Source organism: Glaciecola sp. KUL10, from assembly GCF_003203515.1.
GTDB lineage: Bacteria > Pseudomonadota > Gammaproteobacteria > Enterobacterales > Alteromonadaceae > Glaciecola.
Genome location: NZ_BGNG01000007.1, coordinates 57,672 through 115,342 on the forward strand (window position 1 = coordinate 57,672; position 57,671 = coordinate 115,342).

The following is a 57,671-nucleotide window of genomic DNA, read 5'->3' on the forward strand; positions in this document are numbered from 1 at the left end:
GATTTCATCACAGATAAGCAGTACGTTGTATTCATCACAGAGTTGCCTGCACTCGCGCAAATATTCTGGATGATAGATTCGCATTCCACCTGCACCTTGCACGACGGGTTCAAGTATCATCGCTGCAATTTCATTATGATGTTCGTGAAGCAGTTCACGCATCGGTAAAATATCGTCTGGATTATAAGTACTATCAAATCGTGTTTGAGGTGCCGGTGCAAAATAGTGTTGTATTAATGACTTTTGAAATAGGCTGTGCATGCCATTAACGGGGTCACACACAGACATTGCCGCGAATGTGTCGCCGTGGTAACCATTTCTTGGTGCAAGCAATTTAGTTTTTCTTGTCTGACCTTGGCAAGCCCAATATTGAAGTGCCATCTTAATCGCGACTTCAACGGCAACCGATCCCGAATCAGCAAGAAAGACTCTATTTAAACCTTCAGGTGTCATTTCAATTAAGGATTTACAAAGGTCAATGGCGGGTTGATGTGTCAATCCACCAAACATAACGTGTGAAAACGCTTCTACTTGTTTGTGTGCAGCGTCGTTTAATACAGGGTGGTTGTAACCATGGATTGCTGCCCACCAAGAAGACATACCATCGATGATTTCTTCTCCACTGGCTAAGGTCAGACGAGTACCTCTTGCAGCAGTCACTTCATAGCAGGGAAGTGGCGAGGTTGCTGAAGTGTAGGGGTGCCAGATATGACGCTTATCAAATTCGATATTGTTCAAAATATAACCTTTAGTAAAGTTTGCATCTTAATTAAGATTGACAAGTTTGACGCGGCGCATAGACTAGTCGACATTAGTAGCCCAGTAAAGATGTAAATTGCAAAGATGCAAATACAATCATGGCTAAAACTCGAATTTATAAAGACCAACAATATGACTGAATTAGCGCACCAAGCCAACGAGACTAGCACTTTGCTTAATCCAAGACATAATTGGACCTTAGAGGAAGTTAATACACTTTTTGCAATGCCGTTTAATGATCTATTATTTAAAGCGCAAACGATTCATCGCGCTAACTTTGATCCCAACCATGTGCAAGTAAGCACTTTGTTATCCATCAAAACTGGCGCATGTCCAGAAGATTGCAAGTACTGTCCTCAGAGCGCACGTTACGATACGGGGCTCGAAAAAGAACGTTTAATGGAAATTAAAAAGGTTATTGAGCGAGCAAAAGAAGCGAAAGCGGCTGGCTCTACTCGTTTTTGTATGGGGGCTGCGTGGCGTAATCCAAAAGACCGTGATATGCCTTATGTTACAGATATGGTTAGAGAAGTTAAGAAGCTCGGTATGGAAACTTGCATGACATTGGGAATGCTTTCGCGTGAGCAGGCGTTGTCTCTCAAACAAGCTGGATTGGATTACTACAATCATAATTTAGATACTTCACCAGAGTTTTACGGTGACATTATTACTACCCGTACTTACCAAGATCGTCTAGATACTCTCAACAACGTCCGTGAAGCTGGAATGAACGTGTGTTCTGGTGGGATTGTCGGAATGGGTGAAACAGGCGACGACAGAAGTAGCTTGCTCATTCAATTAGCTAACCTCCCTCAACAACCAGAGAGTGTTCCCATCAATATGTTGGTGAAAGTAAAGGGTACACCCTTGGATAAAGTTGAAGATTTAGATGAATTTGAGTTCATACGCACAATCGCGGTCGCGCGCATTATGATGCCGCAATCGTACGTTCGATTATCTGCAGGTCGTGAATCAATGAACGAACAAACCCAAGCGTTATGTTTTTTTGCGGGGGCAAATTCAATTTTTTACGGTTGTAAACTACTGACTACTTCAAATCCTGAAACGCATGAAGATGTTATGTTGTTTAAAAAGTTAGGCATCAATTCAGAAAAAACCAGACAATACTCAGACGAAGCTTATGAAGCGGCGCTTGTTGATGAAATAACTCAGCAACAAGGAACAGAACAATTTATTGATGCCTCTGCTAAATATGCGAAAACGTCTAAGGCAGAAGCTTAGCGCTAAGCAAGTATTGAGTACGGTATATTGTCATCTTTTAGCTATATCAAAAAAGCGGTAGACCAGCGCAAATCGCAGCATCTTTTTCGCAAGCGTACCGTCGTTAGTAGCAATGTATCAATGGTGATGGAAGTTGAGGGAAATTATTACCTCAATTTTGCCAGTAATGACTACTTGGGCTTAGGGCAGCAACAGGATGTTTTGCAAAGCTACGTTGAAGGATTAAGTCTCCACGGAGCGGGCAGTGGCGCATCTTCAGTCGTCTCCGGCTATAACAAAGAGCATTTAGCGCTTGAGTCATTTATATGCGAGCATACCAACAAAGAAGCGGCTTTGTTGTTCAGTAGTGGATTCGCCGCAAATCAAGCTATTTGTCATGCTTTGTTTGCCTCGGGCTTTTCCAAGCCACAAGAGAATCTAGTGATCAGTGATAAATGGATGCATGCTTCTTTCGTAGAGGCGGCAAGTTCGTTACAAACTCCTTTTAAACGCTTTAAACATAATGATCTTGAGCATCTAGCGTATCTATTAGACAGTTGCCCCTCTAATACACTCATAGCAAGTGAAGGTGTGTTCAGCATGGACGGGGACGAAGCGCCATTAAGTGACATGGTTAATCTACTAGAAACATCTGCATTTACCAACAGACCTTGGCTAATGGTTGACGACGCACATGCTATTGGTGTAACGGGCAATAGCGGAATGGGCAGCTGTGATGCAAGTAACCCGGATAGAGATCAAATAGACATTGTTATGGGAACATTTGGCAAGGCAATTGGAACCTCTGGAGCATTTGTCGCGGGCAGCCAAGCATTGATAGACTTCTTACTTAATTTTGCGCGTCACTATGTTTATTCAACCGCTATTCCGGCGGCAGTCGCTAAGGCAACACTGACTAGTTTCAAATTAATGAGAGATAGCGACTCAAGAAATTTACTTCATCAAAATATCGCACTATTCAAGCACAAATGTTTATCTAGAGGTATCCCATTAACTGACTCTGCTTCTGCTATTCAGCCAATTATTTTGGGCAATCCCGAATTGACTTTGAACTGCTCTTTATCTTTAAAAGCACTTGGAATCTGGGTGGGCTGCATACGAACACCTACTGTTCCTAAACATACAGATCGTTTACGCATCACTCTAAGTGCTATGCATCAAGAAAAGGATATCAACGCACTTGTTGATGCCTTAGAACTCTCGCTCAAACAAAATGGGTTTAATAGCAAGACAAACGGGCCGACTTTATGACGATTCAATCCTCTTTTGCGCACAAAGCCAATGAAGCGTTATGCAATGTTAGTTGTTCGGAAATTGCTCGCGGATTTAGTAGAGCCGCCTATTCCTATAATGCATCAGCTAAAGTTCAAAAGCCGATTGCGGAATTTGCCATTCACAGACTCAATCAAATAAGAGCGGCAAGTGACGAGTCCATTGTCGACTTGGGGTGCGGTACTTCTTTAAAGCTTAAGGAAATAAAAGCGAACACTTCACGCTACATTGGTTTGGATTTAGCCAGTGGTATGCTTGAAAAAGCGCGTATGAGCGCAAAATTAAATGAAGTGGATAATGCGCACTTTGTTAACGCGAATGCAGCAGTATTGCCATTTCAGGCGAACTCTTTCGACCTTGTGTTTTCCTCGATGGCACTGCAATGGTGTCAAGCCAAATATGACGTTATAGCAGAAATTAAACGTATACTGCGTACTCGTGGTCGAGCAGTGTTAGCCATATTAGTCGATGGTTCATTTAATGAATTAGAAAGTGCGTGGGCTGACCTTTCAATACCATCAAGGCTCAATCGCTTTGCCAATACGCAAAATTGGTTAGATGCGATAAAGCAAAATAAGCTGCAATGTAGTGTCGAGGAACAAGACTTTTTTCAATACTTTGACAATAGTTTGGGCATGCTTAAATCGCTTAAGTCGATCGGGGCGGATACACAATTGTCCTCTAGTCGGTTCTCAGCGATCACAAAAAGCGAACTCAAAAAACTAGACTTACTTATGCGCAACCGACAGCCTTCGATAGCGCATTCAGAGAGTGAAGAAAGTGTCGAAAGTGATAAATTAAAGAGCTTGGCACTTACTTACAAAGTAGCTTTCTTTACCGTTCATAAATAGTTTTCGAAGCAACGAATAACGAAAGGATAAACAATGTCTCTTGATACAGTTTTTTCGGTTTTAGAGGGGATACCAGCAGTTTTTATAACGGGAACTGACACCGATGCTGGTAAAACCTATGTTAGCGAACGTTTACTGCGTTTGGCTGCTCGAAAAGGGAAGAAATGTGCAGGTTTCAAGCCTATTTCAGCAGGGTGCGAGCAAACATATCAAGGTCTCAGAAATGACGACGCATTACGATTGACCCAAGCTTCTTCAATTAAATTACCTTATGAGTTGGTTAACCCAATTGCATACCTTGATCCTGTCGCACCGCATTTGGCAGCACTAAAAGCTAAGCAAACCATTAGCATTGATACGGTAAATGAGGCTTACAACGCGATTTCAGAAAGGGCGCTCGATTTCTTATTGGTTGAAGGCGCTGGGGGATGGCAATTACCCTTGGGGCAGGTGGTTAATAACGGTGAATTGACAGAAGAACAATGGTACATGCCAGATTTTGTCAAAACGCATGATCTGCCGGTTATTTTGGTCGTCGGTATGAAGCTAGGCTGCTTGAATCACGCCTTACTATCGTATCAAGCGATCAATGCGTCGGGGTGTTCGTGTATTGGTTGGATTGCGAATCAAATCGACCCAAACATGGATTATTATAAAGAAAACATAAATAGTCTTAAGGCGCTAATACCAAAACCAATGTTGGCGGAAGTGTTATTCGAAGATCAATAATGAGTAAACAAATATTCACTTAGATCACTATTGACAGGTAGTTCGAGCTTTTGCTTTCCTTGAAAAACGTAGGCCTCTAAATCACCAATTAGCTTTGCATTAAATCCATTTATCAAAATTGCTGAGCCTTCTTTTAGGCCGATGACAGGAGTTTGAGGGGACAAAATGCAAAACTCTTGTATACGTTGGTCTCTTGTTTCACCATTGTGGTTTGGTGCTACATAGTCAGTATAATGCGGATTTAACTGCGCGTTAATTAGTGCTAAGCCATCGAAGCTAAGTGGCTGTACGATTGGCATATCATTGGTTGTTTTAATAGAAAGCCCTGTGATATTACTGCCTGCGCTCCAACCAATGTACTTACAGCCTTGCGTGACCTTGGCTTTTAATAGCGGCATTAACTCTTTTTCCTGCAAATTACTTAACAGGTTAAAGGTGTTTCCGCCACCAACCAATACTGCCTTTGCTTCATTGATGGCTGTTTTTGCGCAATCATATTCATGAAGCCCTTTTATGCCTAGTTCGGGGAGGGCGTCAGATACTTTTTGTGTGTAATCATCCCAAGACACACTTACGCCTGCATAAGGAATGAAGACTACATCCTTGATGTTGTCGAGCAGGTTGTATATTGCCGGCTTGGCTTCAAGTAAGTACGGGTTATTGTTTACTTTAGAACTGCTAAGCAAAAGAGCATTGATTGACATTATAAGCGCTACATCATTATTTTTTTAAAATGTTAGCACGAGAACTATGCTCTGATAAGCATCTATTTATAGAGGGGGTTAATACAGACGCGCTTATTACTTCTTTACTTTGTTTAATTTATATCAGGTGTATTCTAATGTCCTAGGCATTTATTTATCACGGATGTTCTGGCATTATTTCGATATCTAGACGTGCTTTGTCTTCGAATGATTTGATGTAAAACGTCAGTTTCTATTCACTACAATTAAAACAGAGGAAGTTCACCCCAGTGCTTGAAGATAAGAAAATCACGTCCGTACTATTTGTTTGCTTAGGCAATATCTGTCGTTCTCCGACTGCTGAAGGTGTTTTTGCTAAGAAAGCTATGGAACAAGGCTTAAGGGTAAAGATTGATTCGGCCGGCACGGCGGGTTTTCATGAGGGGGCGGCGCCAGATAAGCGCTCTCAGCAGGCCGCAAATGCTAAGGGCTATGACTTGAGCAAACTTGAGTGTCGTCGTGTAGTTGAGCGCGACTTTCAAGATTTTGATTTGATCATAGCCATGGACGATAGCAATATGAGAGATTTACTGAAAAAATGTCCCGAAGAATTACAGGACAAAGTCCGCCTATTTCTGACGTTTGTGGACACAGAGTTTAGCGAAGTCCCCGATCCATATTATGGTGGAAAACGTGGGTTTGAACTGGTTTTAGACCTCATAGAAAAAGCCAGTGATGGCCTAATTTCATATATAAAAGCGACCTAAGCATTGCGCAAAATATACGTTCTGGCGCTTATCATTTTATTGGGAGCGTGTGTTTTATATTTATTTTTCCCTACGCCAATGTGGTGGCAAGATGATATCGAGCGATATATCGTTTTAAACATTAAGTTACCGGTCGTACTCACCGCAATACTGGTTGGGGCTGCAATATGTGTGAGTGCTGCTAGTTTACAAGTGCTATTGCGCAATCCATTGGCTGATCCTGGTCTCATTGGTATCTCAAGCGGCGCAAGTTTGGTTGCGGCATGTTTAATATTAATCGGTGGGTTACCTGTTATTTCTGAATGGCTAGTTGGATACTCTACTACTCTTTCGGGTGTTCTTCAGACCTATATATTGGCATTTGCATGTTTTCTTGGCGCTATATTGAGTGCGTTTTTAATCATGAAATTAGCTAAGCGTATGATGAATACTCAAAGTGCGGTTATATTAATGGGAATCGGCATTTCAACGATTGCGGGTGCAATTATTGGCTGGCTTTATCTTATTGCGCCGCCTTCTTCAATTAAATCACTTACCTTTTGGTTGATGGGGAGTTTGCACAATACCGATATGAAAATGTTGATGCTTGTAAGTCCTGTTTTTACTATCGGCGGCGCTTATCTTTTGCACTCAGCTAAATATTTAAATTTACTATATTTGGATGCAAACTCGGCCCGGTTAAATGGTTTAGATGTCGAAAGGTTTGAGCGTAGAATACTCGTAATTTCAGCAATGCTTGTTGGGCTCAGTGTTTCTATTGCGGGTAGCATTGCGTTCTTAGGTTTGCTGGTACCGCATTTTGTGAGGGCTGTTATTGGTCACGATAATCGCCATGTGTTAGTTCTATCGTCTATTGTAGGTGCAACGTTTTTGATCATGACTGCACTGTTTAACGAGCTATTGTTTGTCAATCTCGTCCCCCTATCGATGATAACGGCATCGATAGGGGGCCCCTTATTTATCTTTGCGCTTTTAAAACAAAGGCATTAGCAACGTGCAGAAGTAACAGTCCACCTAAAGATTTTATTCACTGAATGCTAATGTTGCGGATACTGCCTTTTGCCACTTGTTCAATAATATTCTGCGGATATCAGCATTAATACTAGGCGTAAAGGTGCGTTCAATATGTTTGCTTTCTTTTATTTGAGCCAAGTCTTTATATAGGCCTAACTGCAAACCGGCTAAGTAAGCTGCGCCAATTGCGGTCGTTTCCATGTTGGTTGGTCTTTCGATATTGACTTGTAGGATGTCTGAGAGGAACTGACACAGCCAATCATTAGCAACCATTCCACCATCTACCAGTACTTTTCCTGATTCTACCCCATCAGCAGCCATCGCTTGTTGAAGATCAAATGTTTGATAGCATACTGCTTCCAATGCAGCTCTTGCAAAGTGAGCTGAAGAGGTGCCTCGAGTCATCCCAAATAGAGAAGCGCGGGCATTGGGCTGCCAATGTGGCGCACCTAATCCAGCAAAACCTGGAACTAAAAATACCCCATGGTCATAGTCGAGTGATTCAGCAAGCGTTTGGCTTTGTTTGGCATCTTGAATCACTTTGATGCCATCTCGGAGCCATTGCACGTTTGCACCCGCTGTAAAAATAGAGCCCTCTAGTGCATAGTATGTTTTGCCATTGACTTGGTATCCAATGGTGGTAAGTAGTTGATGTGTAGATTGAAGTGCAGACTCTCCCGTATTTAACAACGCAAAGCATCCAGTGCCATAGGTGCTTTTTAAATCGCCTTGTTCAAAACAACATTGCCCAAACAAAGCTGCTTGTTGATCACCAGCTACGCCTGAAATTGGCAAAGCCTGCCCAATAACCTTTTCACTAGTAACACCAAAATCATCCGAACATTGTTTGACTTCTGGGAGCATAGATTCAGGTATATCGAATAGACTTAGTAAATCTTTATCCCATTGAAGGGTATGTATATTAAACAAGTTAGTTCTAGATGCATTTGTCACATCGGTAAAGTGTGATTGACCTTCTGTCAAACGCCAAATAAGAAAGCTATCAACTGTGCCAAATGCAAGATTACCGGCATTAGCCTCGTCTCGAGCTCCCGCAACATTGTCCAGTATCCATTTGACCTTACTTGCCGAAAAGTAGGGGTCTAACAAGAGGCCTGTTTTAGCTCTCACCATATCTAGCTGGTCGGCAATACTGCTACAAAATTCAGACGTTCTTCTATCTTGCCAAACGATAGCATTATAAACCGGCTTACCTGTTTTTTTATTCCACACTAGGGTGGTTTCACGCTGATTTGTGATGCCAATACCTTTAACGGTATAACCTTTATCCTTTGCGCTACTAAGTGCGCTTTTGCAGGTTTCAAGCGTCGTACTCCAGATCTCTTCCGGATCGTGTTCGACCCAACCATTATCTGGGTAATGTTGCTCAAATTCTAACTGACTACTTGCGATTTTCTCACCGACAAGCGAGAACACAATCGCTCTCGTAGATGTTGTGCCTTGGTCAATAGAAAGAATGGCATTTTGTGAATCCTGCATGAAACATTACCTTTTATTTTAGTCGCAATTGCATTTGCAATCATCATAACGTGATGGTTTCTTAATGTTAATTTAGTGTAAAAAACGATGAAGATCTAGACTAACAAATAATCTTGCGTCTTGTATTAATCATATATATCATATTTTAGCATATTCTTACTATTTAATTTAGACTAGAAAACGTTCCGTTATCGTATCCAATTCACTCGGATCTGATAAAAAACAAACGATGAAAAGGCCATTATGATTTTACGAGAAACGAATATTAGCAAGCTTGCGAACCAAGAATTCGACGTGTTGATTTTGGGTGCAGGAATTAACGGCGCAGTTGCCGCTGCATCACTATCTCGCAAAGGAGCAAAAGTAGCGCTAATTGATAAGGGTGATTTCGCTGGCCATACTTCAAGTAACTCATCAAACCTAGCGTGGGGTGGGATTAAATATTTAGAAAACCACGAATATTTTTTGGTTAATAAACTCTGTAAGAGTCGCAACCACCTTATGCGGAGTTATCCATCAACGGTACGAGAAATTAGGTTTTTAACAACACTTCAAAAAGGCTTTAGGTTTCCCGCTTGGTTTGTTTATGCTGGCACTGTTTTGTACTGGCTAATGGGACGATTCTTTACTCAACGCCCTAACTTTCTATCATCTAACGAAATCAAAGCCTTAGAGCCTGCAATCGATGTCTCGAATGCTCAGGGGGGCTTTGAGTATTCGGATGCTTTTTTACATGATAATGACGCACGATTTGTTTATAACTTCATCCGCTCATCGATGGACAATGGAGCTATCGTAGCTAATTATGTGAGTGGTGAGGATAGTGAGTTTAAAAACGGAGCGTGGACAACAAAAGCCAAAGATCAAGAAACTGGCAGTACGTTTACAATTAAGTCTAAGGCAATCATAAATGCCTGTGGACCGATGGTGGATAAATATAATAGCACGGTTGAACAAACAACAGAGCACAACCATCTATTTTCTAAAGGTGTTCACCTCATCGTAGATAAGCTTACAAAAGTTGACAAGGTACTCGCGTTTTTTGCGTCAGATGGCAGGCTTTTCTTTGTTATTCCGATGGGCCAAAAGACGTGTATCGGCACCACTGATAATCAAGTAGAAAATCCGATAACAGACGTGACCGAAGACGACAGAGATTTTATCTTAAACAATGCCAATGCATTACTCGACTTGGATAAACCATTGACCAGAGACGATATTATCTCTGAACGTTGGGGGGTGAGACCACTAGCGATAAAAGGTGGTAAAGGAAAAGCCGATTGGGTTCAACTTTCAAGAAAGCATGCAATCGATGTTAATAAAGAACAAAAATACATCAGCATTTTTGGTGGCAAGCTCACTGATTGTATAAACGTGGGTGAAGAAGTCGCACAGATAGCACAGGATGTTGGTATTGAACTTAAGCAAGCTGAATCCATTTGGTACGGGGAATCGGCTGCAAGTATTAAACGAGAATTTGAGTACCGCGCTAAGTTGATTGATTTAGACTCGATGACGCCTAGCTATTCTTCTGAAAAATTGACAACCAGATTGTGGCGTCGTTATGACATACATGCTCTGCAAATTTTGGACGAAATTCAAAGGGATCCAACGCAAGCTGAACAATTAATGGAAAATGCCGAATATATCAGAGCTGAGCTGCACTATGCTGCTCGCCGTGAAATGATCACTCGACTAGAAGACTTTTTGAGACGCCGTTCAAAAATTGAGATGGTGTTGCGCAAAAAAGATATTGTGTCAACCGCAGGTATTGATGAAGCTTGTGATATTCTATTTGGTGATAAAGCTGCTCAGAAAAAACAAGAATATATTGATAATATACAGTAATCATCTTTAGGGATATTTTGAACTTCGCTGAGTTTAATTGACTCTTCAATCGCATTAAATTAGGACAGGCTAACGTATGCTTCAGTGTCAACAAATCGAAATTGAAGCTCGCTTATCTATTAATCAGATTGCGCTTGAAAGGGGGCAGTGTTGGCATCTTCTTGGCCCCAATGGCGCAGGTAAAACATCGTTTTTGAGTTTAGTTGCTGGCTTATTAACTCAAGACACAGGTGTATTGACGTTTGAATCAAAACCATTTGAAAACTTGAGCTTGATAGAGCTTGCGCAAAGGCGCTGCCTGCTCGAACAGTCTTATCTATGCCCTTTTTCAATAACGGTTGAGGAGTTATTATCGTTCTATAAGCCTACAGGCACCAATATTCAACCTTCTTCTGTCAGCATTCCTCAATTATTGGAAGATGCGCTTGGGATAACCCCCTTCTTGAAAAAACAAATTGAACATCTATCGGGTGGCGAAAAGCAACGGGTTCAAATTACACGTTGCTTATTGCAGGTGTGGTCAAGCATTTTGAAGGGCAATGCGCTTATTCTATTAGACGAACCTATCGCATCCTTAGATTTAAAATACCAAGTAAGTTTGATGAATTTATGTTCGGATTTAACTGCGATGGGCAACCTAGTAGTCCTATCATGTCACGACCTTAATATTAGCGCTAGATATGCAAGTCATATTGCTTTATTCAAAGAACGTCGATTAGTCGATGCGGGCCAAAACTCAAGCGTGTTAACGATTGATGCTATTCAAAAAGTATTTGATCAAAAGGTCACATGTACAGAGGTCACATCTAATAGCCAAAAAGTCTTTACAAGCGCTTAAACCCTAGCGAGACAATATGTTATTGTATGAGTTGCTTGAGGTATTTTCAGGTGCCTGTGATATCAAAATATTCAAGCTCAAGCAAAGGAAAACACTACACATACACAACATAGATTAAGGAACAAAAGTGAGTCAATGGACAATCGATAGTTGGAGACAAAAACCAATTCTTCAACAACCTACTTATGGTGATAAAGCACAACTAGAAGCAGTTGAAGAGAAACTCGCAAGTTATCCACCATTAGTTTTTGCGGAGGAGACACGCCAATTATATAAGCAACTGGGTGATGTTTCTTTAGGCAAGGGTTTTTTGCTACAAGGTGGTGATTGCGCTGAGTCTTTTGATGAGTTTAACGCTCCGAAAATCAGAGATACATTCAAAGTTATTTTGCAAATGGCGATCGTATTGACCTTTGCAGGCCGATGCCCAGTTACTAAAGTGGCGCGTATGGCGGGGCAGTATGCAAAGCCTCGCTCGGGTGATTTTGAAACGATAGATGGTGTGTCTTTGCCAAGTTACCGTGGTGATATTATCAACAGCTTTGAGTTTACTGAATCAGCGCGCATGCCTGATCCAAATCGTATGCTGGATGCCTATCACCGCAGTGCGTCAACGCTGAACTTACTGCGGGCATTTGCACAAGGCGGCTTAGCTGACTTGCATCAAGTCAACCGTTGGAATATGGCCTTTTTGGAAAATAACCCACTCAAAGAGCGCTACCAAGATATTGCAAATCGGATAGAAGATACTTTGGCGTTTATGAATGTAATCGGAGTAAATAGTGAGAATACATCGTCACTGCACGAAACTTCGCTGTTCACGTCTCATGAAGCGTTGCTTCTGAATTACGAGCAGGCATTAACACGTATCGATACATTGACAGGTAAGCCATACAATTGTTCTGCCCATATGCTTTGGATTGGTGAGAGAACAAGACAGCTTGACCATGCCCATGTAGAGTTTTTCAGTGGTATCAATAACCCAATCGGCGTGAAAGTAGGCCCAAGCATGCAAGAGGATGAGTTGATTCGTTTAATTGATGCGCTAAACCCAACTAACACGCCTGGTCGCTTGACTTTGATTACTCGAATGGGGGCAAATACGCTAGCTGATAATTTGCCTCGCTTGCTTAAGCGAGTCAAAGATGAAGGGAGGCATGTAGTTTGGAGCTCCGATCCGATGCATGGCAATACCTTTAAAGCGTCAAGCGGATTTAAAACACGAAACTTTGATGCTATTTTAAGTGAAATTAGACAGTTTTTTGAGGCGCATGCTTCGGAAGGAACACACGCAGGTGGTATTCACTTAGAAATGACGGGGCAACATGTGACTGAGTGTACAGGAGGTGCTTATCAGATTAGCGATGATGACCTTGCTCAAGCTTATCAGACTCAATGTGACCCTCGACTAAATGCTGATCAAGTACTAGAAATGGCGTTTTTAGTTGCTGATCATTTGAAAGTTAGTCAAACTAACTAGTAGATAAAATGTGCTTCGATTATCGAAGCACAAGACCCGCATAATTAGAATAATGGAAACGGAATTTCATGAACGCTAACTCTAATACCCTAAAAATTATTTTTGCACTTGCTTTTTGGATTGGGTTAAGTTCGTACTCAGTCCTTGTACAAGCTCAAACACTGCCGGTTGAAGCATTCGGCAAGCTCCCTGAAAAAAGCACATTTATACTATCCCCCTCTGGCAATCGAATGGCATATCGAGATACCAAAGGCGGCAAGGATATTATTACAGTAGTTGATATAGCTGAAAATGAGATTGTAGATGCGGTGAACGTTTCAAGTGTCAAACCTAACAGCTTATACTTTGTGGGTGATGACCGGTTAATCATGTTGGTAACACAAAATAAAAAGTTGCCTGGATTTAAAGGCCGTCATGATATTAGCGCCGCTTTCAGTTACGACTTAGAAACAGGAAAACTATTTCAATTATTAACTTTGGGTAAGGGTATCTATCTGGGGCAGTCTCAGATTGGACGCATTGTTGGTATTTCAACAGACCAAAAATATGCTTATATGCCTGCATATGGCGACGCAAATATACTTAACCTATACAGAGTCAGACTTGATAAAAGTGCTACACCAAGAATTCATAAAAGGGGCTCACATGGCATCATCGACTATTTTATGGATGGCGACGAAGTGATTGCCCGTGAGCGATTTGATAACAAAAGCAATAAACATGTTATCCACTCTTATATCACTGGCGAGCAGGTCGAAATTTTTAAAAATGAAACTGAAATTCCAAACAATTCTTTCGTTGGCTTGACACCCGATAAACAGCACTTAGTGATGACGGATATGGGAGAATCTGGTCGTTGGGAATATTATACGCTTTCTCTAACTGACGGAACGATAGAGGGGCCATTGTTCAGCAAAGAGGATCGTGATGTTGAACTGGCTATGACTGACTCAGAAAGAATCGTACACGGCGTTCAATATTCCGGTTTTAAACCAACGTATGAGTTTTTTGATAAAAAATTGAACGCAAGAATTAAAGGCATTAATCAAGCGCTTCCTGAGTTCACTTCAAAAATCCAAAGTTATACGCCTGATTGGAAAAAAATTATTCTTCATTCGTTTAGCGCAGAAAACTCGGGAAGTTATATTATGTATAGTAATGGCGGGCTCAGTTTAGTCACTGCTGAGCGCCCAGAGATTACTGCTCAACATGTAAACGAAGTGATTGAATATAAGTACCAAGCACGAGATGGCTTGACTATCCCTACTTTATTAACGTTACCCAGAAACAAAGAGGTAAAAGACCTTCCTGCCATATTATTGCCTCATGGTGGTCCTGAATCCTACGATCGTATTGGTTTCGACTTTATGGCGCAATACTTCGCTCATAAAGGGTATCTAGTGATTCAACCTCAGTTTAGAGGCTCGACAGGCTTTGGTATTCAACATCGTTTGAAGGGCAGAGGGCAGTGGGGAAAGACTATGCAAGATGATCTTACTGACGCCGTTAAGGCCTTAGCGAAGGATGGTAAGATCACCGCCCAAAATGTATGTATCGTTGGTGGCAGCTATGGCGGATATGCCGCATTAGCTGGCGCAACATTGACCCCAGATGTGTATAAATGCGCAATATCTCTAAACGGTGTGTCTGACCTTGATGCCATGATGAAAACTGAGCGGAGTAATTATGGCAGTAATCATTGGGTCGTAGCATATTGGGACAAAGTGATGGCAAACGGAAATTATAAAAGAAACTATTTAGAGTCTGTATCACCCATTAACTATGTATCAGATATTAAAATACCTGTGTTGCTAATACACGGTGAGTACGACGAAATCGTGCCATTTAAGCAGTCAAAAAATATGTATGAAGAAATGAAAGATGAAGACAAAGACGTCACTTTCATCGAGCTAAATAACGGTGATCATTTCTTGAGTACGGCTGAAAACAGAATCAAAGCGATGAAGGCGATGAGCGAGTTCTTAGAGCAACACTTGTCAACCAATTAATGTTGGTAGTCCCGAAGAGTGCCTTAGTTGTAGTAGCTCATATCTGGTCTGAGACATTTGATCGAAGGTGTCGACTTGAGCCGATAGGCAGATCAAGATGAGGAGCAGATACTCAGCCTTGTCTAATATTAAAGCGCATTGTCTACGTTTTGAGCAGTGAAAAGCGCTAATCAGAAGTAGAGAATATAATTCATTATTGGCTGTCCTATTGTCCTTTCTCTGCCAATGCCTATGATACATTTACTGATTTACACAAGGCTAAAGGCAACAAACAGCAAGAGTTAAATTATCGTATTAAATCCGTGAAATTAGCCGAAGAAAACAAAGATCATAGAATTACTTGTTTAAGGACGCTCTGGCTAATTTGGAAGCAACTATGGATTCAAATGATTCAAAATTAATAAAAGTAGATGAATAGCTGCTTTCCATATCGTGCTGCACCAACCTCACTTTTTTTTAAATATCGAGCTATGCGATGGCAACTAAACTTACTTAGTGGCAAGGCTTGATGAACTCGAAACTATGTGCTTAATTGCACTAAATACGATCGTTGTTTTTTATGTATGCTTTTTAGTCTGAAAATTAATGTATGGCCAGAAGAAAGACCATTTTATTGACCGACAAGAAATCAGTATTACTCGATTAATTCAAGTGTGTATAAATAAGCTAGTTAGGGTCAATAGAAAAGTTCTTATTTGCTTTTATTGCCGTTGTGCCTTTCTTGATTTCGGGCGCGGCAGTTTTTTAATCGTTTATATAGACTCAACTGCATACACAACCGATTGTTTTGTATCAGAGTTAAATGTAAATACATAATTGATAGTGGTGCCTAATAATTTCGTATTATCAAGTGTTGTTTCGTCAGCTAAGGCAATTTCAACTATTGTACCCTGTCCACTTTTTAAGTCTTCGGCTTCGTGCGAGGCGAAAACAAAAATTGGGGTTTCGTTTTTTGGGGGCCCATAAAAGAGGTAATAATATTTTCAATAAAAAAGGCTTTTTTTGATTAGCGTATTTTATTTCTTGTCTAGCTCTGTATCGATTGCCAGCATCAGCAACATAAAGCTGAATAATAATCACACAAAATATAACAAGCATATCTGGATTCTTGATGGGTGGAGCGAGTATGTCTTCAAACGTTATTTATTGACTAATGCTTATATCAAATACTTTTTACAAGACATGAAAATAAGCCATGCACGAGAGTATTAGCACTAGATACGTTGCATTAATAGCGATGTCCGTCGATTCTTTTAGGAATTTGAAAAGTTCCTAGAACAAATATAATTCACTATAACTATCCTCCGCGCTTACACAAAACAATAAAAATTACTTTCAGAGAATTCTTGAACAGTATAAGACTCAGTTAGATTGAAGAGGTATGTGCGTTCGGTCATCCTTATTGAACGTATTATCAATTTTGGAGTTTCTTCATTAACTAGAATAAAGCAAAAGTACTGGGGGGATGTATGAAAAAGTTTATTGTGTCTCTGTTGATAATCGTGTTGCTGTCAACAGCTTGGGGAACGTTTCGTGTTGCTGCTTTGATACAGGGCTGGTTGTTAACGCCATGGAGTGAAACCAATGATAGAAACGGATTCACAAATGCGCTAAATACGACAGTCAAAGAACAAACAAAAGGTAATGCAGTTGTAGCGTTAATTGAAGACGGTGAAATAGTACATACATATTTTTATTCAAAAGGCGAACCTGTTGATGAACAGTCAGTATTCGGTGTCGCTTCCGTCGGGAAGTGGGTGACTGCGATGGGAGTTATGCGCCTAGTAGAACAAGACAAATTAGATTTAGATACACCCGTCAGCACCTATTTGAAAAGTTGGGCATTACCTGCGAGTAACTTTGATAATGAAAAGGTTACTTTACGATTATTGCTTAGCCATACTGCGGGAATTGAGGATGGTTTAGGTCATGATGGCTTTGCTCCTGACGAAGAAATACAAGCCCTAGTCGAACATCTAACTAAAGCTGCTGATGCAGATCCAGAAGTTAGTGGCCGTGTTATTGTGACTCAAGAGCCTGGCAGTCAGTGGGACTATTCAGGAGGAAGTTACAATCTAATTCAATTGATTATTGAAGATGTGAGCGGGAAGACTTTTTCAGACTTTATGCACGAAGAAGTTTTTGCCCCCCTTAAGCTCACTAATACTCAATTCCAGGTTGATAGGAATGAACCACTACTAGCAGACTACTTTGGTGAGAACGAAACACTGCGTGTTTATCCTAATTATACATCACTTGCTGCTACAGGCCTTTATACAAACATAACTGATATGCATAAATTGCTGAAGGCAAACCTTAATTCTACCTATAGGATCGACGGATTTCCGAACTTACTGAGCGAGCAAAGCTTAAGTCAAATGCGAACACCAATCGCTAGCGTTGGTGGCCAATATATTTGGGGGGCAGGCGTAATGCTTTTTGCTCCGACCAAAAAAGGTTATGTCATTGGGCATGGTGGAAAGTCTCCATTTTTGAATGCTTCGGTTCGATTTGACCCAAGCAATGGTAGTGGTTTTATTATGTTTCAAACGGGTAACGAGGAAGCCTTCGCTTCTGATATCGCAACGCAATGGACGCTTTGGAAAACAGGAAAGCCCGACATTTATCTTGTGGAAAACAGAATTGATTTAGTAATTAAAGATGTCCTACTCGGTTTTGTTGTGATTGTGATACTTGTCATTGCATTTCGCATTTGGCAATCGAAGCGTAAACAGCTGCTTTAAACTAACTTTTATTGAAAGAGAGAAAAAAAATGACAAATTTAGTGGTCGTCGACCTTACACCAATAGATAAAGATAAAATGGCTCAATATAGCGCCTTAGCAGCAGAAACGCTGACCCCATTTAATGGCAATTTCATTGCTAAAGGCGAAGTTGATGTGCTTAGCGGTGAAGTACAACATAAGTTAAAAGTAGTTATACAGTTTCCTAATATCGAGAGCGCTAAAGCTTGGTATAAAAGTGAGGCATATCAGGCAATCATTCCATTGAGAGAAGAAGCAATGAAAAGCCAATTTCATCTGATTTAGTAATACAAAGAGTGCTTAATCGGTAAAATTAATAAGGTTCTAAAGGGAAATAAAATGAAAAACATCTTGGCTTTACTTTTAATTTCATTCAATTGGCTTTTGTATGCAAATCAGTGGGAGAGTAAAAGTATTGACACAAGTGCTGTAAATGCTTTAACAACATTGGTACAAGCAAACCCTGCTTTCTCAGCAAGCATTCTTGAGGAGCATTATATTGACAAAGATACTGGCGGTCTGGCCATACTTGGATCAAGGCTGACCACACCTGAGAACCTTAAGTCACTTTATTCGTCTATAAAAGAAGAGGATTGGTCTAACATTCAGCATTGCGCTTCGTATTTAAATGACCTCGATGAAAAAGCGACGTCAATAAGGTCTAAATTAGCGAAGCTGTCGAACACGTCATTATCAGGCGTTAAAATTTATGGTGTTATGGGCGCTGGAAACACAGCAGCGACGGCAAGCCCTACTGGGGTAGTATTGGGCTTAGAACTCATTTGTTTAGAAGACGCACAAGAAACAAGCATGAAGCGCAAACTAGAGGACTACATCACCCATGAGCTAGTGCATGTTTTGCAATTTCGTTTAACGAAAAGAACAAATTTCAATTTTAACTTACTAGAGATTTCGTTACTTGAGGGTAGTGCTGATTACATTGCTGAATTAATTGCAGGTACAGCTTACACCTTGAACGATGATAGAGCTGAATTTGGTTTAGGTAAGAATAGGCAACTCATCACTGATTTTAAGGCGACGATGCTATCGTCAGACTTTTCGCCATGGCTTTACACCGATGTTGATTCGATGCCCAGAGATATGGGCTACTGGGTAGGCTATCAAATAGCTAAAGCATATGTCGAAAATGGTGGTTCAATTGTCGATTTGCTCACGATGGAAAACGCGGAAGTTATATTAAAGAAATCAGCTTTATAGTCTTATATCTAAACAAGTTGTTAGTACATTTAGCGCTAACTGAACCTTTACAAGCTATGGTTGCATAGGGCAGAGCGATGTTTTATTCTGGTTTCATAGTGTCAGAGTAATAGAGACAATGAGCAACCGCGAGAAAAAAGCACAAGATCTCCAGCATACTGAGACTATGGACAGATTGCGCGACCGAACTGACGAACTTGAGTTAATAATTTCGAGTTTAACCCTGTTTGCGCTGCTTACGTTACCTGGTTGGCTATTTGCCAAAGTCGGTAATATCTTTATGCATCTGTCCACTAGTATGGTGATCATAACCAACGTGGGTGCATCAATATTTTCGGGTGTATGCTATGTTTTAGCAGCTTGCTTTATAGTGCATTTAATGGCTCGGGCCTATTGGGTAGGACTAATAGGTCTGAGATCCGCTTTTCCTAAGGGTATAAACTGGAACAAAACACCAAGTTTAGGGCCAATACTTCGCCGACATTACCAAAGAATATTACCTTCTGTTGACTCTGTCATTAATAAAACTGACCAACTTGCATCTTCTCTGTTTGCAGTTATCAGCTTGCTTACCTTGAGTGTGTTATGGTTTGGTACTGTTCTGTTAGTTACCTTAGTGATAACTGCCTACATTGGGTCAAGCTTTGGTGCAACTAATGCTGGAATTGGCATTGGTGTGATCATTATGAGCACGCTGCTACTAGTCTGCCCTTTATTGCTGTATTTACTAGACGCACAGCTCGTTGCCCGACTGCCAAAGCTTGGTAACAGTCGTACTATAAAAGCACTAATATCTTTGCTTAGGCAATTATCAGAACTTGCTTATCCACAGCGCTTGGTATTGCCTGTGCAACTCACTCTTCAAAGTAACACCAAACCATTTTTGGTGTCATTAGCAATGATTCTTGGCGTCATTGCAATTGTGGTGATTGGCAACACTAGTACCGCAGCATGGAGGAACTTTACCATTTCCGATGAATATGTTTATGTTGACGACGAACAGGTTCAAAAAGGATTTAGAAGTACGCACTATGAAGATATGCCCAGCTCACTTGATGGGGTAAGAGGGTGGCCACGTGTTGAAAGTTTTACCACTAGCGATTCGTATGTGCGTCTATTTTTGCCTTATCAGCCGCTGCGCGACAACCTGTTAGTGAAGGAGTATTGTAAAGATATTGAAACGCCGGAGAGCCGTTCAAACTGCTTTCGCAAACTTTGGAATGTGAGCATAAACGAAGTAGATGTAGCTATAGCCGACTTTGTTATCGCAGAGCGCGCCGATATAAACATGCGAGGTCTTATTGGCTTGGTTCCTATGGCAGGATTACGACCAGGCATGCATGAGATTTCTATAGTGCACAACCCATTGGCGAACGAAAGTGCAACACCCGTCGATGATCGCTATTCAACATCGAGTGTGACATTTACAATTCCTATTGCATTTACTCCGCCTTATGAAATGTCTTTAGAGCGCAATTCAAGCGCTGAAGGAGATCTGAAAAACTAATTACATCAAGCTCTTTGATTACCTCATTCTGTTCATTCAAAAGCCCGATGAATCAATGACGCCGTGAATCAGGATAATTGGGAATAATAGGTTAAAAAGCAAGCCGCACTGTAATGATTTAGCATTCAATATAACAATGCGGAACCTACTTTATGCCTTAAAATACTGCTTCCAAAGTTTGATAAGCAGACTCATACAAGATTATATTGAAAAGCCTACAATTGGCGTTGCGCTGACTTCTTTACAAACCTCACTCTCATGAACGCAAAATTCAAACAGCCCCTCTCTGGAAGCCAAATCTAGCCACTCATCAACGGTATATAACTCTGCTTTTATCCCATTAATTTTATTGATTTCGGTGCCAATTTTAAAATTGAGTTCTTTTGCCGGTAAGTCAGGTGAACTATATACAACGACAAAGTTACCGTTTTGTAACTTTCTTAATTCCAGTCCCAGCAAATTATGCTGGCTTTTAAAAGAGTGCCCCTTACGCTGTATAAAGCCTAATCTCATATTGGGGTAGTCGATGACAATCTCATACTGACTCAATAGCGCACTGCCTAAAGTCCAAAAATCATCTTCATCTTCTTGGATAATGTTGGTTACTACATTTGCAAACTGTATGTTTCCAACTTCTACGAGTGGCGTGTTAGCTTTGAAATGGGTTGCCATTCCACTGAGACTATATCCAGCTGACCGTATCGCAGGAGATGGAAATGCTTTGTCGTCACCAAAGTAAGCATCATTGATACTCATGTGATATCTGCTGCCAGTGTCCAAGATAATATCTCGCTCCAACACATGATCAGAGAATGTGATTTTGGCAGGGAAGCTGATTTTGCCAAAAAAAGTATAAAATGGGACCCACTCGGGTTTCATGCTTGAGATTGCTTCAGGAATAGTTTTGTGAACAGTGACCCGATTGGCGTTGCGATTAAAATGCCAAACGAGGTCCTTCAATATGTCGTTACCAATAACACCATCAAACCCTGCTTGATCGGGTCGGATAAAAAACCGAGTTTCAGATATCGGGATGTACCCAAAATTAACATCTTCGAAAGCAAGAGAATCAATAGCTAAGGTATTGATCTGAGTTTGGAAAGCAGGTGTGTGTTCATGCCCACCAAAACCTCCTACAATTAACTCATATCCTTCCTTAAGTTTTAATTGCTTGACTTTAGGTGTATCGAATAGCATTGAAATTGATGAGCCTGTATCAATCAGTAGCTTCACTTTTTCTACGCCGTTAATTGAAGCGTAAATATAAGGCTTGGCATATACATAATCAGCTTCAGGCCTTGCAATAGTTTGATTTTTTTCCCATATAGGTTCTATCCCATTATTGGCGTTCATCAAACGAACTTTATTAACAATACCGCAACCTGCAAGCACGCAAGTACAACAAACTACAATCATCATTGATTGAAACTTATTCATACGAACTGTGCTCTTTCTCAGGTTTTTTATCTATCATAAGGCTCACTCCTAATTAAATTGGCTACTATCAACAAGTAAATTGTTCTTAGATTAATAACATTAGTAGCTATTCGAGGAGCATTCTTGATAGAAAGTGCGAAAACTATAACTAAAAGTCCAATTCAATTGAGCTTTAAAATAGCCGAAAGATAATTTGTAGGAGTGATATAAGGTTCAAGAGGCGCTAACTCGATTTGTCTCCAACTCGAGAATGAACGTTGTTTAGTAAGTGGTCTATAAGCGCTCGAACAGCCGGAGATTGGGCCAGCCGAGAAGGAGTAACTAAACTTAATTGCGCGAGCCCAGCGGTCCAGTCAGGTAAGACTCTGACCAAGGTCCCACTATCTACTTCTGCTCTGCATGTATAAGCGGGCAAGTTTACTATCCCCAAGCTTTTTGCTGCCGCTTGTTTTAAGGTAGCCATGTCATCACTACACAGTTTAGGGCTAAAAGGAATTGAAGACTTTACTCCAGTGCTGTTTTCTAAGTTCCAAAGACCGTGTGTAGGCTGCCAACCCACCTTCAAGCTTTGCTTATTTCGCAAATCTTCGGGTGACTTTGGCGTACCCGTTTTATCGAGATACTCAGGACTCGCAAACAAATGCCAAGAAACCATCGCTAAGCGTCGTTGAATAATGCTCGAATCTGGCATTGTATCCATATGGCCTCTTATTGCCATATCTAAGCCTGAAGCAACAAGGTCAACAGTTTGGTTGGTAACCTGTTGCACAAGTTCCACATTTGGGTACTTCACCAGAAACTCGAAAACTAACTCCTGAATCGCAAATTGTGCAACGCCTACTGAGCAACTTAGGTTTACACAACCATTCAGTGTTGCTTGTCGACTTTGAAACGCTGCTTCGGCAACCTCCATGTCCTCTATTACCGTGCGCGCATGCTCGTAGAATACTTGACCGGCTTCGGTTACATTAAACTGCCGAGAAGTTCTTTGTATCAGTCGAGTATCGAGTCTTTCTTCTAACTGGGTTACGTGCCTGCTGAGGCGTGATTTAGGCATATTTAATGCCTTTGCAGCAGAGGAAAATCCTCGTTTTTCTACGACGTGTACAAAATAGAAGTAGTCATTTAAATCGATCATAACTATCTATGCTCCTTGTGTTCGTTTCAAGTATAGAACGATGGTTTCATTTTTTGAATCTACACGTCCTTCTTTTTGAACGCTACCATTTAACTAATCGTCAGTGGCACCCCAAATTACTATATTTGAACAGGAGACTTTAAAATGAATAGCGCTTCCGTGGTAGCAGAAACCCCCAATGTAGAAACACTTTCTAGTCTTACAATCAGCGCCCCACAAAAAGGTAAAGCACTGAATATAGGCACCGGTTTTACAGCAAGCACTTTTCGCCACAGTAATTTCGTTGGCGCAATGGACCCTTTAGTCATGGTAGACCATTACCAGATGAGCAAACCTACTTTTGGTGCGCACCCTCATGCAGGTCTTTCGGCAGTCACAGTACTTTTTGAAGACAGCGTTGGCAAATTTCACAACCAAGATTCACTAGGCAATGACTTTGATTTGATGCCTGGCGACTTGTATTGGTTAAAAGCTGCGTCAGGTGCGGTTCATGATGAGAAACCTAGAGATGGAGCGAGTACTCATGGTCTTCAGGTATTTATCAATCTGCCAAATTTGATGAAACATGATTCGCCAGAATCGCTGCATGTGAAAGCTCAAGATATGCCAACTATTGCAAAAGATGGTATGCGGGTTCGCGTTGTACTTGGAAACAGTAATCAAACTAAAGGGGCGGTATCACCTTCGTTACCTATGACGATTCTAGATGCCGAACTTGATGCGGGTTGTAATTTTACTCACGACTTGCAAGCTAAAGAGAATGCCTGGATATATCTATTGAATGGCGAAATTGAAGTAAATGCTGGAGACAAGAAAGTAGCTATGCAAGCCGGTGAAGCGCTTAGTATCGAAGCTACATCTAAGGTTAATACTAATTTGATTGAGTTAACTAATACAGCAAGCTCTACAGCACACTTTGTTTTGTTTGCTTCTGTCCCCGTCAATGAGAGTTTTGTACAAAAGGGCCCCTTTGTAATGAGCAATGAGGCTGAAATAGCAAGGATTGAAGCAGCATATGCTGCAGGCAAACTGGGTCAGATTACACCGTTTACCAAAAACTAATTTTCACTCCATCGAGGAAATAACAATGAAGGTTTTAGCATTTGCAGCAAGTAATAGTTTTGAAGGAGATTACTCTAATGATTCCCCGTAAATTAGAAGCTCTTGCGTTTTCATTTGTAATGTCATTTCTAATGTCCGGCGTCATGTCAGCGACCATGTTATTTTTAGAATCAACAACTATATATGGAGCTGTTGTCAAGTGGCCAAAAGCTTGGCTAATCGCACTATTAGTTGCCTTTCCATTCAGTCTAATTATCGTGCCATTAACCCGCCAGTTGTTGGCAATGCTCATTATATCAAGTGAATGACGATGATGCGGGGCAGACTCTTCATTAACTTTATTTGAACCAAAAATTCAGAACCTCGGGATAGTTCGCTGGCAAGATGTGATCTGCATCAAAAACTATTTGCACCTTGGACTTCGTTGGCATGGTATTGAACAATTCTGAAAATTCAGACTGTGACGAATACTGATCTTGATTCGAGCTAAGCAATAACACATTTTGGTGTTTGATGAATTGAGCGGCATCGATGGGAGATACATACTCCATTTTCTCGTCAACATTGGGCGGAACAATGATTATCATTTTTTCAATGCGGTCATCGGCTGCAGCTAAGAGGAGTGACATTTGCGCTCCCATACTATACCCAACAACGTGTATTGGCATTCCTTTAAACTGGGGTTGTTCTGTAACCCAGTTCAATAGAAGCTTATAGTCTCGGATACTACTTTGCACCATGTCCAAGTAAAATTCTGGATCACCGGATTTCATGTTTCCCATGATGAGTTGCAGTGGTTTATCTGCAAGTTTCCGTGAGCCATGATACCTTGCATCGAGCGCCACGACTGCATATCCATTTTCATGTGCCATTTGAGTTATTTTGTTCGCTTGTGTGATCGTGGGTGAGCCATTAATTTCGGCGTTCCACCAACGTGGGTAGCTCCTTCCCATTGCGTGCAGCGCAATTAGAACAGGGTGCTTATCTGAGTTTGATTCAGGGTAGCTTATTTGACCGTTAACCTGGTCACCATCAAAGCTCTTATAGCTGATTTGTGTTCTCCCATTTTCTAATTCAACCTGTTCCACCTTAGCTACTGTGCCATTGGTAGAGTAAAAGTCTTGAAAGGGGTTTTTATTGGTTTCTGCAAACACGCTTTGTGACACAAATGAAAACAGCAAGGCGCCCAATTTAAACAGTTTATTCATTGTTGTAGTAACTCCGTATCTAGTTAAGTTGAGAGCAAACCATACTCGTCCCATTGTGAAAAAGACGTGAAAAAACAGAATTCTGACGTGCAGAAATTTAAGTGATTCCGCTGTTATAGGTTTTTCACGTTTATTTCACAACATTAATGGAATGGTGAAACTTATAATTAACCCGCTATTTAGATGGCAACAGGCCGTCCGTTTAAAATAGGTATTATGAAGACATGTTTTCTTGTGATATTAGCCGTTGCTTCAGAAGTTTTAGTCGATACACACTCATATTCTTGCTGTTTTGTCTTACGTCATTGACATCGAATGCAAACGAACAAAAAGCCGAAATACAACAGCTTCTCGCAGACTATAAATTGGCGGGTATTGTTTACACGACATTTGATGATGGCCAAACAAATTTTTCTTTTTCCGGGTTTGCAAATATTAAGTCAAATCGTCGCATGCAATTAGACACAAAGGTGCAAGTAGGCTCGGTAGGTAAAGTTGTTTTGGCTGTCGGTGTTTTGCACCTCATAACCACTGGGAAGATTCATTTAGACGATTCAGTTGAGTACTTGCTTCCTACATTAGACTGGCAAAATCATTGGTCGGACAATACCCCAATAACCATTGAGCATTTATTAGCACATACGTCTGGTCTGGATAACATCAAAATGTGGCAGTTACTCAATTCGAGCACTAAACCCGATACACCTTTAGAAGAAGCATTTTTAAATACTGATCCGGATATTTTAAGTCCTCGCTTTGAACCAGGAACTCAATACTCTTATTCAAACATAGGTTACGGCTTACTTGGCATGATTATTCAAGCCGCTACAGGTAAGAACTATGAAGATTACATGGACTCGATGTTGGAAAAGTTGAACATGAATGACAGTACATTTCACTACGTCACACAAGAAAGTGACTCGCGCCTTGCCATGGGATATTTTGAGGATGCAAATCCCCAGATTGCGGTTCCAATGTTATTGAGACCAGCGGGACAATTTACGACAACGATTAATGATATGAATCAATTGATCCAATTTCTGTTGGGAAGCGGGATGAGTGAAGGTGAACGTATCGTGCAAGCGGTTCTAATGAACAGACTAGGCGTCCCGAGAGGAACGCTTGCTTTTGATTCTGGGCTTGAGCATGGGCATGGACTTGCTCTAGCAAAACGAGATAGACATGGCGCTATAGGCTATTGTCATCCGGGTGAAACGTTCGGTTTTTATGCTTACCTTTGTCTTTTTCCAGAGGAGAATAAAGGTTATTTTTTTGCGATAAACACCGACAATGAGAGCGCGCACTATGACGATTTCAATCGTGTGTTAATCAATCAACTCAAGGTAAGAAAATCCACTGAAAACTATGAGGCTGGTTCTTTCAATAACCCGCAACAGGATATTTCAGGTCTATATATCCTCTCGCCAAACAACATGGAAGAATTCCAGTGGTTAGACTTCATGTTTAATAGTATTTATCTAAGTGCCACAGACAAAGGTTTTAATGTGTATTCTCTTCAACAGAAAGAGTTTGAAATTTCGAATGTAGGCCAATTCCTTTACAGGCGAGATGGCAGATTAAATGCATCTCACGTTTATTATCGCGACGGTCAGCTCCGATTTATTAGTGACGGGCTTAATACCTACAAAAAATCACCTTTGAGCTTCATGCTGTTGAATTGGTTTGTGCTTATATTGGGGGGACTGGCTTTGATAGCATTGATAGCCAGAGGCACCGTAGTGGCTGTAAATGGCTTCAAACAAGGTATAAATTCAATTTTATTGCCCTATTCAGTGTTGTGCTTGTCAGTAATACCCGTATATCTTTATTCACAACAGAGTTTCTTAGACTTTGGTGAAGAGACTGCTGCAAGCATATCATTGGCCGTGATCAGTACAATGTTTCCCATCACCTGCTTTATAGCTACCCTGCTGTATGTAATAACAAAGAAGCTCAAGAGCTTTGATGCGCTGATAACTCTACTTGTATTGATGTTCACAGTTTACTTAACTGTCAACGACGTTCTACCAATAATATTTTGGAAATAGGGAGTTGTCATTCTTTGTCACACAATCTGCTCATTCATTTCTGAGCGGAGTATGATCACCTAGTGGAACAGAGCTGGAAGTTGGACGCAAGCTTGCTGCTGACAGCCACTAGTCAGTGGCAATGGTTATTGCAATTGCTATTGCCATTTGTTCGACAAGTGCATCAAAAGAATGTCTTGCTTTTTCAGGGTTTTTGATTAATTCCTCAAAGCCATTAAATGTAATGCTGTTGGGAATATAGATCGATGATTGTCCTGCCTCTGATTTATTGCCAATGGCGAATGACTGATTATAATACGTTTGCCGCTTATTTTTGTCAGTTATACTGGCTTGCACATACATAAACGGAACATATTCACCTGCTTGGTCATCGTCACTAAAGCCCATCGACACTAAAGTTAAGGTCAAAGATAAGCTGCTTGATGCAGAACTGCTGTTGTGAGCTAGTTGTTGTGCTATATGCCCTTGTTCAGTTAGTACTCGGGCGACTCTTTTACTAAGTCGCTCTGAGAAATCATCGGCGCTAGAGTTGATCATCGCCATGACTTTGTTTGTCTTTATGTATCTATCACCTACTAAATAAAAAGGTGTCAGTACGCCCATGAAGTAATTCATACTTTCATTATTTTTCACGGTATAGCGACCCACTTCATTTACGACTTCGACCATTAATGGAGTATTTTTTAAGTCGATTTGTGCTCTATCATCCATTGTTCCGGGTACAGATGCGCAGCCCTGTAAAGATATAAAAAAGAATGCAGAAACATACTGCCAATGATGTCTAAATAAAGGCATTATTTATCACTCCGAGAGTTAATTACTGCAACAATGCTTTTCGCGACCAGTTCTGGGTGCGTTTTATGAAGATTGTGATGTGGCGAATCAATTATATGATGGACTTGACGTTCCTGATTGCTAATTAACTCACTATGTTGCCTGATCCAAAGGGTTTTGCCTTTCTCTGTTTCATTAAAAGCAAAAGGTTGATTGCTAACTCGACCAGCTGTTAGTACGTGAACTGACATGTTTTTGGGAAGCGCTCGAGTGTGTTTTAATGCGTTATCCATTTGTTCAATGAGCAATTTATAGTCTGCGACTAAATGCTCAGGCATGTATTTCAATAGCATAGTATCTTCACGTTTTATAAACTGCTCATCTATAGCCTTGAACTGATGGCGCTGAGACAGGGTTGCAGGCTCTACCATCACCATGCCCTGTAGTTCTTTAGGATATGCTTCAGCGTATTCACTCGCGATTAAACCGCTGTATGAGTGAGTGACATAAATAAAGGGTTGATTTATGTTTAGATACGCTTTCAAGGCTTTTAGATCTTCAAGATGATTTGGAATATCTCTTGGCTTCGAAACTGCTGAAGACTTTCCTATGCCCGCTCTCGAATAGGTTATCGTGCGAATACTTGCAGGCAGTGAATCAATAACCAGTTCCCAAACTTCTTGATCGGTACCAAAACCAGCATCAAAAATAACGACAACATCCCCGTGCGCAGAATCTTTATATGCCAATCTTACATCATTCAACTGGGCAAATCGTATTGGGTCTACGGAGTGTTTTTGAGCGGCTGAAGCACCCACTCCAAAAACAAGCGTTCCAATAATTAAATTTATAGCTAAAAGCTTAAGTAAAGATCTCATAGAAAATTCTCATAATAGTCATCAGTTTTGCTTATTTTGTTGGCGTAGTTGTGAAACTGATGTGAATTGACTGTTTTTTGTAATCCGCTCAGCAAAAAGTCACGCAGAAGGTGATACGTTTTAGACAAAGTGAGTGCGCCGAAGCTACTATAAATATTGCAACGGTCTATCGAAGTCGAGATTTTTATATTGTGTAAGACCAATTTTGACGAGGAGTTAGTTCAAACTCTCTGATAGCCAAAGTGATGGTTTGCTGAAGTTGTTCTGGAGACTGCTGATACTTTGTCAGCTCGATTTAATCATTAGCGAATGAATTCATTGGAATAACAGATGCTTATGAACATAAAAAATTATAGTGCCGTATCATACTCCTTACGATAGATATTTAAACCAATCAAGCTCGGGGCCTTGCGGCACAATCTGTGATGGATTTAAAGCCTTAATTGAGTAATAACCGGCTTTGATATGATCTATGCGAGTGTTTTTTGCAAACGCCTCAATTTTTAACAAACGCTCTAAATAAGCTGATATCGCTGGGAATTCGCCAATCGATTTAATATTTGTTTTAAATAATCCATGATAAGCAACATCAAAACGTGTCAACGTAACAAACAATCGAATATCACTCTCCGTTAATTGCTTACCCACTGCATAATCATTGTTTTGAAAATGCGTCTCTAAGGCTTCTAATCGTTCAAATAAAGACACGATAGCTTCGTTATAAGCTTGTTGACTTGATGCAAATCCAGCTCGGTAAACGCCGTTGTTTACGCTTTCATATATACTATCGTTAAAAGCGTCAATATCTTCTTGGAGCTCTATTGGGTAAAGATTAATATCTGAATGATGTATAGACCTTAAATCTTCATTAAAAATATGCAAAATGTCGGAAGATTCATTGTTAATGATCTTATTGTTTTGCATGTCCCAAAGGATTGGTACTGTAGCGCGACCTGTATATTGGTCATCAGTAATGGTATATAGTTGATGGGCAAATTCGACATCTTCAATACCGCTTTTAGTTGCCCCTGGAAATGAACCAAATTTCCACCCTAAATCTCCTAGTTGAGGCTCAACTACTTTTAGCTCAATTGCTTGCTCCAAGCCTAGTAAAGAGCGAGCGATTAGCGTGCGAGTGGCCCAAGGACAAATATAAGCGACGTATAGTCTAAGGCCTTGTTCAACTGCTGACTCTGCATTAGTAATTCTCTGTGTGAAGATACTACTTTGGCGAACAAAGCGACCTTCACTGTCTTTTTTCTGTACTGGATCCCATTTAGATTTCCATTTTCCGTTAACTAGCATGATATTTCCTCTATATTTTGATGTGCTTCGCCATCAGGCAAAAAACTTATTGTTTATATGACTTCAAAATTTGAACGTATTTATTGAAGGAGTATGAACCTGACGCAATGGGTTTATATGTTGTTTACCCTCATCGAAACTTGATGGGCAACAAACTCCGACATTTATTGACTTTATTAGTAGATAATATGGCGAAACTCCTCACTGGGACCGGCTTTAACATTACAGTTTGTGAAGAAATTTATGCCTAAATACTGTATCGCCATAGGTGTTGGTGGTGCATCAAAGGTAACTACATGCAAAGTAATAAACCAGATGTAACACCACTAACAGTGCGCACATGGTTCCAAACGACCCATTTAGAAAGGTATTCTTTCCAAACGGCTTTTATTTCAGATTTTTGTGCACCTTTAAGCTTGTCATTAAGCGGTACGTTGAACACAACGGTTACCGCAACGGTGCCAATAAAGAAGATAATACCAGCGGCCGATGTGACCCCCGAGCTTATGAAAAATAAACTCAGGCTACCAACGCCGGAAATAAAGAAACAACCAAGAAACAGAGGGTTCAAAATCTTTTTATTAATTAAAACCATCACATCAGCTCCATTATCTATGCTCGACAACGCATACATGATGGTGTTGCTAAAAATGAAATAAAGACCAATCATCGTGATCATGGCCAGTTTAATGATTGTTTCCGTCAGTAACCAAAGTGTGAAATCGGGCATAAGTCCTCCTAAATGAATAGATAAAGAATACTCAATGCACAAAGAGATAACTTTACCATTTGACCCAATTTCACTACCGTTAGTACATTACTAAAGTGTCTAAACAGGCTTTGATACTATAGATGAAAGCCTTAATCTCTCTCCAATGAAAACACAGATTCGTTAAATTTTTCATTGACCTCAAAAGACTGATACTCAATCAACATATTGCCGTTCATAGGATTAAACAGATTTATTGTTTTTGGAATTCGTACCCCATCTTTTAATACAAAGTTTCTATAACTAACAACGAAAGGCACGGCTCCCGCATCTCTTGCGAGAAGTTTTACTTTTCGCTCTAGAATATCACCCGTTTTTGCATCAATGGATAGAGTTGTTATAGGTAAATCTTTTCGCTTGAGTTCAACTAAGTAAGTATCAAGACCATCCACTTGATGTCGACCAATAACTTGGATGCTGTCATAAAACGACTTCAAATCAATAATAGACATGGGATGCTCAGCTCGGGCTTGCTCCATTAAAGGCCCTTTCAGTTCAAACAAGGGTTCAAACCCCATAGTCGCTGCATAATCACCATTTAACACATTGCTAATTTTGCCATATGCGCCGAAGTCCAAGTGCTGTATGAACTTGTCGTCATTGTCATAATGCATGGTCATCACACCTTGCAGGCCTGCTTGAAGCATTGAAATTTTTGCTTTTATCGTACTAGGGCCCCATTTTCTATATGCAGCTATTTTTTGCTCGTAGCCAATCAGCGATAATATTTCATCTGTAGTCGGTAAACTCTTAATATCATTTGCTTGAACTCGATTCGCACTCAACACTTTACGTCGATTTTTAAAGACACTAAGCGCTGTTCCATCTCCATTATCATTTACTGTGAATTTAGCTGATAGTTTACTGTTGATTCGAAAAGTTCGGTGCCCGTCTTTATCTGGAAGTTTCAATTCGTAGACCATTTCTCCGGGTACATCAATCGCAAGGCGGTTGTTTGATATCAAAGCCTGAATAGGGCGAGGTAGATCTTTATTGACGTAAGACCCTAACAAAGGTTTCAGTCGAGCAAGACTCATCTCTGGCTCAATCTTGTAGCCTTCCCTAGGTAACTCAAACACCATATCATTCTGATACATCTTTAAAATATTTGGTTTGCCTTGCCGAAATTGCTCAAATGAAATGGCTACCTTATTGGTCATTTTAAAGAACCACTTCCCCTCTTCATTTGGGCTTCTTAACGCGTAAAGGCGTTGACCGGGCACATCGAGAGATAATTCACCTTTCGGGTTTACTAAAACCGTGAATATGGAATCTTTAAATGAGCCAAAATTAGCCACGAATCTACCCGTGTATTCAGACAGCTCTCTGTGATTTGTAGTTTGTGAAGTTTCCTCAGTTGCGCTTAAGAGGTTTTTCCAAATAATCTCCATAGACCCTTTCAGTAATGGGGTATTTGTCGTGTTTGTCAAAAGGACAAACCCCAATTTCTCTTCAGGCATCATGGCAACTTGGGCAGAAAACCCTAGTATACTTCCACCGTGCTCTACCACTTTTTTATCATTCCACTGACTAATGAACCAGCCTAGACCATAGTGGAGATTCTGCTTTATCGATATTGCCGGGCTCCAAAGTTGCTCGAACTGCTTTTGACTAAGCAAAGGACTACCATCTAGCTTTCCTTGGTTTAAATTAAAACGAAGCCACTGAGTCATATCTGATATGTTTGAATAAATACCACCAGCTGGCGCTATGTTATCTAGATTTTTTCGCTGTAACTTTTGGAAAGCGGATTCATCTCTATTCCACCGATAACCTAACGCAATGTTTTCAGCTTTATCGTGTATCGAGCTGGTGCTTGACATGCCAAGTGGTGTAAAAATTTTTTCTTGTACAAGGCTATCCCAACTTTCTGCATTAGCGGCTTTTGCTGCGGACATTCCAGAAGCCAAAAAAAGTACGTTGTTATAATTGAACTTTTCCCTGAATTTATCGAGTGGGATTGAATCAAGTGATTCTCTCAATATATCTTCGCGACTGACTTTCCCATTAGCCCACAAGATGTCATTTCTTGATAGTCCACTTCTATTTGATAGCATATCGCGAATGGTCAGCGCGCCAGTTTCATCATTAAGGTTTGGCACAAACCAATCAATATAATCCGTTACCTTGGCGTCCCAAGACATTTTATTTTCGTCATTAAGCATCCCAATCAATGTTGAAGTAAAGGCCTTTGTAGTAGAGCCGATAGCAAAATTGGTGTCTGAAGTAACGGGTGATTGGCCTTCTATGTCGCGAAAACCAAAACCTTTACTCATTATTACACGGTCGTTTTTGACAATGGCCAATGCCATTCCTGGAATTTTGAGATCTTTTCTCAATTTTTCAAAAGTGTTAGAGATTTCCTCTAACCGTTCGCTTTCAGCTTCGTTGGCATGAGCAACGGTAACATTTATTGCTAAAAGCAGTATAGAGGCTAACAAAGCTAATAGCTTACTTTGTATGAATTTGAAATTTGTCATAATTTATCTCTTGTCACTTTATTTATTGAGCTTGGAAGATTACTTTCGACTTAGTTTTTAAACCCACAAGCTAATAGGTTCTTTATTGCCACATTCCTTTTTTATCTGCCCAGCGCACCGCCATTGCAAACCACGCAACAGCTAATAAATATGCACTGCACCACAACAAAGAAGAGAGCTCAGTTGGCTGGCCCCAACCATCATTGAGATAAAACCCAACTCCAGATATAAGCATTAACACTATGGTGACTATAGAATGTTTACGTTCTTTAAAACCCCATAACCCGCATGTGACCCACAACGGCGCGTTCTGCCATTTTTGCGATTGTTTATCTATCATTTTTATTTCTCCGTAGTTTCAAAAATATGAACAGAAAACGTAAAGGCTCGAATTATCATGTTTCATAGCAAGCACTTATTTCTGTGCGTTCACTATACTCAGACTAGAGAAAGTCGGTGACGACTGGAGTATGCCATCTTTGCGACAGTTCAATAAAATCAGTTTGTTAGCTAACCAAGTAAACAGTATGTAGAAAGAAGAAAGCGTTGAGTCCATCAAGAATGTCGCCGGCTGAGTTGCCGAATAAATTGCGTGGTAGTATTAGAGTAGCAACGATAGCGAATGTAAGGGTATTCGTTTAATCTTTACCGCAAGAGCAGAGTTGGATATCGCAATACGATTTTTCTTGCTCTCATTTTTTTACTTGATTAACTGTTAACCGCAGAATATCTTTTATCGTATCTTGTTGATTTATATAAACTGTCATGTAAATGACGTAAAGAAGTCGTCACCGACAGCACTATATTTTCACTAATCTGTCGCTCGATTTAGATGGGAAACTTATGATTGTAAAGAAGTTAAGAGAAGAAAAGCAATGGTCACAGGATCAAGTGGCAACTATGGCAGGGCTGAGTTTAAGGACGATTCAGAGAGTAGAAGCAGGCAACCCAGCCAGTAAAGAAACGCTTAAGTCACTAGCCTCAGTTTTTGAAATTGAAGTTTCAAAATTAACAGAGAGAGTAAAAGTGATTGATAAGGCATCAGAAGACTGGCAAAACGCACCGATCTGGGTTTCTTTTGGTTTATTGGGCATTAAAGAACGTAAAAAAGCCATACTGAGCATTTCTTTGCTGCTTATTTGTGGAGCTGCTTTCTATTTTAATCTTGGATTTGGCGGCCCCGTCAGGATATCTACTTTTATATGGGCGAGTTTGTATATAACGGCCGTCGCATGGTTTATATTAGCGGTGCGCTGGGTTGACAAGCAAAAGCTATGGTAATCTGCGGTTTAACCATAGAGTGATACCAAGCCCAGCAAAGACCATTTCCAACCCTAAAGCGGCTAAGATAGCGTTGTTTGGCATACCGTCTACAACAATACCCACGCAGCGGAATACAAAGAAAGAGCTAAATATTAATATGGACATGCTTAGTGCAGTTTTTGTCAACTTTGTTTTAAAAGAACCCACGAGTATAAATAGGCCAAATACCGACATAGTTCCTCCCATCCCCCTCATTTCGCTCAAGATATCTGCACTAAGCTCAGAAGTCTGGATAAATTGCGCCAAATAAAATGAGGGCGTAAAACTGATAAAAGACCCAACGGCTATTAGTGTTAGTCCACCTAAAAACAAATACAGCATTATTGATTTTTTCATTTTACTATTACCTATGGTTCTCGCCATCACGTCGAATCCGCTAAGTGCAGAAGGTACTATTATTCATTGCTCTTCTGCACACTTTTAAACGTTATAGCGACTTATTTGTTAATCACTAAAAACGCGCTTTATTTTGAGCAATGTATTGTTTGAATGCCTTCGCTGGGCGCCCAAGAACATCATTTACATCACCCGTTACATATTCATTGCGACCATCTAACACTTCGGTAAACAAAAAATTAAGAAGTGAAAGGACATCTGCTGGCACACCTTCGGCTAACATCATATTGTTAAAGTCCGCTTTACTGACAGTGCTAAACGAAATGTCTCTGCCTAATATCTCAGAAAATTGGTCCGCTATGTCATCAAAGCTGAGTAGCTCAGGTCCTGTTACTTCGAAAAGCTGATTCCGTCGATTGGAATTAAGCAATGTTTCTACTACTACATCAGCGATGTCTTCAATATCAATGAATGCCTCCTTAACATCTTGAACAGGAAGTGCTATTACTCCAGCATCGATAAAGCCTTTAAAAAAGCCGTCAGAAAAGTTTTGATTGAACCAAGATGCTCTTACAATGTTCCAACTAAGGCCAGAATTAATCAGAATTTCCTCACATGTTTGAGCTGCAGGCTCTCCGCGCCCAGAAAGTAAGGTAATGTGCTTAACGTTCTTTGAGCTGGCTAAGTTACAAAATGCGGTTATATGCGCAGCAGAAGCCTCTATAGCTAAATCAGGATAATAAGTAAGATAAACATGGGATACGCCTTCTAAAGCTGACTTCCAAGTGCTTGAGTCATTCCAATTGAACAAGGTACTCGAACTTCTGCTCGCTGCTTTTAGCTTTTCTTCCGGCAATTGTTTCAACAGACGTTTGTATACCGCGCTACCTGTTTTGCCACTTGCCCCAATTACTAGTATTGTTTTGATGTCATTCAATATGATTCTCCTATTAGTCGGAGCGAATTACTCGTTAAAATATTTTTTCTTTTGACGATCAATAAGCGGTTTAATTAATTTAGTAAAAAAAGGAACCTTGTAACCCTTTGCACTTAGATGTCTACCAGCCAGTCTGTAAACTTTCTCGTTTCCTTTAATGCCATGTCCATCCAAAAGCCGATTAAAAAAGTTAAATGCGCTCACGATACATATTAAATCTTCAATGGTTTTTTCAGACCACTTAGCTAGTTTTATTGAATCGATATCACTTTGAGTTATCTTACTTGGACTTTTCGTGAGCTTATGCGCGAAGTAAAATAGTGGGAGAAAATTCTCATCGATTGAGGAGTATTCAATGTCTTCAAGTAGCTCATCAAGCAGCTTGCTAGGTACGTTAAATTGTTTTGCTACCGCTAAATGTGCGCCTGTGCAGAAACTGCAATCATTCAGTGCCGAAACGTAGGCAGCGAGCAGTTCTCTGGTTTCAATTGAAAGCTCAGAAGGACACCGCATGATGTTTTCTGAAAACTTATCAATAGGCGCAAACCGTCGTCTGTTGTTCCAAGTAATATCGGTAATGTCACTATTTTGATTTAAGTGGGATAAAAAAGGCATTAGTGTTTGGTCAATAATTATTCTCGATAATGTTTATTCTTCTTGTAAGTGAGGGTGAATAATTAACTTATCGGTCAAGATAATTGATTGAAGGTTCTAAAATGGATTTATAGACTTTAAACTGTGAGCGGTTGTTTAAGGCTTATAAGACATGTGAAGAAATTTGACTGTACTTTCAGCTTAGCGAATCCAATCAAACGTTCTCACTAAAAGTGTAATTCTTTTCTGATCGTGCTAGGAGAGTGGCCAATTGTTCTCTTAAATGCTCTAGAAAATGCGGATTCTGACTGATATCCATAATCAAGGGCTATTTGTAATATCGATGATTTGGTGTTTTGCAAATCTCCATAGGCTAATGACATTCGCCACTCGGTTAAATACTCCATAGGTGAATTACCTACTAGTTTTTTAAACTCGGTGGTGAACGAAGTTCTAGACATACCCACTTCAGAACTTAAGTCCTCCAAATTCCAGTGCCTTGATGGTTGTTGATGAACCAATTCGATTGCTTTTGCTATTCTAGAGTCTTCTAGTGCGCCAACCCAAACGAGTTTGTCGTTATTATTATTTCCGATATATTCTCTTAGACTAGTAACAATGAGTAAATCAGCTAAGCGAGAAATAGCCCCAGTGCTGCCATCTTCTGCCTTTCTTGTTTCTGATTCTAGTAAGTCTATTATTGATTTTATGGCACTGTATCTCGCGCTTTCTTGTTTAACCAAAATGCTACCTGGAAGCATATCAAGCAACCTCAGTGTAAGTGGGTGTTTAAAAACAATCGCACCACAAAGCATTTCTGTTTTATTACCGCCACCACCAAACTTTAGGCGCTCATATCTATCATTTATTATTTCGATAGGTAAATCCGCTAAATTTGTATGAAAACTAGAAGTACCACAAGACAAAATATGCCCCTCACCCCTCGGTAGCAGCGCAAACTCACCATTCTCCAACTCGAATTCTTCATTATTGACAACAAGAGAGGCGCTTCCACTTATAACCAAATGAAACATCATGCAATTGTCCATCAAAGGCATCTCAACACCCCACGGGACTGTAAATTGAGAGTGAGTGCAAAATATAGTCTCTAACGACATCTTATCTAGTAAGCGACCAATAGTTGATTCTGTTATTTCGGTATTTATCCGTGCTTGATAATCAAAACTCACATTAATCTCCTGTAAAAAGCATGACAACAAAATGCACGGTGAAGATATTCCTAGCAGGTGCGTAATAAATGTCATCAGACAGTATACAACTTTTTTCGAATTGTAAATTGTAATGCGCCTTCTTCGCTCTCTTTCTTTGTATTGGTTTGTGTGGAAATTATTGTGTTCCAAGGAAGTCGTGGCCTTCGCTGATGACTATTCTTCGTAGCAAACAAGGATGTTTTTGTAATTAAACACTGTAGAACATACAAATTCGGCTCTATTTCTAAAGGTGTCAGCCAATTGAAAACTAATCCACCTTAGTCTAACTAAGTACAATCTTTGTGAGTGCTTTTGGTCAAACGTATCAAACGTTAACACTTTTTTAGGGTGGCTTTTCCCCTAACTTAAAGACCCTCTAGTAAAACCTTTGCCTTTTTAAAGGTCTAGTCAAAATACCTTGCGACCATCAGCACAATTCTGTATAACGTTTAATTATTGTTAACAGTTTACATTTGGGTGGGATGGGATGAAACGCAGACAATTTTTGAAGTACAGCGCGAGTGCGATTGGAGCTGTTTCAATTTCAAACTGGCTTGTTGCGTGTGCGCATAAACAGCCAAAGTTATCAGGTTTAAAACCTGTTGAAGATATTCCGAGTCAAGTAACGCGACATTGGCTTGGAAAGTCTTACTGGGGAAATAGACTGCAAGATTGGAGGGTCAACAATGGCCGAATAGAATGCCTCAACGGTCAAAAATCTTGGGAAGTCCGCACGGTTTCTATATTAACGCGACGCTTATCCAATCAACTCAGCAATGGTCGAATTAGAGTTAAGATGGGCCAACTTGAAAAAAACAAAGCGAGTTATGCAGGTTTTTTACTTGGCGTGGGTAAAGGCGAGTTGGACCAAAAGGCTTGTTCAATTGTTCAACGGGCTTCGGGTAAAAATGGCGGTATAATGGCCGTGGTTGATGAAACAGGAACGTTATCGTTTAGAGACTTTAGTGCAAATAAAAGCACGCTGAATTATAAGGTACTTAGTCGGTCAGGTTCCCGCGCTCAAAATAGTATTATTCAATCAGCAGTTTATTTGGACTGTGAACTGATAGCGGTTAATAAAAATAGTTATGATATTCGACTATCCCTTTTGAATGAGCAACAAAAAGAAATCAGTTTCGCACTCTTACCCAAAGTTGATGCATCCATACTTATCGGAGGCGTTTCCTTACTATCCTCTCCACCAAGTCGACAGGCTGGTGGACGCTGGTGGTTTTCAAACCTCGAAACGGCCGGTGAAAAATTCGGAGAAGTTTCCTCATCAGAACTTGGCCCTGTCATAGGCTGCATGTATTCGCTTAATCGAAGCGTCTTAAAGCTTACGGCTCAGTTAATGCCGGTAGACTTATCAAACGACCAAAAACTACGCCTAGATTATAGGCTTGAGGGCGCTAGTAGTTGGCAACATGGTCCTATCAGTAGTATCGAAGACGGTTTTGTTGGGCTATTCCGCATAGAAGATTGGCAGTATCAACATAATTATGATTATAGAATCGTGTTTGCAGAAAATGATAACGTGACTTTGTATCAAGGGAGGATCGTAAAAGATCCAGAAACCAACAAAGAACTAAAAATTGCGCTTTACTCATGTATCCTGCCAACTTCCAAGACATTAGATCAAGTTGAATATAATAAACTCCACCCGCGAGAGCGATTATTGGGGCGGTATACAAAGGACAATATACTCTTTCCTCATGAAGAGTTGGTCAAAAATTGCGATAGTCATAAACCCGACATATATTTGTTTGTAGGCGATCAGTTTTATGAAACTTATCCCACTCGCCACGGCAACCATACCAAAGATGCAAAGTTGGATACGCTTTACCGATGGTATTTATGGTACTGGACGTATGCTGACTCAATCAAAGATAGGCCAAGCATTATGCTTGCTGATGATCATGATGTGTTACAAGGAAACCTATGGGGAAATGAAGGCTTAGATTCTAATACACTAAAAGAAGAAGACGGCGGATATAAATGGGATAAAAGCTTGGTGCGCATGGTGTACCGTTGTCAACACGGTCATAACCCTGATCCATATGATCCAAGGCCTATCCGTCATAATATTCCGGTGGCATACGCCAACTTTGTATACGGCGGTGTTGATTTTGCCGTTGTTGAGGATCGCAAGTTTAAGACACCTCCTGATTACAAGGCTGATCTCAGTCAGACAACCGGTGAGCTACTCGGTAAACGGCAAGAAACATTTTTATCTGCTTGGAAGGATATGAATCCAGGTTTACCAAAAATTTGTGTTACTGCTTCTGTTTGGGGAAACCCGCAAACAGATGATCAAGGAAAACCACTAGTAGACTATGATTCAAATGGTTATCCGCAAGATGCAAGAACAAGAGCAGTTAAGCTAGTCGCTGATGCAAATGCACTAGTTCTGGCTGGTGATCAACACCTTGGTATGGTCACTCACCAAGGTGTCAACACCTATGATGATGGCGCTACTTTCTTTGCTGGCCCAGCAGCAGCTGCTTTTTGGCAACGCTGGTTTGAAGGGGAGGGTAAGCTAAATAACCAGTACAAAAACGGGGCAAATACCGGAAACTTCATTGATACGTTTGGAAATAAAATGCGAGTGCTTGCTGTCGCAAACCCTAAACTTAGTCATGCCGAATTTCAAAAAGGCACGACGGTATCATGGGGTAAATTTTTAGCGGATAGAAAGCTCAAAAGTGAAGGTTATGGCTTGATTAAAGTCAATCATCAAATGAAGCAGTATACACTCGAATGTTGGGAGCACGATGCAGATCCCTTAGTCGATTCTCAATTTGAAGGCTGGCCAGTCAAACTTCCTTTTTATCGATAAGAGGTTTAAGTATTGCCTCTAAACCATTGAGTTTGATTTCGTAAATGAGGGCGAGTTGTTCGCCCAATTTTCCTTTTGGAAAGCCTTGCTGATGAAACCAAACAAGATAAGGCTCAGGTAAATTTAAAAGCTTGGTATCTTTGTATTTACCAAAAGGCATTTCCAAGTTGATAGTTTGTTTAAGTAAGGTAGGCTGTTCGAGCATTTTGAGAATAATGGGATCTCTGAAAGTATCTTTGCTTTCTGTATTAGATTTCATTTGCCTCGCCTCTATATTTTTATATTCAAATCAATCTGCACCCAAATGCTAATTTGATCTCGTTTCAATGCTCATCAAACAAAGACTTATTTCTAATATATTTTCGCATAAAATGATAAGTAATAGGGCGTAATATCCAGCTTTTTAGGGACTTTAAGAATCGTTCATGTGTCGGTGTGTTTTCATATATTTGGTCATCATGTAGCCAAAGCATTTTACCGACGTGCCAAAAATAATAAGGCAACAAAGGCATAAATGTCACAATATCTAAGTCGCAACAAATTCTATACGTTTTGTGATGCAAGCAATAGCGCTTATAAAAGGTTCTTGAGCCAGCGGCAGGTTGACCAAACGTCACGACTCTTTTCACTGACTTAGGAAATAAGCGCTGAAAATAATCAGCCATCAATATTGCCACCGCCCCACCAGAAGAGTGCCCAATAAACGTAAATCTTTTACCCTGTTGTCGCAATGGACTGAGTACTTTGACCAATAAATCTTGAAGTGGAAGTGCTTGTTCACGCGTTTTTGTACTTGAATACATTGGCTGAAATAAAAGTCGTTTAAAACCCCAGTGCACCCTGAATTGAGTGTCTACTTGCTTTAATGAACTAGGAAAAAAGCAAAGGTTCGCCAACCAGTCTCTTAGCCCTAAGGAGCCTCTAAACACAACAATAACTTCTTTTTTGTCATCAGACCAAAGTAATCTGACACTCATTCGTCCATGCTTGTCGACAAGTTGCCTTTGTTTGTAGGGAATAAGCGTTTTTTCGTAGTGCGTTGCCGCGTCTGGATAAGCCAGTTGGCATAAAATAGCGTATCGCTCGTATTGATAGCGCTTTAGCTTTTTCATAAAAATTACGCGTATTTTTAGTTGCTCAATCCTTCAATCTATCGCTTTTTTATTGCAAGTCAGTGACAGTGCGATTTTTTTGTTGGGCACGCCATAATTTTGCATACAGCCCATCTTGGTCGAGCAATTGTTCATGTGTACCGTGTTCTGCTAATTTGCCCTTGTGCATCACTAAAATCTTATCTGCATCAACAATTGTTGAAAGGCGATGGGCAATCACAAAACTCGTATGCCCTTTTGCTATTTCACCTAGTGCTTTGAGGATTGCTTGTTCAGATTGTGAATCTAAAGATGAAGTGGCTTCATCAAATACCATAATGGGAGGTCGTTTGAGGATTGTTCGTGCGATAGCGACTCTTTGCTTTTCACCACCTGACAATTTTAAACCTCGCTCACCTACCTGCGTTTCGCCCTTATAAGGCAAGGCTTCGACAAACTTATCTAGGTGCGCCATTTTTATTGCTTGCTCAATGTCTTCAATTGATGCGTCTGGACGACCGTAGCGAATATTCTCGTAAAGTGTGTCGTTGAATAAAACGGTATCTTGCGGAACAATCCCAATATGCTGTCTGACTGAATCTTGGGTACATCGCTTGATATCCATGCCGTCGATGCTAATTGTACCCTTATTGGGGTCATAGAATCGAAATAGAAGTTTTACCAAGGTTGATTTACCTGAACCGCTTTCACCGACGACGGCTACTTTGCTGCCAGCTGCCATTTCAAAACTGATATTCTTCAAAATTTGGCGCTTTTCGTGGTAGGCAAAGTCAACGTTTTCAAATTTAATACTGCCGTGATTAACAACAAGTGTTTGCGCTTCGCTTTCATCGTTGACCATCGGCTTGCGTTCAAGTAATTCAAATAAGTTTTGTATATTAGCTAAAGAGCCGCGTATTTCTCGATATACAAAACCCAAGAAATTGAGTGGCATGAAAATTTGCATGGTAAACGCGTTGACCAATACAAAGTCACCGATGGTCATATTGCCCTGAGCGACATTAATAGCAGCAAGTGCCAGCATCGATGTCATCGCGGCGGCGATTATAAATGCTTGACCGCCGTTTAGAGCAAACAAAGACAAACGGTTTTTACGCCTAGCGGTTTCCCAAGCTGCCAAGTCTGTATCGTAGCGATTAGCCTCAAATTCTTCATTGTTGAAGTATTTAACGGTTTCAAAGTTTAAAAGGCTGTCAATCGCACGAGAGCTACTGCTGTTGTCCGCTTTATTGACTTCCTTGACAAATTTAGTACGCCAATCAGTTGCTCTGATTGAAAAGAATACATACAAGACAACAGACACTAATATCACGGCCGCAAAATCAAAGCCGTATTTAAAAAATAGGATGCCTACGACCATGATAATCTCTAATAGGGTCGGGCCAATGTTAAACACCATAAAACGCATTAAGAAGCTGATACCGCTGGTGCCGCGTTCTATATCTCGTGATAGTCCGCCAGTTTGACGCGATAAATGAAAATCTAAATCCAAGCGATGCAAGTGATTAAACACCGTTAGGCCAAGGCGGCGCATGGCTCTTTCGGTTACTCTACCAAATAGGGTATCTCTGATTTCACCAAATAGCACATTGGCAAGACGCAAACCACCATAAGCCACTACTAGCCCTAATGTAGCAGCCATGATCGCTTCTTTACCCGTGTCTAAGTTAAGATTATCAACCGTATGCTTTAGGACAAAAGGCAAGCCGATACTGGCAAGTTTGGCGAATATCAAACAGCTTAAGGCTAAAAATACGCGTGAGCGATATTCTAGTAAATATGGCCACAGTTTTTTAAATACACGCCAATTTATTGGGGTGTCATCTTGCAAAGGAAATCGTTGTCGAGGCATGAAAACCGAACTGAAGTATTAATTTTAAATATAATACTTCAGTTATACGACTAAGGCTTGTTTAAGTTTCGAATACTTAAGCGCTTGAGCGTCTGTTATGCGTTGTTGTTCGATAATATCTATACAATGATAGATGATTGTTGAAAAGTCTACCATCCACTTTGATATCTGTAATTTAACCAATACTTGCATGACATTTAATGCGATGGACGCACTCTTAGGAACCATCAATTGGGCTTGTCGGAACAGCTCGAACGCCTTATCAAAGTTGCCCTCATCATAGGCAAAAAGTGCTTGTTTATTGAGTTCTCGTGGCGTTTTTAACACTGTGGCTCGTGTTTTATGTTCCACTTCTACTGTTTTCATTAGCAAGCGCAAAGGGGATAGGGTGTCATCTAATCTGGTCATTTGCTCTGCCAGTTCAGTTTCAATCTGGCTAAATAGAGTCATTGACTCGCGGTGGATACCCAATTCGTGGAGCATTTTTGCTTTTTCTACTTTCGCTTGTGTACCCAAAAATTCGGCAGATTCGATGTTGTTTTTAAGTATTTCATATGCCCGCTCGTCATTGTTTTGAACACACTGCAAGCGAGCTTCAAGGATGTTAATCTCTTGTCTTAAATCTAGGTTCGGAAAACGGCGATTTAGCTCAGATAAATTGCGTCTTGCAATCGATATTGCTTCACTAGCTTCAGCTGTCTCTTGCGTAATACTGACGTTAATACTAGCACTGATGACGTTAAAAAAATGCTGTGGTACTTCTGCTACGGTATCCAACACATTTCGCAATATTCTTCGAGCAACTTTTTCTTCAACCTTGTAGTCCTTTGCCAAAATCGCAATCAATCTCACCACTTCTTGCCGTTGAAGGTTATTAGGAGATAGTTCTGCTGCAATTTGGGCGCTTTCTAGGGCCTCTTCAAAACATGCTTGCTTTACATGTAATTCAGTGAGTAACTCATATGCAGTTATTTTAGTTTGAGGATTTCCTGCAAGTTCAATGAGCTGTTTTTCGGCATACTCTATATTTCCCAATGCTAGTTCGCTTCTCATGTGACCTTTGATTGCCCAGGAAAACTTATATTTTTCTGCCATTTCCTTGAAGTAGCGACTGGCTTCTAAATAGTTTTTTTGAGTTAGCATCACGTCACCTCGCATTTTTAATGCAGAACTGACGTGGTCTTTTGCTTTTGGAAACTTAATGATGTTACTTATTTCACTTAGCGCATCATCATATTTGTTGCTTCTGAAATATTCAGTTGCTTTAAAAAAGGCTATGTTTCGTTTAAGGCATTTTTGGATATTTGTTTGCAAACCTTGAATTGTGAATGGTTTCACAATAAAACCATCTGCAGGGAAGTCTACTATGCTCTGAATAATATCTGCACTAGCCTCTGCGCCCATAAACATAAATGGAGTATGAGGTGGTAAACGATTCTTAGTTTTTAAATCAATGTAAAAATAATATCCGTCTAGCCTAGTTTTTAAGCTGTAGGAACATAAAATCAAATCGAAATCACGTTTTGTAAGCGCAATTTCAGCTTCACTTGTGTTGTTTGCAAAGCTTACACTATCAAATCCCATTTGCTCTAGTGGCACGCGCATATAACTTTTGACAAGATCTGGGTTTTCTATCACCAGTACGTGTTTTCCATGTGCTTCTTTTATGTTCATTAGCGTAATACCGAAATTTGCATATTATTAGTATCGGGTTTTGAATGTTTTTCTTTAAATTACATAGAATTTGTACTACTTTAGTATAGTTATTGTGTGATGTGTGCCTAAGGTAAATTCAAAAATGAAAGTGATTCAACACGGTTACATTATTGTTCCGCCAGATCAATTAGTGGATATCTGTTGTGCGTTAGAGACTCATATTCAAGAGACAAGAAGCGAAGTTGGCTGTTTAGTTTTTGATGTCAAAGCGCGAAAGTCGGAAAAAAATATATTTGATGTCTATGAGGAATTTATAGACGAGGCGGCATTTAAGTTTCATCAGCAACGGATGAAAAAGTCTGCATGGGGACAAGTATCTAGTGCATTCGAGCGGCATTATACTTTACAGTATGAGAGTGAAGACGACTAAAAATACTTATTGAATAGTTATTGTTAACAATTTACACTGATAAGATAAAGGCTCAAAGCATTGGTGATAAATTGAACGCTCCTCAAACTCATATTGAATTACTTGATAAACGAAAACACTCTGCAGTGAAGGTGGGTACACAAAATTATACAGATGCAATGTTCCATGCAAATATTGCATCTGCAATGCCGATTGAATTTCGACAACTAGTGCTAGAGTACCCAATCTTCATTACCCAGTCTCCAAACTCTAAAAAGTTCCAATTTTCCATTTTACTGGGGCTGGAGCCAGGTCAAAATTTGTATATCGAAAATGGAAAGTGGAAAGCGAAATTCTTGCCGCTAGACATCTTGCGTAGGCCTTTTAATCTGATTATTAAAGATAATCCATTTGATGAAGAGGCATTGATAGCCATCGATACCAAAAGCACTATGGTAAATGAAGAAAAAGGGAGTTCGCTTTTTAATAATGATGGAAGCCCTACAAAATTCTTTCAACGAATCAAAGCTATGTTCTCCGAATTAATGAAAGGCGCTAAACATACAGCGCAAATGCTAACGTTAGCAGAAAATCTGGGATTAATTCAGCCAGTGTCGATTGAATATGAAATAAATGACCAGCCTTATATCCGGGGTGGAATGTTTGATTTATCAACAGAGAAAATTGATAACCTCAATGCTGAGCAACTCCTTCAGTGTAAACAGCTTGGTTTACTTGAAGCTTCTGTCTTGATGGAAACTTCACGAATTCATGTGAACGATTTGATAAACAAAGCACACCCTACTTTTTAAGCGTTAGCCTTAAAGTGAAGATATCATGAAACCTAATCACTTCTATTGTGAACCCTTTCATCTAGAAAAGTCAGAAATATTTGAGGTGCACAATGTGCGCTACGAAAAAAACGAGCCTTATGAATGTTTAGTGCATTTTCATGAGGTACACGAACTTATTCTTTTTCACGATGTTACTGGTACATATTCTCACGTTAATGGCATACAAGAGGTAAATCCACGTGACCTCGTTTTCACCGCTGCAAATGAGGTACATACTTTTGATGTAACTAGCGAAAACAAAGCGTGGACAGTAATACAGTTTGTGCCAACACTATTAAGTGATTCTGGGTTGAGAAAAATTGCAAACAAATTTGATAAAAGTACGGTTTTTTCATTCGATAATGAAACCTATGATTTTTTGAAAACGTTATGTGTAGAACTTAGTAAGTGTTATCAAAATGATAGTGGATGTATTCAAGCCAATTACCTACTAAAACTGATTATTTCAACTATCGCAGAGCAGGGCGCGGTTGCGCCAATGAAAGACGACTATGTAATTAAATTAAAACCAGCCTTTTCTCGACTCACTCCGCTTTTGAAATTGCTACAGCAGCCGGACCCTATTAACTTAACCATGGTAGAAGCTGCAGAAATTTGCTTCTTATCGCCTTCCCATTTTTCGCGTTTGTTTAAAAGTGTATACAAAGTGAGTTATTCTGAATTTAAAAACAAGCAGAGGGTCTATTGTGCAGCTCGCCAAATGGCGCATCGAAATTGTTCAATTACCGATTTGAGTTATGAATTTAACTTTGCTAATCCATCTCATTTTATTAACCAGTTTAAACGCCAATTCGGTTTAACACCAAAACAGTATCAAAAGCGCTATAGCGTTTAATACTGCCTCAGAGACAACACAACCATCAATTTATTTTATGTTCTTGCGAACTGCGTTGATCGCTCCTTTGGCGTCGCCATCTTTTATAGCATTGAGAATATCACGATGTTCGTCGACTAGTTTTCCCGAGGTATTGATACGTTTGTAGTTCATACGCATTTTTATCGTAATTGGATACCACATGTTAACTAAATCTTCACCGCCTGCTTGCTCGATTAAAAACTGGTGGAAAGCCATATCGGCTTTGGTTAATTCGGTGAACTCTTCATTATCAAAATGCATTTGCATTTCATCGATGAGCATACTCGCTTGCTGAAGTTGTTCATCCGTTAGTTTGCCTGATATTTCCTTCATCGCAAACTCTTCGATCTTTCGACGTATTGAAATACTCAACTTTTGGATTTCTGGAGATAACGGACTAGCAACAGAAGAACCCACGTTGTTTCTGCTAACTAACAAGCCCTCTTTGGTTAGCTTTAACAGAACATCTCTTATAGGGCCGCGTGATGTGCCAAAACGCTCCGCTAGCGCATGTTCGTTTAATTTTGTATCTGGCTCAAGTACACCTGAAATGATGTCTGAGCGCAGTTCATCTGCTATTTGCTCTCTTACCGACAATATTTTTTTGCGAATCATACTGTTACTTGTTTTACGTTGATAATGCCTAATGTTAGCTAGCCCTTATTTCTTGTCAATTAAATATTATGATTTTTTAATAGTTGTCATTTAATTGTTAACAAAGTACAATTATTCGAAATGAAAAATCGGAGTATATTTATGAGTTTGGCACAAGAAAAAATAATCCAGCTAAACGACGTTAAGAGCATTCAGAATGTAAAGGTAGGACTTTACAAAATTCCACTTAAAGAAGTGCTCTCCGATGCTAAACATGGTGACCATACTCATTTCGAACTCATTACATGCACTATTGAATGTGACGATGGCATAACTGGCACAGGCTACACATATACAGGTGGCAAGGGAGGAAGTGCCATTTATCATTTACTAGTAGATGAACTTGTACCTTTTGTAAAACAGCAAAACCCAAATAGAATCGAAAAAATATGGGAAGACATGCAGTACCACCTTCATTACGTTGGTCGTGGTGGGTTATTAAGTTTTGCCATTTCAGCTATTGATATCGCACTTTGGGATATCAGGTGTAAACGACTAGAAGCGCCGTTATGGCAAGTTGTTGGTGGTAATTCATTTGAAACTCAGTGTTATGCAGGTGGTATAGATTTAAATTTTTCAAAGGAAAAGTTACTTAAAAATATCAAGTCATATATTGAAAGAGGCTTTACGCAAGTCAAAATAAAGGTGGGTCAAAAAGACTATAAAGAAGACATTGCAAGAATTAAGGCTGTTAGAGAGCTAATTGGCCCTGATGTTGAGTTTATGATCGATGCTAATTATTCGTTATCAGCTTCTGACGCAATACGCCTCTCTAAAAGTGTTGAGCAATACAATATTAGATGGTTTGAAGAGCCCACGCTTCCAGATGATCTAGAAGGCTACGCACAGATTAGTGAAAGCACATCTATCCCCCTTGCAATGGGTGAAAACCTTCATACTGTTTACGAGTTTAACCAAGCAATACAACACGCGAAACTAGGTTTTTTGCAACCAGACGCTTCAAATATCGGCGGGGTGACTGGCTTTCTAAAAGTGGCTCAGTTGGCATACGCTAATAATCTTCCAATTTGTACTCACGGCATGCATGAATTGCACGTATCACTTATGGCATCTCAGCCACATGCTTGCAGTATGGAAGTTCACTCATTTCCAATCGACGAATATACAACGCAGCCACTAAGGCTGGTTAACGGGATGGCACAAGCGCCAGACCTGCCGGGCACAGGTGTTGTGTTTGTCGATGAATTAATCACTCCTCATTTAGTTATAGAATCATAAGGAATAAATATGTTAGCTGCACAGTATGTAGGCGAAAAGTCTTTTTCGGTTAGCGCAGGCCAACAAATTGCACCCGCAAGTGGTGAAGTTAGGCTGGATGTTGGGTTTGTAGGGATTTGCGGCACTGATATGCACATATATCACGGCGTGATGGATGCTCGTGTTGCTCCGCCACAAATCATTGGTCATGAAATGTCTGGTATTGTTGCTGAGCTCGGAGAGGGCGTGACAAATGTGAACGTTGGCGATAGAGTTGTTGTGAGACCACTTGACTATTGCGGTGAATGTCCCGCTTGTAAGTCTGGGAATTCGCATGTTTGCCATCATCTTAAATTCATGGGTATTGACTCTCCTGGCGCGTTTCAATCTAGCTGGACGGTTAAAGCTCGTACCCTACATAAACTTCCTGACCACGTTTCTCTTCAACAAGGCACACTGGTTGAGCCTTTGTCTGTTGCTTGCCATGATATTAATCGAGCAAGAGTCAAAGCAGGTGAAAAGGTCGTTGTATTAGGTGGCGGTCCGATCGGTCAATTGGTCGCACTTGTGGCTAAGACTCTAGGGGCGGAAGTCATGGTTTCTGAAGTCAGTGATGCTCGCCTTGATTTTGCTAAAAAGTACGGTTTTGAAACCGTCAATCCCATCAAAGATGATATCGCTCAGGTCGTAAATGAGTGGACTGGGAAGAAGGGCGCAGATGCTGTGTTTGAAGTCAGTGGTGTGCAGGCAGCAATCGATGTGATGACTGAAATCACGGCGGTAAGAGGCCGGATTTGTATGGTTGCAATACATTCAGAAAAGCCAAAGGTCGACCTATTTAAGTTCTTCTGGAAAGAACTTGAGTTGGTAGGTGCGCGCGTTTACGAAAGTGAAGACTTTGAAATGGCGATTAATTTGCTAGCAGATAAAAAGCTAGATATCGCACCATTTATCACATCCGTGAGTAACATTGATAATATTAAAGATGCTTTTGCTGCAATGGATGGAAACCCATCAGGTATGAAAGCATTGGTAAGTTTACAAGGGTAGTAAAATGCAGACGTATTTTGATTTAACTGGACAAGTCGCACTCGTAACAGGTTGTAGTCGCGGTATAGGAAAAGCAATGGCAGTTGCACTGGCTGAGGCCGGTGCCGACATCATTGGTGTCTCTGCGAGTCTTGCAAAATCTGGTTCACAAGTGGAACAAGAAGTGACAGCCTTGGGTCGCAAGTTTAGTGCTTATCAATGCGATTTTTCTTCAAGAAGCGATTTGTATCGGTTTATTGAAGAAGTGAAGTCACAGCATAAGCGAGTAGATATTTTGGTCAATAATGCAGGCTCAATTTTACGTGCGCCTGCTGCTGAGCACTCTGATGAGTTGTTTGACAAGATTATTGAGATAAACCTCAATTCTCAATTTGTGTTAGCACGAGAGTTTGGTAAAGAGATGCTGACTCGCAAACAAGGTAAAGTGATATTCACAGCCTCATTATTAACGTTTCAAGGTGGAATCACCGTGCCAGGATACGCAGCAAGTAAAGGAGCAATTGGCCAGCTGACTAAAGCACTTGCAAATGAATGGGCAGGTTCTAACGTCAATGTAAACGCCATTGCGCCTGGCTATATTGCTACTGACAACACTGAAGCGCTAAGAGATGATGCGGTACGTAGCAAAAGTATTTTAGAACGAATTCCTCAAGGTCGCTGGGGTGAACCCGATGACTTTAAGGGACCAATTGTTTTCTTAGCTTCTAAAGCCTCAGACTATGTTAACGGGTCAGTTATGTTAGTCGATGGCGGTTGGATGGGACGTTAAAATGAATTTTATTAACAATAAACACTATATCAACGGTGAGTACGTAGACTCTGCTTCAGATGAAACAATCAATATACTCTCTCCTAGCACAGGTAAAGTCATTGCAACAATCCCTGCCGGCGCGATAGACGATGCTGAGCTAGCCATGGAAACTGCGCATCAAGCACAAAAGAAATGGGCTAAGAAGACCTTCAGAGAACGTGCAGCGATACTACGCAATTTTGCCGACATTATTCGTCAGAATAAGCCAGCTCTTATGGACATGTTGGTTGAAGAACAAGGTAAGTTGATCGGCATGGCAGAAGTCGAAGTTAATGCGACGATTACCTTTATTGAATATGCCTGCGATCATGCATTGAGCGCAAAAGGAGGTATTTACCCTTCTGATAACGCTGATGAAGATATATATATTCACAAAGTCCCAAGAGGGGTAGTGCTTGCGATCACAGCTTGGAACTTTCCATTGGCATTAGCGGGTAGAAAAATTGGCCCAGCGTTAATAACCGGTAATACTATTGTTATTAAGCCGACCCAAGAAACACCGCTCACAACACTTGCATTGGGTGAGCTAGCAAACCAAGCGGGTATCCCACCGGGTGTGCTAAATATCATCAACGGCACCGGCAGCGGTATTGGGGCCCACCTTTGTCAGCATCCTTTGACTAAATTGATTACTATGACTGGCAGTACTCGCGCTGGCCAAGCCATTTACCAAGCAGCAGGAAAGCATATGATTCCTGTGATGCTTGAGTTAGGTGGCAAAGCGCCTTTCATCGTCATGGAAGACGCTGATTTAGATAAAGCGGTTGAGGATGCTGTTACTGCAAGGTTTGCTAACTGCGGTCAAGTGTGTACGTGTGCAGAGCGCCTATATGTGCACGAAAGTGTATACGATGCATTTATGACGAAATTCTTACCAAAGGTAAACGCAATTAAAGTGGGTAACCCAGCTGATCCAAGCTCTGAAATGGGGCCTAAAGTGAATGCAGCAGAAATCAAAAATATTACCCACATTATGAATGAATCCATTGCTCAAGGTGCAGAACTTCTTGCTGGCGGTAAGCCTGCTAAAGTTGAAGGTTTTGAGGATGGATTTTGGTTTGAGCCAACCGTATTAGGTAATGTAAAGCAAAGCAATATCGCTGTTCATGAAGAAACATTTGGGCCGATATTACCTGTGATCAAAATTGCTTCTATCGACGAAGCAATAGCTAATACGAATGACTGCGAATATGGTTTATCTGCATATTTGTATACCAAAAATCTAAATTATATCTACCAAGCGATTGATGAAATGGAAGTCGGTGAAGTCTACGTTAACCGAGGTATCGGTGAACAACATCAAGGCTTCCATAACGGTTGGAAACTATCTGGTATGGGTGGGGAAGATGGCGAATTCGGCTTAGAGCAGTATTTCGACAAGAAAACCGTCTATATGAGTAAAAAATACTAATTTTCCTTGTTAGTATGTGTGTGTCAAAAAGGCTGTGTGTGTTCAGCCTTTTTTTTACACTTCAAAAAAGTTGGTAAAACATTTAAACAGCTGCGTACCGCTTAACACTGACGCAGAAGGGAAATGTAGCATGGGGATTAAGTCACAAGGCGCTAATACTTGGCCAACGCCTTGTTCATTGTCCAAATCATCTATGTTTAACACGCGAGCCATTACCTCATCTTTTTTTACAAAGTCTCCTGGCTTAACGCTGTATTCAACCATCCCACCAAAGTCAGTAAACAAGGTTTTATAGTCTTTTAAATAAACACCAATTCGCTGCATCTTCGCTGGACGATACTTGCTCGTGTCAATTACGGACTTGCTAGCTAAATAACCTAAGATACTATCAGCGTCTTTTTGCCCCTCAGAAAAGTCGATAACTTCTTGACTGCCCATCTCTAAAGTAAATGCCTCTATACCGAAGTTACATTGTGTGTTGTGTCGCTTTAGAAGCTCCTCGGAGAGTGTCCACCATGTGCAGAAACACGCTTCATCTAGGGCGCCGGCAAAGATATTCGGGATGAAAATACAATGAGGTATTGAGAATAATTGAGCTGATTCTTTTGCGTATTCAGGGATATAAATATGGCGCGTAGAAACAGGTCCATTGTGCAAATCGAGCACAAAATCTGCATCAACGGCAATTCTTTGAAGTTTTAAGTTAAGTTGTTGAGCTAAGCCTAGGCCCCAAGCTTGATTTAGCTTCTCATCAATAGAAGCTTTGAGAGCTGCTTTGAATTCGTGTTTAATCAAATCAACCTTATCGTTTTTGGATACCTTAGCTGCGAAGTCTTCAATTTGCTTACTATCAAAGTGATAACCACGGTTCCAATTTGTACCGTTAACAGGATCGAAACGACCAAGTGTGTATTCACCCGCCTTAATGTTAGTGCCTACAGGGTTACAGTTAGGCACCAAAATAATTTTGCCATTAATCGTGATGTTTTTTAGTGCTTGAATTAAATGGTAAATGACGACATTACCTTGCACTTCTGCGCCATGGATCGAGCTTTGTATATAGACGGTAGGGCCATCTATCCCATCGGATAGCTCATAAATTGGCACATTAAGGTGCCGACCAGAGGCATTTTGTGCCACGCTGATGTGGCTTTTATGTAGTCTAGGACCTAAGGGTTGTTGAATACTCATATTTAAAAAGGCAGTAGAAATCTATATCGACATCTTATCTTAAATAAGCTTACGGATATAACTTCTTACTGCCTAATCATGCAACAACCACTAACAATAACTAGTGAGTTAATGGGATTGAGAGAGTCGTTTGGTATAGATCTTAGCGTTAAACTGTTTTGCAGCTTTGATCATTTCAGTATGCGGGACATCAGCAATCGATACAAAGCCTACATTGTAGTTCTCGCCATCGTGAGCGCGCCCCGTGATTGGAGAATCTATGTATTGAAACCAATGAGCGCCCACCATATGATCTAGTGCCAACACAGACTCCATATAATCTGTGTACATACGAGCCCGCTCTGCTTGCGTCTCAGCAAAACCAAGCCCTGGATTAAAGTAACCTGTATCAAACGCACCAAAATGAAATTCACCGATAATACTTGGCATATCCACTTCTTTTAAAAATGCCCATTCGTTTTTTTGCAGGCTTTCTTTGTAATAATTATAACTCACTACATCGACATATTTAGCTGAGGCATTCACAATCTCAGGCGTCATGCCCCAATTAGCCATTCTTACACCCATGTATAAATGGTTTGGCATCGCCCGTTCTAGTTCCCCGTGAACAACCTCAAAGTATTTAGAGGCATACTCATAAAGCATCAAAGAGTAGTCTTCTAAAAGTGCATCATTAAGGTGCTCGATAGTAACGCCCTTTGCAAACTCAGACCACGCACTGATTTGAGTTTCCCACTGTTTGTTTAATGTCTCTATTTCACTATATTTAGACTGCATGAGTTCAACAAGCTTAGATTTGGTTGGGCTTTGAGAAGCATCTAATGTGAGCGTGTTAATCACAATGGCATAGTGCGCTTTGGGAGAGCTTTTATTACCCCAGCTTTTTTCATTGTCAATAAACACGCCTACGCACCATGGCGAATTTTTAACTTCTTCAGCAATAATATCAATAGTAATACGTGCTCGGTTAGCAAACTCAGGATCAAATGGGTCGGGTAGGGGAGACCAATAATCGTTACCTGAACTGACCGTTTTAAAGTCTCCAATTATCCAACCATTGGCAAAATAAGGCATTTTGTCTTGCTGATAAAACATGGGATCAACCCAGTTTCCAAATGAAGTGAAGCCCCAATTGCGCATGCGATCAAGCGTTACATCTTTCCATTTATCAATAAACGAATACGGTGACGTCTCGCCATATTTGCGTTCCAAGTTGGCTTGATAGTGACTGTACGTCTCACCATGCTCTAATACACCTATGTGAGCACTTTGACGGTACCCATAGTGATTTCCTAGCTCATTATCGTAATTGGGTAACCAGTTAAACATTTGTTTACGCAATTCAGATGCAACGTATCGCGACGCTAGCGCCTCGCCTTTGACTCGATTAAGACCTTTAGAGTCTTCAGGTGTCACCTCATCGCTATTCGTTTGTCTGACAGATTCGTCTTTAAAGTCGTATCCGGTAAAAGTAGAGGTGTTTGCCATTCTGATATTAGCAATACCATGCGAATAGAATAGGTGTCCCTCTGGGTCAACTAGCCACCATTTACCATTGTGTTTTTGCGTTCTGAAGTAACCAGTAGCGGCTAGCTTGGGCCCATCTTTGTATCCTCCAAACTTGCTGCGGTCGCTCATCAGCTTACCATCTAGCTCTGTTAATTCTTGTTTCGTTCTTTGCTTTAACTCTTCGTCATTATGGATTTTATCGGCAAATTCAGCCTTCATATTTTGACCATATTGATCTGAGATGTTAATTAACAGTGACTCGTCAAACGGTTTGCTCGGATGTACGCTTAAATCATCTATGATAAGCGTGGTATCTCTTGCCATACTGGTAAAGCTAAATTCGAGCTCTGATACCTTGGATAGATCAATCCATTTATTCCCCCAACGCCATACAAAATGTCTATATCCATCGTTTGGTTTTGGGTTACTTCGCAACCCAGTCTCAATCATCATGTCATTACCAGTGATTGTTACCCAATAGCGATGTTTAGAATTTGCAGGTACGAGTGCTGTACTGTTGTGTGAATCTCCCGATTCATGCTTTAACGCAAAAAATACATGAGCAGACTCGTTGCTCGGATTTTCGATATCCATGCTCAAACTTACACTGTCTTCTTGACTCCAATCCCACGCCACATTATTTGTAAAGGCTACTGCACTTTTAAAATTATCTTTAGCATTAAATTCCACTTTAAGTGCTTGGCCATTGTCAGTTTTCACTAAAGATAAATCGGCATTCAGCGCGGTTATATCACCAGTGATTTGAGCTTGTTCAAAGTCGAATAAAGGTTTTGACTCTTCAAACTCAGTATTGACTTGCTCTTGTGGTTTACTGCAAGCGGCGATCATTGTCGTTATCAACAACATAGTGCCTGCACATAATTTTTTATCTGCCGAAAACATAGTTTTTCCCTTACTTATTTGGTCTTGTTGCACATGATCTTCTCGATTTGTTCTAAGCTCTTTCCCTTGGTTTCAGGAAGAAGCCAATACAACAAGAACAAGCCTATGAGTCCTGAAATGGCGTACGATAAAAAGACAGTGGTGGCACCAGCAGAGTTAAGAAAAACAGGAAAGTACTTCTGCATAAAGAAACTGACTAAGCTGGTAAAAAACGCAAATGAAGGAATCGCTACACTGCGGATTTGATTAGGTACTATTTCAGAAAAAATAACCCACATAATTGGACCTATCGACAGGTGAAAAGCGGCAATAAAACCAATGATTCCAATCAGTACGAGGCCCGCTCGAATATCAATTGAGGCCGTGATGATCTGACTCTCGCTCACACGCCACTGTTCAGCACCTAGGGTTTCTTTCATGTCATTTTTAAAGGCAATGTCTGAGTCATATTTTTGTTTTGTTAGATCAGAATCAATTAACTTGATAAGAGCAGGCTGTTCAACTGCAAGGCGTTCAATACTTTGATTGTCAATACTGTATGTCGCTTTGTTAAATGCGAATACGCACAATGATAAAAAGAACACTGACGCAACTAGGCCAATGTTGACTAATGGGCGACGCCCCACTTTGTCGATTAACGCAACAGCGATTGCAGTAAATACAAGACTGACTAATCCAATGATCAAAGATTGCGCATACGCAGCGTTTGTTCCGATCCCTGTTTGCTCAAATACCATCGGCGCATAAAAAAGTATTGGATTAACCCCTGTTAGTGGTTGAACGGCAGCAAACACAAACCCGACTAACAATACAAGGCGGAAACGCTTTGAACCTAGTGCCTTGAGCTGTCCAATAAACCCTTTGCTACTAGCTGTTTCGTTAACAAGACTGTTCTCTATATCTTTTATTTCATTTTCAATAGCATCTTTAGGAACGAGCTGAGACAGTGCTTCTCGTGCTTCATCCACTCTATTTTTAGAAACTAACCACCTTGGGCTTTTGGGAATCATCGTTAACAATGCTAACCATAATAGACAAGGAACGATTTCAAGCCCTAGCATCCAACGCCATACATTTTGCTCGAAAGACTCTGGATTAATCCAACTAGGTGCTGAGTCGACGAGAAGGACTAAAAAGTAGTTTGAGAAGTAAGCTGCGCTTAAACCAATTACAATCATAATTTGGTTGAGTGAAACTAACTTGCCTCGTTGCTTTGGTGGGGCGATTTCTCCAATGTACATCGATGACAAAGACAGTGAGCTAAACGCTAAACCACCCAAAAACCGTGCAGCCAATAGCATTTCATAAGAGCTCGCAAATGCCGAACCTAAGGCAGAAACCAGATACAGAAAAGCAATAACAATAAGT

At 40.4% G+C, this 57,671-nt stretch carries 50 protein-coding genes (2 of these 50 cut by a window edge); 26 read left to right on the forward strand and 24 right to left on the reverse strand.

Annotated features, from left to right (window positions below; genetic code table 11):
* Window positions 1-738, reverse strand: the 5' portion of a protein-coding gene (gene bioA / locus KUL10_RS12785) for an adenosylmethionine--8-amino-7-oxononanoate transaminase (protein ID WP_110429334.1). It extends 543 nt beyond the left edge of the window; the window shows 738 of its 1,281 coding nt (coding positions 1-738); its start codon is at window positions 736-738; its stop codon lies off the left edge, out of view.
* A 153-nt stretch (window positions 739-891) separates the two neighbouring features.
* Between bioA and bioB the strand changes: the two genes are divergently transcribed.
* Genes bioB through bioD form a run of 4 tightly spaced genes read left to right on the forward strand, consistent with a single transcriptional unit; the run spans window position 892 to window position 4,853 of the window.
* Entirely contained in the window at window positions 892-2,001 is a 1,110-nt protein-coding gene (gene bioB, locus KUL10_RS12790) for a biotin synthase BioB (RefSeq protein ID WP_110429445.1), read from the forward strand.
* Between the two features lie 27 nt (window positions 2,002-2,028).
* Window positions 2,029-3,252 (forward strand): 8-amino-7-oxononanoate synthase, encoded by a 1,224-nt coding sequence (locus KUL10_RS12795; protein WP_233499818.1) that lies wholly within the window; start codon window positions 2,029-2,031, stop codon window positions 3,250-3,252.
* Window positions 3,249-4,124, forward strand: a complete 876-nt coding sequence (locus KUL10_RS12800) for a methyltransferase domain-containing protein (protein ID WP_110429335.1) — start codon at window positions 3,249-3,251, stop codon at window positions 4,122-4,124. Before KUL10_RS12795 ends, KUL10_RS12800 begins: the two co-directional genes overlap by 4 nt.
* A 33-nt stretch (window positions 4,125-4,157) precedes the next feature.
* Complete coding sequence (bioD, locus tag KUL10_RS12805; RefSeq protein WP_233499819.1) at window positions 4,158-4,853, forward strand: dethiobiotin synthase; 696 nt, start codon at window positions 4,158-4,160, stop codon at window positions 4,851-4,853.
* Here bioD and pepE read toward each other — a convergent pair.
* Window positions 4,847-5,557: a dipeptidase PepE gene (gene pepE, locus KUL10_RS12810; protein WP_199509238.1), complete on the reverse strand. Its 711-nt coding sequence runs from the start codon at window positions 5,555-5,557 to the stop codon at window positions 4,847-4,849. The two genes, bioD and pepE, sit on opposite strands and share 7 nt — an antisense overlap.
* Window positions 5,558-5,826: 269 nt before the next feature.
* Between pepE and KUL10_RS12815 the strand changes: the two genes are divergently transcribed.
* Together KUL10_RS12815 and KUL10_RS12820 are read left to right on the forward strand one after the other, a co-directional pair.
* Complete coding sequence (locus KUL10_RS12815) at window positions 5,827-6,303, forward strand: low molecular weight protein-tyrosine-phosphatase (RefSeq protein ID WP_110429336.1); 477 nt, start codon at window positions 5,827-5,829, stop codon at window positions 6,301-6,303.
* Between the two features lie 3 nt (window positions 6,304-6,306).
* Window positions 6,307-7,293 (forward strand): iron ABC transporter permease, encoded by a 987-nt coding sequence (locus tag KUL10_RS12820; RefSeq protein ID WP_110429337.1) that lies wholly within the window; start codon window positions 6,307-6,309, stop codon window positions 7,291-7,293.
* 33 nt (window positions 7,294-7,326) lie between these two features.
* Here the strand turns inward: KUL10_RS12820 and glpK are convergent, their stop codons facing one another.
* Entirely contained in the window at window positions 7,327-8,817 is a 1,491-nt protein-coding gene (gene glpK, locus KUL10_RS12825; protein ID WP_110429338.1) for a glycerol kinase GlpK, read from the reverse strand.
* A 243-nt stretch (window positions 8,818-9,060) separates the two neighbouring features.
* On the opposite strand from glpK, the gene KUL10_RS12830 reads away from it, so the two are divergent.
* The 8 genes from KUL10_RS12830 (at window position 9,061) to KUL10_RS12870 (ending at window position 20,481) form a co-directional block, all read left to right on the forward strand.
* Window positions 9,061-10,665 carry a glycerol-3-phosphate dehydrogenase/oxidase gene (locus KUL10_RS12830; protein ID WP_110429339.1) on the forward strand — a complete coding sequence of 535 codons (1,605 nt, stop codon included), beginning with the start codon at window positions 9,061-9,063 and terminating at the stop codon, window positions 10,663-10,665.
* Window positions 10,666-10,741: 76 nt separating this feature from the next.
* Window positions 10,742-11,503 (forward strand): ABC transporter ATP-binding protein, encoded by a 762-nt coding sequence (locus KUL10_RS12835; protein WP_110429340.1) that lies wholly within the window; start codon window positions 10,742-10,744, stop codon window positions 11,501-11,503.
* A gap of 127 nt (window positions 11,504-11,630) precedes the next feature.
* Window positions 11,631-12,983, forward strand: coding sequence for a class II 3-deoxy-7-phosphoheptulonate synthase (locus KUL10_RS12840; protein ID WP_110429341.1), 1,353 nt, complete (start codon window positions 11,631-11,633; stop codon window positions 12,981-12,983).
* Window positions 12,984-13,051: 68 nt separating this feature from the next.
* Window positions 13,052-14,992 (forward strand): S9 family peptidase, encoded by a 1,941-nt coding sequence (locus tag KUL10_RS12845; protein WP_110429342.1) that lies wholly within the window; start codon window positions 13,052-13,054, stop codon window positions 14,990-14,992.
* 1,469 nt (window positions 14,993-16,461) lie between these two features.
* Complete coding sequence (locus tag KUL10_RS12855) at window positions 16,462-17,736, forward strand: serine hydrolase (protein ID WP_110429344.1); 1,275 nt, start codon at window positions 16,462-16,464, stop codon at window positions 17,734-17,736.
* Window positions 17,737-17,765: 29 nt separating this feature from the next.
* The gene (locus tag KUL10_RS12860) at window positions 17,766-18,041 is read left to right on the forward strand and encodes a DUF1330 domain-containing protein (RefSeq protein WP_110429345.1); all 276 of its coding nucleotides are present in this window, start codon (window positions 17,766-17,768) and stop codon (window positions 18,039-18,041) included.
* Between the two features lie 54 nt (window positions 18,042-18,095).
* On the forward strand, window positions 18,096-18,974 hold the full coding sequence (locus KUL10_RS12865; RefSeq protein ID WP_110429346.1) for a DUF2268 domain-containing putative Zn-dependent protease: 879 nt from the start codon (window positions 18,096-18,098) through the stop codon (window positions 18,972-18,974).
* A 118-nt stretch (window positions 18,975-19,092) separates the two neighbouring features.
* Window positions 19,093-20,481, forward strand: coding sequence for a hypothetical protein (locus KUL10_RS12870; protein ID WP_110429347.1), 1,389 nt, complete (start codon window positions 19,093-19,095; stop codon window positions 20,479-20,481).
* 201 nt (window positions 20,482-20,682) lie between these two features.
* Here the strand turns inward: KUL10_RS12870 and KUL10_RS12875 are convergent, their stop codons facing one another.
* Entirely contained in the window at window positions 20,683-21,918 is a 1,236-nt protein-coding gene (locus KUL10_RS12875) for a retropepsin-like aspartic protease (protein WP_110429348.1), read from the reverse strand.
* A gap of 223 nt (window positions 21,919-22,141) precedes the next feature.
* Window positions 22,142-23,056, reverse strand: a complete 915-nt coding sequence (locus KUL10_RS12880; protein WP_199509240.1) for a LysR substrate-binding domain-containing protein — start codon at window positions 23,054-23,056, stop codon at window positions 22,142-22,144.
* Window positions 23,057-23,200: 144 nt separating this feature from the next.
* Here KUL10_RS12880 and KUL10_RS12885 point away from each other — a divergent pair, with 144 nt between their 5' ends.
* Together KUL10_RS12885 and KUL10_RS12890 are read left to right on the forward strand one after the other, a co-directional pair.
* Complete coding sequence (locus tag KUL10_RS12885) at window positions 23,201-24,118, forward strand: pirin family protein (protein WP_110429350.1); 918 nt, start codon at window positions 23,201-23,203, stop codon at window positions 24,116-24,118.
* Window positions 24,119-24,195: 77 nt separating this feature from the next.
* The gene (locus tag KUL10_RS12890) at window positions 24,196-24,426 is read left to right on the forward strand and encodes a DUF2798 domain-containing protein (protein WP_110429351.1); all 231 of its coding nucleotides are present in this window, start codon (window positions 24,196-24,198) and stop codon (window positions 24,424-24,426) included.
* A 30-nt stretch (window positions 24,427-24,456) separates the two neighbouring features.
* Here the strand turns inward: KUL10_RS12890 and KUL10_RS12895 are convergent, their stop codons facing one another.
* Window positions 24,457-25,326, reverse strand: coding sequence for a S9 family peptidase (locus tag KUL10_RS12895; protein WP_158525384.1), 870 nt, complete (start codon window positions 25,324-25,326; stop codon window positions 24,457-24,459).
* A gap of 224 nt (window positions 25,327-25,550) precedes the next feature.
* On the opposite strand from KUL10_RS12895, the gene KUL10_RS12900 reads away from it, so the two are divergent.
* On the forward strand, window positions 25,551-27,374 hold the full coding sequence (locus tag KUL10_RS12900) for a serine hydrolase (protein ID WP_110429353.1): 1,824 nt from the start codon (window positions 25,551-25,553) through the stop codon (window positions 27,372-27,374).
* A 108-nt stretch (window positions 27,375-27,482) separates the two neighbouring features.
* Here the strand turns inward: KUL10_RS12900 and KUL10_RS12905 are convergent, their stop codons facing one another.
* The 6 genes from KUL10_RS12905 to KUL10_RS12930 all read right to left on the reverse strand — a co-directional run bounded on the left by KUL10_RS12905 (window position 27,483) and on the right by KUL10_RS12930 (window position 33,920).
* Window positions 27,483-28,169: a hypothetical protein gene (locus KUL10_RS12905; protein WP_110429354.1), complete on the reverse strand. Its 687-nt coding sequence runs from the start codon at window positions 28,167-28,169 to the stop codon at window positions 27,483-27,485.
* The gene (locus tag KUL10_RS12910) at window positions 28,169-29,026 is read right to left on the reverse strand and encodes an alpha/beta fold hydrolase (RefSeq protein WP_110429355.1); all 858 of its coding nucleotides are present in this window, start codon (window positions 29,024-29,026) and stop codon (window positions 28,169-28,171) included. Before KUL10_RS12910 ends, KUL10_RS12905 begins: the two co-directional genes overlap by 1 nt.
* Before the next feature lie 372 nt (window positions 29,027-29,398).
* Entirely contained in the window at window positions 29,399-30,331 is a 933-nt protein-coding gene (locus KUL10_RS12915) for a glutathione S-transferase family protein (RefSeq protein WP_110429356.1), read from the reverse strand.
* A 292-nt stretch (window positions 30,332-30,623) separates the two neighbouring features.
* The gene (locus KUL10_RS12920) at window positions 30,624-31,061 is read right to left on the reverse strand and encodes a DUF1772 domain-containing protein (protein ID WP_110429357.1); all 438 of its coding nucleotides are present in this window, start codon (window positions 31,059-31,061) and stop codon (window positions 30,624-30,626) included.
* Window positions 31,062-31,192: 131 nt separating this feature from the next.
* On the reverse strand, window positions 31,193-33,580 hold the full coding sequence (locus tag KUL10_RS12925) for a serine hydrolase (protein ID WP_110429358.1): 2,388 nt from the start codon (window positions 33,578-33,580) through the stop codon (window positions 31,193-31,195).
* 82 nt (window positions 33,581-33,662) lie between these two features.
* Complete coding sequence (locus KUL10_RS12930; protein ID WP_110429359.1) at window positions 33,663-33,920, reverse strand: hypothetical protein; 258 nt, start codon at window positions 33,918-33,920, stop codon at window positions 33,663-33,665.
* Between the two features lie 503 nt (window positions 33,921-34,423).
* Between KUL10_RS12930 and KUL10_RS12935 the strand changes: the two genes are divergently transcribed.
* Window positions 34,424-34,861 (forward strand): helix-turn-helix domain-containing protein, encoded by a 438-nt coding sequence (locus KUL10_RS12935; RefSeq protein WP_110429360.1) that lies wholly within the window; start codon window positions 34,424-34,426, stop codon window positions 34,859-34,861.
* On the opposite strand, the gene KUL10_RS12940 is transcribed toward KUL10_RS12935, so the two are convergent.
* The 4 genes from KUL10_RS12940 to KUL10_RS12955 all read right to left on the reverse strand — a co-directional run bounded on the left by KUL10_RS12940 (window position 34,853) and on the right by KUL10_RS12955 (window position 37,960).
* Window positions 34,853-35,239, reverse strand: a complete 387-nt coding sequence (locus KUL10_RS12940) for a DUF4345 domain-containing protein (RefSeq protein WP_158525385.1) — start codon at window positions 35,237-35,239, stop codon at window positions 34,853-34,855. The two genes, KUL10_RS12935 and KUL10_RS12940, sit on opposite strands and share 9 nt — an antisense overlap.
* 115 nt (window positions 35,240-35,354) lie before the next feature.
* Window positions 35,355-36,176, reverse strand: coding sequence for an NmrA family transcriptional regulator (locus KUL10_RS12945; RefSeq protein WP_233499820.1), 822 nt, complete (start codon window positions 36,174-36,176; stop codon window positions 35,355-35,357).
* A 27-nt stretch (window positions 36,177-36,203) separates the two neighbouring features.
* Entirely contained in the window at window positions 36,204-36,791 is a 588-nt protein-coding gene (locus KUL10_RS12950; protein WP_110429363.1) for a carboxymuconolactone decarboxylase family protein, read from the reverse strand.
* Window positions 36,792-36,997: 206 nt separating this feature from the next.
* On the reverse strand, window positions 36,998-37,960 hold the full coding sequence (locus KUL10_RS12955; RefSeq protein WP_110429364.1) for an AraC family transcriptional regulator: 963 nt from the start codon (window positions 37,958-37,960) through the stop codon (window positions 36,998-37,000).
* A gap of 508 nt (window positions 37,961-38,468) precedes the next feature.
* On the opposite strand from KUL10_RS12955, the gene KUL10_RS12960 reads away from it, so the two are divergent.
* Entirely contained in the window at window positions 38,469-40,817 is a 2,349-nt protein-coding gene (locus tag KUL10_RS12960; RefSeq protein ID WP_110429365.1) for an alkaline phosphatase D family protein, read from the forward strand.
* Here the strand turns inward: KUL10_RS12960 and KUL10_RS12965 are convergent.
* From KUL10_RS12965 to KUL10_RS12980, 4 genes are all read right to left on the reverse strand, one after another.
* The gene (locus KUL10_RS12965; protein WP_110429449.1) at window positions 40,795-41,022 is read right to left on the reverse strand and encodes a DUF3820 family protein; all 228 of its coding nucleotides are present in this window, start codon (window positions 41,020-41,022) and stop codon (window positions 40,795-40,797) included. The two genes, KUL10_RS12960 and KUL10_RS12965, sit on opposite strands and share 23 nt — an antisense overlap.
* Window positions 41,023-41,140: 118 nt before the next feature.
* Complete coding sequence (locus KUL10_RS12970; protein WP_110429366.1) at window positions 41,141-41,929, reverse strand: lipase; 789 nt, start codon at window positions 41,927-41,929, stop codon at window positions 41,141-41,143.
* Window positions 41,930-41,978: 49 nt separating this feature from the next.
* A complete protein-coding gene (locus KUL10_RS12975) occupies window positions 41,979-43,781 on the reverse strand; it encodes an ABC transporter ATP-binding protein/permease (protein WP_110429367.1) in 1,803 nt (600 codons plus the stop codon).
* A 42-nt stretch (window positions 43,782-43,823) separates the two neighbouring features.
* A complete protein-coding gene (locus KUL10_RS12980; RefSeq protein ID WP_110429368.1) occupies window positions 43,824-45,455 on the reverse strand; it encodes a response regulator in 1,632 nt (543 codons plus the stop codon).
* A gap of 124 nt (window positions 45,456-45,579) precedes the next feature.
* Between KUL10_RS12980 and KUL10_RS12985 the strand changes: the two genes are divergently transcribed.
* Genes KUL10_RS12985 through KUL10_RS12995 form a run of 3 tightly spaced genes read left to right on the forward strand, consistent with a single transcriptional unit; the run spans window position 45,580 to window position 47,535 of the window.
* Entirely contained in the window at window positions 45,580-45,867 is a 288-nt protein-coding gene (locus KUL10_RS12985; RefSeq protein ID WP_110429369.1) for a putative quinol monooxygenase, read from the forward strand.
* Between the two features lie 20 nt (window positions 45,868-45,887).
* Entirely contained in the window at window positions 45,888-46,658 is a 771-nt protein-coding gene (locus KUL10_RS12990; RefSeq protein WP_110429370.1) for a SapC family protein, read from the forward strand.
* Window positions 46,659-46,683: 25 nt separating this feature from the next.
* The gene (locus tag KUL10_RS12995; protein ID WP_110429371.1) at window positions 46,684-47,535 is read left to right on the forward strand and encodes an AraC family transcriptional regulator; all 852 of its coding nucleotides are present in this window, start codon (window positions 46,684-46,686) and stop codon (window positions 47,533-47,535) included.
* 30 nt (window positions 47,536-47,565) lie between these two features.
* Here KUL10_RS12995 and KUL10_RS13000 read toward each other — a convergent pair whose 3' ends face one another.
* The gene (locus KUL10_RS13000) at window positions 47,566-48,171 is read right to left on the reverse strand and encodes a GntR family transcriptional regulator (protein WP_110429372.1); all 606 of its coding nucleotides are present in this window, start codon (window positions 48,169-48,171) and stop codon (window positions 47,566-47,568) included.
* Between the two features lie 141 nt (window positions 48,172-48,312).
* On the opposite strand from KUL10_RS13000, the gene KUL10_RS13005 reads away from it, so the two are divergent.
* From KUL10_RS13005 to aldA, 4 genes are read left to right on the forward strand one after another with little or no spacing between them, the layout of a single operon-like run.
* A complete protein-coding gene (locus KUL10_RS13005) occupies window positions 48,313-49,449 on the forward strand; it encodes a mandelate racemase/muconate lactonizing enzyme family protein (RefSeq protein WP_110429373.1) in 1,137 nt (378 codons plus the stop codon).
* A gap of 9 nt (window positions 49,450-49,458) precedes the next feature.
* Window positions 49,459-50,478, forward strand: a complete 1,020-nt coding sequence (locus KUL10_RS13010) for a zinc-binding dehydrogenase (RefSeq protein WP_110429374.1) — start codon at window positions 49,459-49,461, stop codon at window positions 50,476-50,478.
* A gap of 4 nt (window positions 50,479-50,482) precedes the next feature.
* The gene (locus KUL10_RS13015; protein ID WP_110429375.1) at window positions 50,483-51,247 is read left to right on the forward strand and encodes an SDR family NAD(P)-dependent oxidoreductase; all 765 of its coding nucleotides are present in this window, start codon (window positions 50,483-50,485) and stop codon (window positions 51,245-51,247) included.
* A 1-nt stretch (window position 51,248) separates the two neighbouring features.
* Entirely contained in the window at window positions 51,249-52,700 is a 1,452-nt protein-coding gene (gene aldA, locus KUL10_RS13020) for an aldehyde dehydrogenase (RefSeq protein WP_110429376.1), read from the forward strand.
* 54 nt (window positions 52,701-52,754) lie between these two features.
* Here aldA and KUL10_RS13025 read toward each other — a convergent pair whose 3' ends face one another.
* From KUL10_RS13025 to KUL10_RS13035, 3 genes are all read right to left on the reverse strand, one after another.
* Window positions 52,755-53,891 carry a succinylglutamate desuccinylase/aspartoacylase family protein gene (locus tag KUL10_RS13025; protein WP_110429377.1) on the reverse strand — a complete coding sequence of 379 codons (1,137 nt, stop codon included), beginning with the start codon at window positions 53,889-53,891 and terminating at the stop codon, window positions 52,755-52,757.
* A 108-nt stretch (window positions 53,892-53,999) separates the two neighbouring features.
* Window positions 54,000-56,303 carry an agarase gene (locus tag KUL10_RS13030; protein ID WP_110429378.1) on the reverse strand — a complete coding sequence of 768 codons (2,304 nt, stop codon included), beginning with the start codon at window positions 56,301-56,303 and terminating at the stop codon, window positions 54,000-54,002.
* Window positions 56,304-56,317: 14 nt separating this feature from the next.
* Window positions 56,318-57,671, reverse strand: partial view of an MFS transporter gene (locus tag KUL10_RS13035; RefSeq protein ID WP_233499821.1) — the 3' portion only. Its footprint extends 236 nt past the window's final position; only the last 1,354 of its 1,590 coding nucleotides appear in the window; its start codon lies beyond the right edge, outside the window — the gene reads right to left on this strand; its stop codon occupies window positions 56,318-56,320.

Excerpts from the sequence above, each read along its gene's own strand:
- bioB (WP_110429445.1), top strand. The coding sequence starts at position 892 with ATGACTGAATTAGCGCACCAAGCCAACGAGACTAGCACTTTGCTTAAT.
- KUL10_RS12800 (WP_110429335.1), top strand. The coding sequence starts at position 3,249 with ATGACGATTCAATCCTCTTTTGCGCACAAAGCCAATGAAGCGTTATGC.
- bioD (WP_233499819.1), top strand. The coding sequence starts at position 4,158 with ATGTCTCTTGATACAGTTTTTTCGGTTTTAGAGGGGATACCAGCAGTT.
- pepE (WP_199509238.1), bottom strand. The coding sequence starts at position 5,557 with ATGTCAATCAATGCTCTTTTGCTTAGCAGTTCTAAAGTAAACAATAAC.
- glpK (WP_110429338.1), bottom strand. The coding sequence starts at position 8,817 with ATGCAGGATTCACAAAATGCCATTCTTTCTATTGACCAAGGCACAACA.
- KUL10_RS12830 (WP_110429339.1), top strand. The coding sequence starts at position 9,061 with ATGATTTTACGAGAAACGAATATTAGCAAGCTTGCGAACCAAGAATTC.
- KUL10_RS12835 (WP_110429340.1), top strand. The coding sequence starts at position 10,742 with ATGCTTCAGTGTCAACAAATCGAAATTGAAGCTCGCTTATCTATTAAT.
- KUL10_RS12845 (WP_110429342.1), top strand. The coding sequence starts at position 13,052 with ATGAACGCTAACTCTAATACCCTAAAAATTATTTTTGCACTTGCTTTT.
- KUL10_RS12855 (WP_110429344.1), top strand. The coding sequence starts at position 16,462 with ATGAAAAAGTTTATTGTGTCTCTGTTGATAATCGTGTTGCTGTCAACA.
- KUL10_RS12860 (WP_110429345.1), top strand. The coding sequence starts at position 17,766 with ATGACAAATTTAGTGGTCGTCGACCTTACACCAATAGATAAAGATAAA.
- KUL10_RS12865 (WP_110429346.1), top strand. The coding sequence starts at position 18,096 with ATGAAAAACATCTTGGCTTTACTTTTAATTTCATTCAATTGGCTTTTG.
- KUL10_RS12870 (WP_110429347.1), top strand. The coding sequence starts at position 19,093 with ATGAGCAACCGCGAGAAAAAAGCACAAGATCTCCAGCATACTGAGACT.
- KUL10_RS12875 (WP_110429348.1), bottom strand. The coding sequence starts at position 21,918 with ATGAATAAGTTTCAATCAATGATGATTGTAGTTTGTTGTACTTGCGTG.
- KUL10_RS12880 (WP_199509240.1), bottom strand. The coding sequence starts at position 23,056 with ATGATCGATTTAAATGACTACTTCTATTTTGTACACGTCGTAGAAAAA.
- KUL10_RS12885 (WP_110429350.1), top strand. The coding sequence starts at position 23,201 with ATGAATAGCGCTTCCGTGGTAGCAGAAACCCCCAATGTAGAAACACTT.
- KUL10_RS12890 (WP_110429351.1), top strand. The coding sequence starts at position 24,196 with ATGATTCCCCGTAAATTAGAAGCTCTTGCGTTTTCATTTGTAATGTCA.
- KUL10_RS12895 (WP_158525384.1), bottom strand. The coding sequence starts at position 25,326 with ATGAATAAACTGTTTAAATTGGGCGCCTTGCTGTTTTCATTTGTGTCA.
- KUL10_RS12900 (WP_110429353.1), top strand. The coding sequence starts at position 25,551 with ATGTTTTCTTGTGATATTAGCCGTTGCTTCAGAAGTTTTAGTCGATAC.
- KUL10_RS12905 (WP_110429354.1), bottom strand. The coding sequence starts at position 28,169 with ATGCCTTTATTTAGACATCATTGGCAGTATGTTTCTGCATTCTTTTTT.
- KUL10_RS12910 (WP_110429355.1), bottom strand. The coding sequence starts at position 29,026 with ATGAGATCTTTACTTAAGCTTTTAGCTATAAATTTAATTATTGGAACG.
- KUL10_RS12915 (WP_110429356.1), bottom strand. The coding sequence starts at position 30,331 with ATGCTAGTTAACGGAAAATGGAAATCTAAATGGGATCCAGTACAGAAA.
- KUL10_RS12920 (WP_110429357.1), bottom strand. The coding sequence starts at position 31,061 with ATGCCCGATTTCACACTTTGGTTACTGACGGAAACAATCATTAAACTG.
- KUL10_RS12925 (WP_110429358.1), bottom strand. The coding sequence starts at position 33,580 with ATGACAAATTTCAAATTCATACAAAGTAAGCTATTAGCTTTGTTAGCC.
- KUL10_RS12930 (WP_110429359.1), bottom strand. The coding sequence starts at position 33,920 with ATGATAGATAAACAATCGCAAAAATGGCAGAACGCGCCGTTGTGGGTC.
- KUL10_RS12935 (WP_110429360.1), top strand. The coding sequence starts at position 34,424 with ATGATTGTAAAGAAGTTAAGAGAAGAAAAGCAATGGTCACAGGATCAA.
- KUL10_RS12940 (WP_158525385.1), bottom strand. The coding sequence starts at position 35,239 with ATGAAAAAATCAATAATGCTGTATTTGTTTTTAGGTGGACTAACACTA.
- KUL10_RS12950 (WP_110429363.1), bottom strand. The coding sequence starts at position 36,791 with ATGCCTTTTTTATCCCACTTAAATCAAAATAGTGACATTACCGATATT.
- KUL10_RS12960 (WP_110429365.1), top strand. The coding sequence starts at position 38,469 with ATGAAACGCAGACAATTTTTGAAGTACAGCGCGAGTGCGATTGGAGCT.
- KUL10_RS12965 (WP_110429449.1), bottom strand. The coding sequence starts at position 41,022 with ATGCTCGAACAGCCTACCTTACTTAAACAAACTATCAACTTGGAAATG.
- KUL10_RS12970 (WP_110429366.1), bottom strand. The coding sequence starts at position 41,929 with ATGAAAAAGCTAAAGCGCTATCAATACGAGCGATACGCTATTTTATGC.
- KUL10_RS12975 (WP_110429367.1), bottom strand. The coding sequence starts at position 43,781 with ATGCCTCGACAACGATTTCCTTTGCAAGATGACACCCCAATAAATTGG.
- KUL10_RS12980 (WP_110429368.1), bottom strand. The coding sequence starts at position 45,455 with ATGAACATAAAAGAAGCACATGGAAAACACGTACTGGTGATAGAAAAC.
- KUL10_RS12985 (WP_110429369.1), top strand. The coding sequence starts at position 45,580 with ATGAAAGTGATTCAACACGGTTACATTATTGTTCCGCCAGATCAATTA.
- KUL10_RS12995 (WP_110429371.1), top strand. The coding sequence starts at position 46,684 with ATGAAACCTAATCACTTCTATTGTGAACCCTTTCATCTAGAAAAGTCA.
- KUL10_RS13000 (WP_110429372.1), bottom strand. The coding sequence starts at position 48,171 with ATGATTCGCAAAAAAATATTGTCGGTAAGAGAGCAAATAGCAGATGAA.
- KUL10_RS13005 (WP_110429373.1), top strand. The coding sequence starts at position 48,313 with ATGAGTTTGGCACAAGAAAAAATAATCCAGCTAAACGACGTTAAGAGC.
- KUL10_RS13010 (WP_110429374.1), top strand. The coding sequence starts at position 49,459 with ATGTTAGCTGCACAGTATGTAGGCGAAAAGTCTTTTTCGGTTAGCGCA.
- KUL10_RS13015 (WP_110429375.1), top strand. The coding sequence starts at position 50,483 with ATGCAGACGTATTTTGATTTAACTGGACAAGTCGCACTCGTAACAGGT.
- aldA (WP_110429376.1), top strand. The coding sequence starts at position 51,249 with ATGAATTTTATTAACAATAAACACTATATCAACGGTGAGTACGTAGAC.
- KUL10_RS13025 (WP_110429377.1), bottom strand. The coding sequence starts at position 53,891 with ATGAGTATTCAACAACCCTTAGGTCCTAGACTACATAAAAGCCACATC.
- KUL10_RS13030 (WP_110429378.1), bottom strand. The coding sequence starts at position 56,303 with ATGTTTTCGGCAGATAAAAAATTATGTGCAGGCACTATGTTGTTGATA.